This window comes from Cribrihabitans marinus (genome assembly GCF_900109035.1).
Classification (GTDB): Bacteria; Pseudomonadota; Alphaproteobacteria; order Rhodobacterales; family Rhodobacteraceae; genus Cribrihabitans; species Cribrihabitans marinus.
In genome coordinates this window covers 108368-160471 of the sequence record NZ_FNYD01000011.1, presented here as the reverse complement: position 1 = coordinate 160471, position 52104 = coordinate 108368, and the positions used below count along the sequence as shown (strand labels likewise).

At 66.8% G+C, this 52104-nt stretch carries 51 protein-coding genes and 1 tRNA gene (1 of these 52 running past the window's edge); 23 read left to right on the top strand and 29 right to left on the bottom strand.

Features of this window, described 5'->3' with window-relative positions; all coding sequences use genetic code 11:
- Positions 1-275: 275 nt before the first annotated feature.
- Positions 276-362: transfer RNA gene (locus BMX57_RS17455), tRNA-Leu, on the bottom strand.
- A gap of 205 nt (positions 363-567) precedes the next feature.
- Here BMX57_RS17455 and BMX57_RS17450 point away from each other — a divergent pair.
- Positions 568-1551 carry a complex I NDUFA9 subunit family protein gene (locus tag BMX57_RS17450; RefSeq protein WP_092370232.1) on the top strand — a complete coding sequence of 328 codons (984 nt, stop codon included), beginning with the start codon at positions 568-570 and terminating at the stop codon, positions 1549-1551.
- Here the strand turns inward: BMX57_RS17450 and BMX57_RS17445 are convergent, their stop codons facing one another.
- Positions 1552-2355: an undecaprenyl-diphosphate phosphatase gene (locus BMX57_RS17445; RefSeq protein ID WP_092370229.1), complete on the bottom strand. Its 804-nt coding sequence runs from the start codon at positions 2353-2355 to the stop codon at positions 1552-1554.
- A gap of 238 nt (positions 2356-2593) precedes the next feature.
- Here BMX57_RS17445 and BMX57_RS17440 point away from each other — a divergent pair, with 238 nt between their 5' ends.
- Genes BMX57_RS17440 through gltB form a run of 4 tightly spaced genes read left to right on the top strand, consistent with a single transcriptional unit; the run spans position 2594 to position 9470 of the window.
- Positions 2594-4027 carry an NAD(P)-dependent oxidoreductase gene (locus tag BMX57_RS17440; protein ID WP_092370226.1) on the top strand — a complete coding sequence of 478 codons (1434 nt, stop codon included), beginning with the start codon at positions 2594-2596 and terminating at the stop codon, positions 4025-4027.
- 43 nt (positions 4028-4070) lie between these two features.
- On the top strand, positions 4071-4511 hold the full coding sequence (locus BMX57_RS17435) for a GFA family protein (protein ID WP_092370223.1): 441 nt from the start codon (positions 4071-4073) through the stop codon (positions 4509-4511).
- On the top strand, positions 4508-4933 hold the full coding sequence (locus BMX57_RS17430) for a GFA family protein (protein WP_092370220.1): 426 nt from the start codon (positions 4508-4510) through the stop codon (positions 4931-4933). Before BMX57_RS17435 ends, BMX57_RS17430 begins: the two co-directional genes overlap by 4 nt.
- Before the next feature lie 4 nt (positions 4934-4937).
- Positions 4938-9470 carry a glutamate synthase large subunit gene (gene gltB, locus BMX57_RS17425; protein WP_092370217.1) on the top strand — a complete coding sequence of 1511 codons (4533 nt, stop codon included), beginning with the start codon at positions 4938-4940 and terminating at the stop codon, positions 9468-9470.
- Positions 9471-9525: 55 nt separating this feature from the next.
- On the opposite strand, the gene BMX57_RS17420 is transcribed toward gltB, so the two are convergent.
- Together BMX57_RS17420 and BMX57_RS17415 are read right to left on the bottom strand one after the other, a co-directional pair.
- Positions 9526-10899, bottom strand: a complete 1374-nt coding sequence (locus tag BMX57_RS17420) for an aspartate aminotransferase family protein (RefSeq protein WP_092370214.1) — start codon at positions 10897-10899, stop codon at positions 9526-9528.
- A 27-nt stretch (positions 10900-10926) separates the two neighbouring features.
- Positions 10927-11913 (bottom strand): cyclodeaminase, encoded by a 987-nt coding sequence (locus tag BMX57_RS17415; protein ID WP_092370211.1) that lies wholly within the window; start codon positions 11911-11913, stop codon positions 10927-10929.
- Between the two features lie 222 nt (positions 11914-12135).
- Between BMX57_RS17415 and BMX57_RS17410 the strand changes: the two genes are divergently transcribed.
- From BMX57_RS17410 to BMX57_RS17400, 3 genes are read left to right on the top strand one after another with little or no spacing between them, the layout of a single operon-like run.
- On the top strand, positions 12136-13320 hold the full coding sequence (locus BMX57_RS17410; RefSeq protein ID WP_092370208.1) for a M24 family metallopeptidase: 1185 nt from the start codon (positions 12136-12138) through the stop codon (positions 13318-13320).
- 6 nt (positions 13321-13326) lie between these two features.
- Complete coding sequence (argE, locus tag BMX57_RS17405) at positions 13327-14484, top strand: acetylornithine deacetylase (RefSeq protein ID WP_092370205.1); 1158 nt, start codon at positions 13327-13329, stop codon at positions 14482-14484.
- Between the two features lie 3 nt (positions 14485-14487).
- Entirely contained in the window at positions 14488-15153 is a 666-nt protein-coding gene (locus tag BMX57_RS17400) for a GntR family transcriptional regulator (RefSeq protein WP_092370203.1), read from the top strand.
- A 7-nt stretch (positions 15154-15160) separates the two neighbouring features.
- Here BMX57_RS17400 and BMX57_RS17395 read toward each other — a convergent pair whose 3' ends face one another.
- Positions 15161-16501, bottom strand: coding sequence for a FliI/YscN family ATPase (locus tag BMX57_RS17395; protein WP_092370200.1), 1341 nt, complete (start codon positions 16499-16501; stop codon positions 15161-15163).
- A gap of 87 nt (positions 16502-16588) precedes the next feature.
- Here BMX57_RS17395 and BMX57_RS17390 point away from each other — a divergent pair, with 87 nt between their 5' ends.
- From BMX57_RS17390 to BMX57_RS17350, 9 genes are read left to right on the top strand one after another with little or no spacing between them, the layout of a single operon-like run.
- Positions 16589-16972, top strand: a complete 384-nt coding sequence (locus BMX57_RS17390) for a FlgB family protein (protein WP_177175491.1) — start codon at positions 16589-16591, stop codon at positions 16970-16972.
- An 11-nt stretch (positions 16973-16983) separates the two neighbouring features.
- Complete coding sequence (gene flgC, locus BMX57_RS17385; RefSeq protein ID WP_092370194.1) at positions 16984-17376, top strand: flagellar basal body rod protein FlgC; 393 nt, start codon at positions 16984-16986, stop codon at positions 17374-17376.
- Between the two features lie 12 nt (positions 17377-17388).
- Positions 17389-17679, top strand: a complete 291-nt coding sequence (gene fliE / locus BMX57_RS17380; RefSeq protein ID WP_092370191.1) for a flagellar hook-basal body complex protein FliE — start codon at positions 17389-17391, stop codon at positions 17677-17679.
- A gap of 3 nt (positions 17680-17682) precedes the next feature.
- Entirely contained in the window at positions 17683-17955 is a 273-nt protein-coding gene (locus BMX57_RS17375) for a flagellar biosynthetic protein FliQ (RefSeq protein ID WP_092370188.1), read from the top strand.
- Entirely contained in the window at positions 17955-18668 is a 714-nt protein-coding gene (locus BMX57_RS17370; RefSeq protein ID WP_092370185.1) for a flagellar hook-basal body complex protein, read from the top strand. The genes BMX57_RS17375 and BMX57_RS17370 overlap by 1 nt, the downstream gene beginning before the upstream one ends.
- Before the next feature lie 21 nt (positions 18669-18689).
- Positions 18690-19475 (top strand): flagellar basal-body rod protein FlgG, encoded by a 786-nt coding sequence (gene flgG / locus BMX57_RS17365; protein ID WP_092370182.1) that lies wholly within the window; start codon positions 18690-18692, stop codon positions 19473-19475.
- On the top strand, positions 19475-19891 hold the full coding sequence (gene flgA / locus BMX57_RS17360) for a flagellar basal body P-ring formation chaperone FlgA (protein ID WP_092370179.1): 417 nt from the start codon (positions 19475-19477) through the stop codon (positions 19889-19891). The genes flgG and flgA overlap by 1 nt, the downstream gene beginning before the upstream one ends.
- Positions 19891-20628 (top strand): flagellar basal body L-ring protein FlgH, encoded by a 738-nt coding sequence (gene flgH, locus BMX57_RS17355; RefSeq protein WP_092370263.1) that lies wholly within the window; start codon positions 19891-19893, stop codon positions 20626-20628. Before flgA ends, flgH begins: the two co-directional genes overlap by 1 nt.
- A gap of 9 nt (positions 20629-20637) precedes the next feature.
- The gene (locus BMX57_RS17350; protein WP_092370176.1) at positions 20638-21174 is read left to right on the top strand and encodes a flagellar basal body-associated FliL family protein; all 537 of its coding nucleotides are present in this window, start codon (positions 20638-20640) and stop codon (positions 21172-21174) included.
- A 21-nt stretch (positions 21175-21195) separates the two neighbouring features.
- Here the strand turns inward: BMX57_RS17350 and BMX57_RS17345 are convergent, their stop codons facing one another.
- The 10 genes from BMX57_RS17345 to BMX57_RS17300 form a co-directional block, all read right to left on the bottom strand.
- Positions 21196-21624, bottom strand: a complete 429-nt coding sequence (locus BMX57_RS17345) for a hypothetical protein (protein WP_177175490.1) — start codon at positions 21622-21624, stop codon at positions 21196-21198.
- Positions 21621-22712, bottom strand: a complete 1092-nt coding sequence (flhB, locus tag BMX57_RS17340; protein ID WP_092370173.1) for a flagellar type III secretion system protein FlhB — start codon at positions 22710-22712, stop codon at positions 21621-21623. The genes BMX57_RS17345 and flhB overlap by 4 nt, the downstream gene beginning before the upstream one ends.
- The gene (locus BMX57_RS17335) at positions 22709-23482 is read right to left on the bottom strand and encodes a flagellar biosynthetic protein FliR (RefSeq protein WP_092370170.1); all 774 of its coding nucleotides are present in this window, start codon (positions 23480-23482) and stop codon (positions 22709-22711) included. The genes flhB and BMX57_RS17335 overlap by 4 nt, the downstream gene beginning before the upstream one ends.
- Entirely contained in the window at positions 23479-25509 is a 2031-nt protein-coding gene (gene flhA, locus BMX57_RS17330) for a flagellar biosynthesis protein FlhA (RefSeq protein WP_092370260.1), read from the bottom strand. The genes BMX57_RS17335 and flhA overlap by 4 nt, the downstream gene beginning before the upstream one ends.
- A gap of 71 nt (positions 25510-25580) precedes the next feature.
- On the bottom strand, positions 25581-26276 hold the full coding sequence (locus BMX57_RS17325; RefSeq protein ID WP_092370167.1) for a transglycosylase SLT domain-containing protein: 696 nt from the start codon (positions 26274-26276) through the stop codon (positions 25581-25583).
- Positions 26277-26362: 86 nt separating this feature from the next.
- Positions 26363-28522 carry a hypothetical protein gene (locus BMX57_RS17320; RefSeq protein WP_092370164.1) on the bottom strand — a complete coding sequence of 720 codons (2160 nt, stop codon included), beginning with the start codon at positions 28520-28522 and terminating at the stop codon, positions 26363-26365.
- Positions 28522-29391 carry a flagellar motor stator protein MotA gene (motA, locus tag BMX57_RS17315; RefSeq protein WP_092370161.1) on the bottom strand — a complete coding sequence of 290 codons (870 nt, stop codon included), beginning with the start codon at positions 29389-29391 and terminating at the stop codon, positions 28522-28524. The genes BMX57_RS17320 and motA overlap by 1 nt, the downstream gene beginning before the upstream one ends.
- Before the next feature lie 31 nt (positions 29392-29422).
- Complete coding sequence (locus tag BMX57_RS17310; RefSeq protein WP_092370158.1) at positions 29423-30013, bottom strand: MotE family protein; 591 nt, start codon at positions 30011-30013, stop codon at positions 29423-29425.
- Positions 30013-30426, bottom strand: a complete 414-nt coding sequence (locus BMX57_RS17305; protein WP_092370155.1) for a hypothetical protein — start codon at positions 30424-30426, stop codon at positions 30013-30015. The genes BMX57_RS17310 and BMX57_RS17305 overlap by 1 nt, the downstream gene beginning before the upstream one ends.
- Before the next feature lie 9 nt (positions 30427-30435).
- Positions 30436-30924: a flagellar basal body-associated FliL family protein gene (locus BMX57_RS17300; protein ID WP_092370152.1), complete on the bottom strand. Its 489-nt coding sequence runs from the start codon at positions 30922-30924 to the stop codon at positions 30436-30438.
- Positions 30925-31041: 117 nt separating this feature from the next.
- Between BMX57_RS17300 and fliF the strand changes: the two genes are divergently transcribed.
- Genes fliF through fliP form a run of 4 tightly spaced genes read left to right on the top strand, consistent with a single transcriptional unit; the run spans position 31042 to position 34259 of the window.
- Positions 31042-32637, top strand: a complete 1596-nt coding sequence (gene fliF / locus BMX57_RS17295; RefSeq protein ID WP_092370149.1) for a flagellar basal-body MS-ring/collar protein FliF — start codon at positions 31042-31044, stop codon at positions 32635-32637.
- Complete coding sequence (locus tag BMX57_RS17290; protein WP_092370146.1) at positions 32637-33236, top strand: ABC transporter ATP-binding protein; 600 nt, start codon at positions 32637-32639, stop codon at positions 33234-33236. The genes fliF and BMX57_RS17290 overlap by 1 nt, the downstream gene beginning before the upstream one ends.
- The gene (locus tag BMX57_RS17285; protein WP_092370143.1) at positions 33229-33516 is read left to right on the top strand and encodes a FliM/FliN family flagellar motor switch protein; all 288 of its coding nucleotides are present in this window, start codon (positions 33229-33231) and stop codon (positions 33514-33516) included. The genes BMX57_RS17290 and BMX57_RS17285 overlap by 8 nt, the downstream gene beginning before the upstream one ends.
- The gene (fliP, locus tag BMX57_RS17280) at positions 33513-34259 is read left to right on the top strand and encodes a flagellar type III secretion system pore protein FliP (protein ID WP_092370140.1); all 747 of its coding nucleotides are present in this window, start codon (positions 33513-33515) and stop codon (positions 34257-34259) included. The genes BMX57_RS17285 and fliP overlap by 4 nt, the downstream gene beginning before the upstream one ends.
- Before the next feature lie 383 nt (positions 34260-34642).
- On the opposite strand, the gene BMX57_RS17275 is transcribed toward fliP, so the two are convergent.
- The 13 genes from BMX57_RS17275 to ade form a co-directional block, all read right to left on the bottom strand.
- Positions 34643-35743, bottom strand: coding sequence for a flagellar basal body P-ring protein FlgI (locus tag BMX57_RS17275; protein ID WP_092370137.1), 1101 nt, complete (start codon positions 35741-35743; stop codon positions 34643-34645).
- On the bottom strand, positions 35740-36747 hold the full coding sequence (locus tag BMX57_RS17270; protein WP_092370134.1) for a flagellin: 1008 nt from the start codon (positions 36745-36747) through the stop codon (positions 35740-35742). Before BMX57_RS17270 ends, BMX57_RS17275 begins: the two co-directional genes overlap by 4 nt.
- Positions 36744-38198 carry a flagellar hook-associated protein FlgK gene (gene flgK, locus BMX57_RS17265; RefSeq protein ID WP_092370131.1) on the bottom strand — a complete coding sequence of 485 codons (1455 nt, stop codon included), beginning with the start codon at positions 38196-38198 and terminating at the stop codon, positions 36744-36746. Before flgK ends, BMX57_RS17270 begins: the two co-directional genes overlap by 4 nt.
- A 33-nt stretch (positions 38199-38231) precedes the next feature.
- Positions 38232-39533 (bottom strand): flagellar hook protein FlgE, encoded by a 1302-nt coding sequence (locus tag BMX57_RS17260; RefSeq protein ID WP_092370128.1) that lies wholly within the window; start codon positions 39531-39533, stop codon positions 38232-38234.
- A gap of 115 nt (positions 39534-39648) precedes the next feature.
- Positions 39649-40485, bottom strand: coding sequence for an OmpA/MotB family protein (locus BMX57_RS17255; RefSeq protein ID WP_092370256.1), 837 nt, complete (start codon positions 40483-40485; stop codon positions 39649-39651).
- A gap of 92 nt (positions 40486-40577) precedes the next feature.
- Positions 40578-41099 (bottom strand): glutathione peroxidase, encoded by a 522-nt coding sequence (locus tag BMX57_RS17250; RefSeq protein ID WP_092370124.1) that lies wholly within the window; start codon positions 41097-41099, stop codon positions 40578-40580.
- A 66-nt stretch (positions 41100-41165) separates the two neighbouring features.
- The gene (locus BMX57_RS17245) at positions 41166-43169 is read right to left on the bottom strand and encodes a hydantoinase/oxoprolinase family protein (protein ID WP_092370121.1); all 2004 of its coding nucleotides are present in this window, start codon (positions 43167-43169) and stop codon (positions 41166-41168) included.
- Positions 43170-43239: 70 nt separating this feature from the next.
- Positions 43240-44280, bottom strand: coding sequence for a tRNA epoxyqueuosine(34) reductase QueG (gene queG, locus BMX57_RS17240; protein WP_092370118.1), 1041 nt, complete (start codon positions 44278-44280; stop codon positions 43240-43242).
- A gap of 57 nt (positions 44281-44337) precedes the next feature.
- Positions 44338-45003: an FtsZ-binding protein FzlA gene (fzlA, locus tag BMX57_RS17235; protein WP_092370115.1), complete on the bottom strand. Its 666-nt coding sequence runs from the start codon at positions 45001-45003 to the stop codon at positions 44338-44340.
- 57 nt (positions 45004-45060) lie between these two features.
- Positions 45061-45816 carry a monofunctional biosynthetic peptidoglycan transglycosylase gene (gene mtgA / locus BMX57_RS17230; RefSeq protein ID WP_092370113.1) on the bottom strand — a complete coding sequence of 252 codons (756 nt, stop codon included), beginning with the start codon at positions 45814-45816 and terminating at the stop codon, positions 45061-45063.
- Positions 45817-45925: 109 nt separating this feature from the next.
- Positions 45926-46213 carry an HU family DNA-binding protein gene (locus BMX57_RS17225; protein ID WP_092370110.1) on the bottom strand — a complete coding sequence of 96 codons (288 nt, stop codon included), beginning with the start codon at positions 46211-46213 and terminating at the stop codon, positions 45926-45928.
- Positions 46214-46342: 129 nt separating this feature from the next.
- Positions 46343-47806, bottom strand: coding sequence for an AMP nucleosidase (locus tag BMX57_RS17220; RefSeq protein ID WP_092370107.1), 1464 nt, complete (start codon positions 47804-47806; stop codon positions 46343-46345).
- Complete coding sequence (ade, locus tag BMX57_RS17215) at positions 47803-49605, bottom strand: adenine deaminase (protein WP_092370104.1); 1803 nt, start codon at positions 49603-49605, stop codon at positions 47803-47805. The genes BMX57_RS17220 and ade overlap by 4 nt, the downstream gene beginning before the upstream one ends.
- Before the next feature lie 120 nt (positions 49606-49725).
- Between ade and BMX57_RS17210 the strand changes: the two genes are divergently transcribed.
- On the top strand, positions 49726-50145 hold the full coding sequence (locus BMX57_RS17210; RefSeq protein ID WP_092370101.1) for a VOC family protein: 420 nt from the start codon (positions 49726-49728) through the stop codon (positions 50143-50145).
- Positions 50146-50177: 32 nt separating this feature from the next.
- Here the strand turns inward: BMX57_RS17210 and BMX57_RS17205 are convergent, their stop codons facing one another.
- Positions 50178-51119 carry a GlxA family transcriptional regulator gene (locus BMX57_RS17205; protein ID WP_092370098.1) on the bottom strand — a complete coding sequence of 314 codons (942 nt, stop codon included), beginning with the start codon at positions 51117-51119 and terminating at the stop codon, positions 50178-50180.
- A gap of 74 nt (positions 51120-51193) precedes the next feature.
- Here BMX57_RS17205 and BMX57_RS17200 point away from each other — a divergent pair, with 74 nt between their 5' ends.
- Positions 51194-52104, top strand: partial view of an acyl-CoA dehydrogenase family protein gene (locus BMX57_RS17200; RefSeq protein WP_092370095.1) — the 5' portion only. The gene runs 250 nt beyond the window's last position; 911 of the gene's 1161 nt are visible here — the first part of the coding sequence; the start codon lies at positions 51194-51196; its stop codon lies beyond the right edge, outside the window.

Below are 52104 nucleotides of genomic sequence, written 5' to 3'. Positions count from 1 at the left end.
AGAACCTTGATGTCCATCAGATGCTCCTCTCTCCACCTATGCCCGCCACGGTAGCAGCGGGTTGGTGGGAAGGCAGTTCATCCCATTAGCTTAGTCCACCACTCGGTTGCAACCAGTTGCAGAACTGCAAGCGGCCAGTGCGTCGCATGACCAACACCCAATTCCAAACTTCACTTTCGGCCGCGAACACTAAGATTTCTGGGTTTTAGGGTGGGTACGGAGAGCCCATAACCACGTATCTTTATTGAATATTTAAAAAAATGAATTTTTGGATTTGGTGCCCAGGAGAGGACTCGAACCTCCACGTCCATACAGACACTAGCACCTGAAGCTAGCGCGTCTACCAATTCCGCCACCTGGGCAGGTGTCGTGAGGGGCATTTAAGCCCCGGCGCGAAGGGCGTCAACCAAGTATTTGGCCCTGCCGCCAAGTTTTTTCTCCGCCGCGCGGCGGGGCTTTGGACCGTTTGCAGGGCGGGCATACCGGCCCGCGCGGCGTTATTGCGCCTTGTCCGCCGGGCGCATGGGGGCTAGATCGGAAAGCAGCCGAAGCAACAGGAGCCGGACCATGTCCAAACTGGTTACGATCTATGGCGGATCGGGTTTCATCGGGCGTTACGTGACGCGGCGGATGGCGCAGCAGGGCTGGCGTGTCCGGGTCGCGGTGCGGCGGCCGAACCAGGCGATGCATGTCAAACCCTATGGCGTGGTCGGGCAGGTCGAACCGGTGTTCTGCAACATCCGCGACGATGCCTCGGTCGCCCAGGCAATGCGCGGTGCGGATGCCGTGATCAACTGTGTCGGCGTGCTGAACGAGGTCGGCAAGAACGGGTTCGACGCGGTGCAGGCCGAAGGGGCCGAGCGGATCGCGCGACTCTCTGCGGAACACGGCATCGCACGGATCGTGCAGATCTCGGCCATCGGCGCCGATGCCGAGTCCGAGAGCGACTATGCCCGCACCAAGGCGCAGGGCGAGGCCGGCGTGCTGGAACACCGGCCCGACGCGGTGATCCTGCGCCCCTCGGTGGTGTTCGGCGCCGAGGACCAGTTCTTCAACCGGTTCGCGGCGATGACGCGGCTCAGCCCCTTCCTGCCGGTTGTGGGTGCCGACACCCGGTTCCAGCCGGTCTATGTCGACGACGTGGCCCGGGCCGCCGAGCTGGCCGCGCTGGGACAGGCCGAGCCCGGCATCTATGAGCTGGGCGGCCCGGACGTGGCCAGCTTCCGAGCGTTGATGAACCGGATGCTGGGGGTCATTCACCGCCGCCGGATCGTGATCGGCCTGCCGATGTGGGTGGCGCGGATCATGGCGGGCGCCTTCGACGCTCTGAAATTCGTGAGCTTCCAGCTGTTCACCAACCCGGTCCTGACCCGGGACCAGCTGAAGAACCTGGCGCGGGACAACGTGGTCTCCGATGGCGCCAAGGGCTTTGACGATCTGGGGATCGAGCCGGCCGACATGGACTCGATCCTGCCCGACTACCTGTGGAAGTTCCGCCCCTCGGGCCAGTATGACGAGATCAAGGAGTCGGCGCGCAACCTGCGGGCCTGATCAGCCATAGGCGATGGCCAGCAGGACAAGGCCCAGGATCACCCGATAGATCACGTAGGGCGTGAAGCTGACGCTGCGCAGCAGGCGCATCATCAGGCTGAGCGCCAGGAGCGCCGAGCCGAAGGCCAGCGCCGCCGCGATGGCGCCGTCGCGGGCGGCCTGCGCATCGGCGTTCACGGCGACCTCGGCCCCCAGCAGCACGCCTGACGCGATGATCGTGGGAATCGACATCAGCATGGCCAGCCGGGCGCTTTCTTCGCGGCTATAGCCCAGGTTCCGCGCGCCCGAGATTGTGATGCCCGAGCGCGAGGTGCCGGGGATCAGCGACACCGCCTGCCACAGCCCCATCACAAGCGCGTCACGCAGCGTCCAGTCGCTGGCGGTCCTGGTCCGGGCCCCGCGCTGGTCGCACCAGTAGAGGACAAGCCCGAAGATCAGCATCGTCCAGCCGATCACCGCGACCGAACGCAGCGCGTCGCTCAGCCCGGTGAAATGCAGCACGGCGCCCGCGATCACCGTGGGAATGGTCGCCACGATCAGCCCCATCGCCAGCCGCGCGCCCGGCGTGTCCAGCCGCCCGGTCAAGGCGCGGGGCAGCCCGGCGAGGCCCATTCGCACATCCGGCCAGAAATACAGGACCACCGCCCCAAGCGTGCCGACATGCACGGCGACGTCGATGAACTGGCCCTGGTCCTGCATCCCGGTCAGGCCGGGCAACAGGATCAGGTGGCCGGAGGAGGAAACCGGTAGAAACTCGGTGACGCCCTGGATCAGGGCCACGAGGATCAGGTTGAACAGGGTCATATCGGCGGCTGCTCGGCCTTTGGAACGGGGTGTTTTCGGTTGAGTCGTGGTATACGTGGCCTGCCGGAAATGGGAAGGGACGAGTTAAGACCGAAGCGGACCTAAAAATGCCCCTGAACGCGAAATTCCTTTGAATCCGGACCATCGAAACTTGTTAATAGGTAAGTTGTTCTGACTTTTAATCCGGATCAACCTCCGCTAGAGAGGCCGGACCGACAAGTTTCACGGAGACTGACCTGTGGCCAAGCAACCGATGCTGAAATTCGTGCAGATCGAGCGGACCATGCCCGAAAAGCGGGATGCCAGTCTGCGCAAGGAAGATTTTCACGAGATCTATGCCGAATACGCCAAGGCCAAGGCCGAGGAGCAGGCCAGCCGTTGTTCGCAATGCGGCGTGCCCTATTGCCAGACGCATTGCCCGCTGCACAACAACATCCCCGACTGGCTGCGCCTGACCGCGTCCGGCCGGCTGGAGGAGGCGTATGAGCTGAGCCAGGCCACCAATACCTTCCCCGAGATCTGCGGCCGGATCTGCCCGCAGGACCGCCTGTGCGAGGGGAACTGCGTGATCGAGCAATCCGGCCACGGCACCGTCACCATCGGCGCGGTCGAGAAATACATCACCGACACGGCCTGGGAAAACGGCTGGGTCAAGCCGGCCGCGCCGGCGCAGGAGCGCGACGAAAGCGTCGGCATCATCGGCGCCGGGCCGGGCGGGCTGGCGGCGGCGGACATGCTGCGCCGCGCGGGCATCAAGGTCACGGTCTATGACCGCTATGACAGGGCGGGCGGGCTGCTGACCTATGGCATTCCCGGCTTCAAGCTCGAAAAGGACGTGGTCATGCGCCGGGTCGAGCAGCTTGAGCAATCGGGCGTCGAGTTCGTGCAGGATTGCGACGTGGATGCCGACATCTTCGCCGCCATCCACGCCGAGCATGACGCGGTGATCGTCGCCACCGGCGTCTACAAGTCGCGCGACCTGGCCATGCCGGGTGTCGGGCTGGACGGGATCGAACGGGCCATCGACTATCTCACTGCGTCCAACCGCAAGAGCTTCGGCGATGCGGTCGAGGAATTCGACAGCGGCCGCCTGAATGCCGAGGGCAAGCGCGTGGTCGTGATCGGCGGCGGCGACACTGCGATGGATTGCGTCCGCACCGCTATCCGGCAGGGCGCGACCAGCGTGAAATGCCTCTATCGCCGCGACCGCGCCAACATGCCCGGCTCGCAGCGCGAGGTCGCCAATGCCGAGGAGGAAGGCGTCGTCTTCGAATGGCTGAGCGCGCCCAAGGGGTTCACCGGCGAGGACCGGGTCAATGGCGTAATGGTGCACAAGATGCGTCTGGGTCAGCCCGACGCCAGCGGGCGGCAGATGCCCGAGGTCATCGAGGGCGCCGACTATGTCGAAGAGGCCGACCTGGTGATCAAGGCGCTGGGATTCGAACCCGAGGACCTGCCGACGCTGTTCGGCCAGCCCGAGCTGCCGGTGACGCGTTGGGGCACGGTGAAGGCCCAGTTCCAGACCGGCGCCACCGAGATGGACGGTGTCTATGCCATCGGCGACATCGTGCGGGGCGCCAGCCTGGTTGTCTGGGCGATCCGCGACGGGCGCGACTGTGCCCAGGCCATCCTGGAGCGGTTCGACGCGCCGATGGCCGTCGCGGCGGAGTGAACGTGCCGGCGGACGCGACCCGGCCAGCCAAGGGATCAGAGCAATGAGCGAACACAAGGGTCAGTGCATGTGCGGCGCGGTGACGGTCACCGCGACCCCGGTCAACGACAAGCTGGCCGTGTGCCATTGCGCCATGTGCCGCCGCTGGACCGGCGCCGGTCTGCTGGGTCTGATGGTGCAGCCGGGATATGCCGCGCTGGGGCCGGTCAAGACCTTTGCCTCGTCGGACTGGGCCGAGCGGGCATTCTGCGCCGATTGCGGCTCGGCCCTGTGGTATCGGGTGACCGCGCCGGGCAAGCACAGTGGCGAGACGCATATGTCGGCGGGTCTGTTCGAGGACGCCGCCGAGGGGCGGCTGGCCTATGAGGTGTTCATCGACCGCAAGCCGGAAGGTTACGCCTTTGCGGGCGAGACCAAGCAGATGACCGAGGCCGAGATCATGGCGATGTTCGCCGATGCGGGCGGCGCCGAGGAGGCGACATGACCGAGGGCCGGTGCCTGTGCGGCGCGGTCACGGTGCGGGTGACGGGCCTGTCGGACGAGATATCCGCCTGTCACTGCGACATGTGCACAAGGTGGAGCGGCAGCGTGCAGATGGGCATCGACGCGCCGGAAGACGGGGTGAGTGTGACCGGACCGGTCAAGACCTACCAGTCGTCCTGGTTCGCGGAACGGGCCTGGTGCGACAATTGCGGATCGGCCCTGTGGTTTCGCAACACCGACGGGCCGGAAACGGGTTTCTGGGAATTCATGCCCGGCCTGTTCGACGACGCCGCCGGCGCAAGGTTGACCCGGGTGGTCTATGCCGATTGCGCGCCGGACGGATTTGCGCTGGCGGGCGATCACGCGCGCGTCGGCAAGGAAGAATATGAGGCGGTTCATCCGCACGTGGACGAGGAGGTCTGAGCCAATGACCAAGCATGACGCCAACTGGGCCGTTGCCGAGGAAGCCAAGCGCAAGTGGATGGCCGAGAACGGCCTTTATTCCGAGACCGAGGAGCATTCCTCCTGCGGCGTGGGCCTGGTCGTGTCGGTGGACGGCAAGAAAAGCCGCAAGGTGGTCGAGGCCGGGATCGAGGCGCTCAAGGCCGTCTGGCACCGCGGCGCGGTGGATGCCGACGGCAAGACCGGCGACGGCGCCGGCATCCACGTGCAGATCCCGGTGCCGTTCTTCTATGACCAGATCGAGCGCACCGGCCACACGCCGGACAAGGACCGGCTGATCGCCGTGGGCCAGGTGTTCCTGCCGCGCACCGATTTCGGGGCGCAGGAGACCTGCCGGACCATCGTCGAGACCGAAGTTCTGCGCATGGGCTATTACATCTATGGTTGGCGCCACGTGCCGGTGGACGTGACCTGCCTGGGCGAAAAGGCCAACGCGACGCGGCCCGAGATCGAGCAGATCCTGATCTCGAACGCCAAGGGCGTGGACGAAGAGACCTTCGAGCGCGAACTCTACGTGATCCGCCGCCGGGTCGAGAAGGCGGCCGCCGCCGCGGGGATCGCGGGGATGTATATCGCCTCGCTGTCCTGCCGGTCGATCATCTACAAGGGCATGATGCTGGCCGAGCAGGTGGCGGTCTTCTATCCCGACCTGATGGACGAGCGGTTCGAAAGCGCCTTCGCCATCTATCACCAGCGCTATTCCACCAACACCTTCCCGCAATGGTGGCTGGCGCAGCCGTTCCGGATGCTGGCCCATAACGGCGAGATCAACACGCTCAAGGGCAATCTCAACTGGATGAAGAGCCACGAGATCCGCATGGCGTCGAACACGTTCGGCGAGATGGCCGACGACATCAAGCCGATCGTGCCGGGCGGCTCGTCGGATTCCGCGGCGCTGGATTCGGTGTTCGAGGTTCTGGTGCGGGCCGGGCGCAGCGCGCCGATGGCCAAGACCATGCTGGTGCCGGAATCCTGGTCCAAGCAGGCGGTGGAACTGCCGCAGGCCTGGCGTGACATGTATTCCTACTGCAATTCGGTGATGGAGCCCTGGGACGGGCCGGCCGCGCTGGCCATGACCGACGGGCGCTGGGTCTGCGCGGGGCTCGACCGCAACGGGCTCAGGCCGATGCGCTATGTGGTTACCGGTGACGGGCTGGTGATCGCCGGATCCGAGGCCGGCATGGTGCCCATCGACGAGGCCAGCGTGAAGGAGAAGGGCGCGCTCGGCCCCGGCCAGATGCTGGCCGTGGACATGAAGAAGGGCAAGCTCTACCGCGACACGCAGATCAAGAACAAGCTGGCCCGCGCGCTGCCCTTCGGCGACTGGGTGGGCCGGATCAACGACCTGGACGAGACCCTTTCGGGCATCGAGGAAAAGCCGCTCTTTTCCGGCGAGGACCTGCGCAAGCGCCAGATCGCGGCCGGCTACACCATCGAGGAGCTGGAGCAGATCCTGTCGCCGATGGCCGAGGACGGCAAGGAGAGCCTTGCCTCGATGGGCGACGACACGCCCTCGGCGGTGCTGTCCAAGCAATATCGCCCGCTCAGCCACTTCTTCCGGCAGAATTTCAGCCAGGTGACCAACCCGCCGATCGACAGCCTGCGGGAATTCCGGGTGATGAGCCTGAAGACCCGGTTCGGCAACCTCAAGAACGTGCTGGACGAGGACAGCAGCCAGACCGAGATCGTGGTCCTGGAAAGCCCGTTCGTGGGCAACGCCCAGTGGGATACGCTGGTCGAGAACTTCACCGCGCCGATGGCCGAGATCGACTGTTCCTTCGAACCCGGCGAGGGCGCGCTGAGCGCGGCGCTGGAGCGGATCCGCTCCGAGGCCGAGGATGCGGTGCGCTCGGGCGCGGGGCACCTGGTGCTGAGCGACCAGTATTCGGGTCCGGGCAAGGTGGCGATGCCGATGATCCTGGCCACCAGCGCGGTGCATTCGCACCTGACGCGCAAGGGGCTGCGGACCTTCACCTCGCTCAATGTGCGGTCGGCGGAGTGTATCGACCCGCATTACTTCGCCGTGCTGATCGCCTGCGGGGCCACGGTGGTCAACGCTTACCTGGCCGAGGATTCCATCGCCGACCGGATCGGGCGCGGGTTGCTCGAGGGCAGCCTGACCGAGAATATCGCGCGCTACCGCGAGGCCATCGACCAGGGCCTGCTGAAGATCATGGCCAAGATGGGGATCAGCGTGATCTCCTCCTATCGCGGTGGCCTGAACTTCGAGGCGGTCGGCCTGAGCCGCGCGATGGTGGCCGAGTATTTCCCCGGCATGATCAGCCGCATCTCGGGCATCGGCGTGAGCGGCATCCAGAAGAAGGCCGAGGAGATCCACGCCAGGGGCTGGGAAAGCGGCCTCGACGTGCTGCCCATAGGCGGCTTCTACAAGGCGCGCACCTCGGGCGAGACGCACGCCTGGGAAGCGACCGCGATGCACATGATGCAGATGGCCTGCAACAAGGCGTCCTATGAGCTGTGGCGGCAGTATTCGGCCAAGATGCGGGCCAGCCCGCCGATCCATCTGCGCGACCTGATGGACTTCAAGCCGCTGGGCAAGCCGATCCCGCTGGAAGAGGTGGAATCGATCACCGCGATCCGCAAGCGGTTCGTGACGCCGGGCATGTCGCTGGGCGCGCTCAGCCCCGAGGCGCACAAGACGCTGAACGTGGCGATGAACCGCATCGGCGCCAAGTCGGATTCCGGCGAGGGCGGCGAGGATCCGGCGCATTTCGTGCCCGAGCCCAATGGCGACAATCCCAGCGCCAAGATCAAGCAGGTTGCGTCGGGCCGGTTCGGCGTGACGGCGGAATATCTCAACCATTGCGAAGAGCTTGAGATCAAGGTGGCCCAGGGCGCCAAGCCCGGCGAGGGCGGCCAGCTGCCGGGGATGAAGGTCACCGACCTGATCGCTCGGCTGCGCCATTCGACCAAGGGCGTGACGCTGATCTCGCCGCCGCCGCATCACGACATCTACTCGATCGAGGACCTGGCGCAGCTGATCTATGACCTCAAGCAGATCAATCCCCGTGCCAAGGTGACCGTCAAGCTGGTGGCAAGCTCGGGCGTCGGCACCATTGCCGCCGGGGTGGCCAAGGCCAAGGCCGACGTGATCCTGATCTCGGGCCACAATGGCGGCACCGGGGCAAGCCCGGCGACCTCCATCAAATATGCCGGCCTGCCCTGGGAGATGGGGCTGACCGAGGCGCATCAGGTTCTCAGCATGAACAACCTGCGCAGCCGTGTGACCCTGCGCACCGATGGCGGGCTGCGCACCGGGCGCGACATCGTGATGGCGGCGATGATGGGGGCCGAGGAATACGGCATCGGCACCGCCGCGCTGATCGCGATGGGCTGCATCATGGTGCGCCAGTGCCAGTCCAACACCTGCCCGGTCGGCGTCTGCACCCAGGACGAGTCGCTGCGCGCCAAGTTCACCGGCAATGCCGACAAGGTGGTGAACCTCATCACCTTCTACGCCCAGGAAGTGCGCGAGATCCTGGCCGAGCTGGGCGCGCGGTCGCTGGACGAGGTGATCGGGCGGGCGGATCTGCTGGCGCAGGTCAGCCGCGGCTCGGCGCATCTGGACGACCTGGACCTCAACCCGATGCTGATCACCGTCGATGGCTCTGCCGATATCGTCTATGACCGCGAGAAGGAGCGCAACGCGGTGCCCGACACGCTGGATGCCGAGATCGTGCGCGATGCGGCGCGGTTCCTCAGGGACGGCGAGAAGATGCAGCTGTCCTATGCGATCCAGAACACCCACCGCACCGTCGGCACCCGGGTCAGCAGCCATATCGTGCGTAATTTCGGGATGAACAACGCGTTCCAGCCCGACCACCTGCATGTCAAGCTGCAGGGTTCGGCCGGGCAGTCGCTGGGCGCCTTCGCGGCGCCGGGTCTCAAGCTGGAAGTCTCGGGTGACGCCAACGACTACGTGGGCAAGGGCCTGTCGGGGGGCACCATCGTGGTTCGCCCGCCGCTGGTCAGCCCGCTGAGACCCGAGGAGAACACCATCATCGGCAACACGGTGCTCTATGGCGCCACGGCCGGGCATCTCTTTGCCGCCGGCCGCGCGGGCGAGCGTTTCGCGGTGCGCAATTCCGGCGCGCATGTGGTGGTCGAGGGCTGCGGCGCCTGCGGTTGCGAATACATGACCGGCGGCGTGGCGGTGATCCTGGGAACCATAGGGGCGAATTTTGGCGCCGGCATGACCGGGGGCATGGCTTATCTCTATGACCCCGAGGGCAAGGCCCGGACCCTGATGAACATGGAGACGCTGGTGACCTGCCCGGTGACGATGAGCCATTGGGAGGACGAGCTGAAGGGTCTGATCGAGCGCCATGCCGACGAGACGCGCAGCCCAAGGGCCGCCGACATCCTGCAGCACTGGGATCTGGAAAAGGGCAACTTCCTGCAGGTCTGCCCCAAGGAGATGCTGGCGCATCTGCCGGTGCCGCTGAGCGCGGAAAGCGAGGCGGTTCCGGCCGAATAAACCGCCGCGACAGGGAACGCCCCCGCAGGATCGTCCTGCGGGGGATGCGGGTCTGTCAGCCCAGCACGGTTTCCACCGCCCGCCTTGTGGCGGCGACCACGGTATCGGCCTCATCGCGGCTGAGGCAGAAGGGCGGCGCAAAGCCCAGAATGTCGCCCTGCGGCATCGCCCGGGCGATCACCTTGTCCTGTTCCAGCAATTTCGCGGCGACGCTTGGCCCGATCTTGTCGGCTGCGTCGAAGAATGTGCGGCTGTCGCGATCCTTGACGAACTCGACGGCACAGAGCATCCCCTCGCCGCGCACATCGCCCACATTGGGATGGTCGCCCAGCGCCTCGGCCATCGACCGGTTCAGATAGGCGCCGACCTCGCCCGCGTTTGACATCAGGTTCAGATCGTCGATCAGCTGCAGGTTCGCGATGCCCGCCGCCGCGCCGATCGGGTGAGCGGAGTAGGTCCAGCCGTGCCCTATGGGGCCGTTCTCGTCGGTGCCCTGTTCCAGCACCTTCCACATCCTGTCACCGACGATCGACCCCGAAAGCGGCGCATAGGCACTGGTCAGCCCCTTGGCGATGGTGATCAGATCAGGCTCTAACCCGTAGTGATCCGACCCGAACATGCTGCCCAGCCGGCCGAATCCGGTGACCACCTCGTCGGCGATCAGCAGGATGTCGTGCTTGCGCAGAACATCCTGGATCGCGGCCCAGTAGCCTTCGGGCGGTGGCACGATGCCGCCTGTGCCCAGCACCGGCTCGCCGATGAAGGCCGCGATGGTGTCGGCGCCCTCGCGCGCGATCAGCGCCTCAAGCTCGGCCACGCAATGCGCGACGAACTGGTCCTCGCTCTGGTTCGGATCCTCGCGGCGGAAGTAATAGGGCGCCTCGGTATGGATCACCTGCTCGACGGGCAGGTCGAATTTCTTGTGAAACAGCTCCAGCCCGGTCAGCGACCCGGTGATCAGCCCCGAGCCGTGATAGCCGCGCCAGCGGCTGATGATCTTTTTCTTCTCGGGCCGTCCGAGGACGTTGTTGTAATACCAGACCAGCTTGACGTTCGTCTCGTTGGCATCCGACCCGCCAAGCCCGAAATAGACCTTGGACATGCCCGTGGGCGCGCGATCGAGGATCATTTTTGCCAGGGTGATCGACGCCTCGGTGCCGTGACCCACATAGGCGTGGTAATAGGCCAGCTCGCGCGCCTGTTCGGCAATCGCCTCGGCGATCTCCTGCCGCCCGTAGCCCGCATTCACGCAATAGAGCCCGGCAAAGGCGTCCAGCAGGCGGTTGCCGTCGCGATCCTCGATGAACACGCCGCTGGCGGTGCGGATGACCCGGTTGGGTGCTTCGCCGCGGGCGAATTGGCCCAGATGGGTCGAGGGGTGAAAGAACGTGTCGCGGTCCCACTGGTCAAGCTGGTCGTTTCTGAGCATTTCGGTTCCTTTCGGTCGGTGGCGCGGTCAGGCGCGAATGAGGGTGCCGGCCTCGGGGTGGCTGGCAAAGACATGGCTGGCGATGGCGGTGTCCTGCGCACCGGTGCCGGTCAGGTCGCAGATGGTCACGTCGTCCGGCGCGGTTCTGCCGGGCCGGGTGCCGGCGATCACCGCGCCCAACTCGGGCGGCGTGTCGCGATCCCACAACCCGGCCGCCAGCGCCGCCTCGAGCTCTCCATTGGTCTCGCATTGACTGACACGGTCGCAGACATAGGCGTCGGCGGCAATCAGGGCGGCGGGGTCGATCTCGGTCTTGCCGGGCTGATCGGATCCCATCGCGGTGACATGCAGCCCCGGATGCAGCCATTCGGCCCGCAGGACCGGTTCGCGGGCCGGGGTCGTGGTGACGACCAGCTGGCTCTGCGCCACGAGACCGGCGGGGTCCGTCGTCACCTCGGCCTCGACATCCAGCGCCTGGCCCAGCTCGGCGGCGCAGGCGGCGGCCTTGCCCGGATCGCGGCCATGCACCAGCAGCCGCCGGAACGGGCGCACCAGATAAGCCGCCCGCATCTGCAGACGGGCCTGGACGCCGGTGCCGATCACGCCCGCGGTCTCGACCTGCTCCGGCGCCAGATGACGCGCGGCCACGGCCCCGGCGGCGGCGGTGCGCAGGTCGGTCAGATAGCCGTTGTCGAGATACAGCGCCTTGACCAGGCCAGTCGTCGCCGAGAACAGGATCATCAGCCCGTTCAGTGACGGCAGCCCGATTGCGGGGTTGTCGAAGAAACCGGGGCTGACCTTGATCGCGAACCCGTCGAATCCGGGCAGGAAGGCGGTCTTGACGTCGACCTCGCCATTCGCCTCGGGCAGGTCCATCGACAGGATCGGCGGCATCACGACACCGCCCGCGGCCAGCGCGGCAAAGGCGCGTTCGATGACATCGACGACGCCGAGGTCCAGGGCGACGGCGGCCCGCAGGTCGGCCTCGGTCACGATCCGGATGTCATGTGCCATGTGGTGTCCCTTCACGGCCCGGTCGCCCGTGTCGACGGGCCCCCGAGAATGATGTTGTGCACAACATCACCCCGTCACGGCGCCTGTCAACCAGGTCAACGCCGCCCAACCCTGTCGTTTTCTGAACATTTCCGGGCCGCTAACGGATCAGACCGTGGCGGGGATTTCCGTCACAAGCCTGATCTGTATACAAATACCCGACATTATGGCAGGGAGGTGCCGATGCCCCTGGGATTCGCCCCGTTCAGCAAGGCGGAATACGATCGCCGGATTCAACTCGTTCGCAACGAGATGGCCGCGGCGGATCTGGACGTTCTGTTCATCACCAACCCCTCGAACCAGAACTGGCTGACCGGCTATGACGGTTGGTCCTTCTACGTGCACCAGGGCGTGATCCTGCCGTTGGAGGGCGACCCTTACTGGTGGGGCCGGATGCAGGACGCCAACGGCGCGCGCCGCACCGTGTGGATGGAGGAAGACCACATCATCCACTATGCCGACCGCTACATCCAGGCCACCGACTGCCACCCGATGGAGGATCTGGCCTCGCATCTGCGGATCATGGAGTTCGGCCACAAGCGCATCGGCATCGAGATGGAGACCTATTACTACACCGCCCGCGCGCATGAGGTGCTGCTGGACGGTCTGCCCGACGCGCAGCTGGTCGATGTCTCGACCCTGGTGAACTGGAAACGGCTGATCAAGTCGAACGAAGAGCTGGATTTCATGCGCCGCGCCGCGCGGATCTCGGAACTGGTGATCCACCGCGCGATGGAACTGGCCGAGCCGGGGATGCGCAAGCACGACCTGGTGGGCGAGCTGTTCAAGACCGCGGTGCAGGGCGAGGATGACAGCTGGGGCGACTACCCGGCCATCGTTCCGCTGCTGCCCTCGGGCGAGGATGCCTCGGCCCCGCATCTGACCTGGAACGGCGAGGCGCTGAAAAAGGGCGAGGCGACCTTCATCGAGCAATCGGGCTGCTACCGCCGCTATCACGCGCCGCTCTGCCGCACGATTTTCTTCGGCAAGCCGCCCAAGCACCTGCTGGACGCCTCCCTGGCCCTGACCGAGGGGCTGAACGCCGGGATCGACGTGGCGGTGCCGGGCAACCGGGCCTGCGACATCGCGCGGGCGCTGGATACCGAATTGCTGAAGGTGGGGATCGAACGGCCCAACCGCTGCGGCTATGCCGTGGGCGTGTCCTATCCGCCGGACTGGGGCGAACACACGGTCAGCCTGCGCGCCATTGACGAGACGGTGCTTGAGCCGGGCATGACCTTTCACTTCATGCCCGGCCTGTGGATGGACGATTGGGGGATGGAGACCACCGAGACCATCCTGATCCGCGAGGACGGCCCCGCCGAGCCGCTGTGCAATGTCGAGCGCAAGCTGTTTGTGAAGGACTGAACGCGGATGGGCGATCTGGCCACGACCAAGGCGATTCTGGGTGATCTCATCGCCCATCCCACGGTGTCCTCTGACAGCAACCTGGCGATGATCGACGACCTGGCCGGGCGCCTTGAATCGGCCGGTGCGCGGGTCGAGACCTTTCGCGACGCATCCGGGCAGAAGGCCAATCTTCTGGCAACGCTTGGCCCCGAAGGCGATGGCGGCTTCGTGCTGTCGGGTCATTCCGACGTGGTGCCGGTGGCCGACCAGGACTGGACCGGCGATCCCTTCACCATGACCGAACGCGAGGGGCGGCTCTATGGGCGCGGGGCCTGCGACATGAAGGGCTTTATCGCGGCCGCCGTGGCGATGGCCCCGCATTTCGCCGCCCTGGACCTGGCCCGCCCGGTGCATTTTGTCTTCACCTATGACGAGGAGACGGGCTGTTTCGGGGCGCGCGACCTGGCCGGGACGCTGCGCGACAAGGGCCTGAAACCGCGCATGGCGCTGATCGGCGAGCCGACTTCGATGCGGATCATCGAGGGGCACAAGGGCTGTTACGAGTATTCCACCCATTTCACCGGGCTGGAGGGGCACGGCAGCGGACCCGAGCGTGGGGTCAACGCGGTCGAATACGCGGTGCGCTACGTCGCCCGGCTGCTGGAGCTGAAGGTCGATCTGCGCGCCCGGGCGCCGGACCAGAGCCGGTTCGAACCGCCCTGGACGACGATCAACACTGGCGCGCTTGTGGGCGGCGTGGCCCACAACGTGATCCCCGGCAAGGCGCGGGTGGATTGGGAGATGCGGCCGGTGCAGGTGTCGGATGCGGATTTCGTCAAGGACGCGCTGCACCGCCACGTGACCGGCACGCTGCTGCCCGCGATGCGCGCGGTCAGCCCGGACGCGGATATCGTGACCGAGGTCATCGGCGAGGTCGACGGTCTCGAGGTGATGGACCTCAACGCCGCGCGCGACCTGCTGATGGAACTGACCGGAGCCAATGGCGCCGATGTGGTGCCCTTTGGCACCGAAGCCGGGATCTTCCAGGGTCTGGGAATGGATGTGGTGGTCTGCGGGCCGGGCTCGATCGAACAGGCGCACAAGCCCGACGAATACGTCTCGCTGGACCAGCTGGCGCAATGCCTGGACATGCTGCACCGCCTGTCGGCGCGGCTGGTCTGAGCGATGGACGACGCCCATGAGATCAGCGCCCGCGACCGGTTCGAGAGGCTGCACCGTGAGATCCGCACCCGGATCTGCCTGCTGGACTATGCTCCCGGCACCCGCCTGTCCGAGGCCGATCTGGCGGCCGAGTTCGGGGTCAGCCGCACGCCCCTGCGCCGGGTCCTGGCGCGGCTCGAGGGCGAGGGGTTGCTGCACTCGGTGCAGGGTGTCGGCACCTTCGTCACCGATGCCGGCATCGAGGCGCTGGAGCAGACCTATCGCCTGCGCCTGGAACTGGCCGGGCTGGTGGTCCGCCTGGACCCGGTGATGCCCGATGCCGCGACCCTTGCGGGGCTGGAGGCCCTGGCCGGGCCCACCCGCCGCCTGCGCGAGGCGCCGGATCCGCGGGCATTTGCGGCTCTGAACATGGAGTTTTTCCATCTGATGCTGGGCCTGATCGGCAACGAACCGCTGCGCGAGGTCACCGAGCGGATGTATTTCCAGACCACCCGGATCTGGCTGAAATCGGTCTTCGTCTCACGCATCGACCTGCGGCACGAGCTGCAGATCTTCGAGCGCGAGATCGGCGAGACACTGGACGCGCTGCGGCTGGGCGACGTGCAGGCGGCGGCGCTGATCCAGCGCGCGCATCTGTCGATGAGCTTTCAGCGCCTGCGCGACGGCTGACCGGCGATCAGCCGCGGAGGGCCGGACCGGCGGCGCGGCGCAGGATCAGCGACAGCTTGTCGAAACTGTCCGCGATGCCGCCGGTCTCGGGCCTGGCGAAGAAGGCGTCGAGCTCGGGCCAGACCCGCACCGCCTTGTCCAGCGTCGGGTCGGACCCTTCCGAGTAGAGCCCGGCCTTGATCATGACCTCGGAGCGTTCATAGCTGCCAAGCAGGCGGCGGGCCTCGGCGATCATCTCGTTTTCCGCGTCACTGGCCGCGTCGGGCAGGCTGCGCGAGATCGAACGGCTGACATCGATGGCCGGGAACCGCCCGCGTTCGGCGATCTCGCGATCGAGCACTACATGGCCGTCAAGCACACCGCGCAGGATGTCGGCCACCGGCTCGTCCATGTCCGACCCGGCCACCAGCACGCTGAAGACCGCGGTGATGTCGCCCTGCCCCTCGGGGCCCGGCCCCGCACGTTCGCACAGGCCGGTGATCAGCGGCGTCACCGAAGGCGGATAGCCGCGCAGCGCCGGCGCCTCGCCCATTGCGGCGGAAACCTCGCGATGCGCCTCGGCAAAGCGGGTTACGGAATCGGCCAGGAACAGCACGTTCAGACCCTGCTCGCGCAGCATCTCGGCCGCCGAAATGGCTGCCCAGGCGCAGCGGCGGCGCACCAACGCCGACTGGTCCGACGTTGCCGCGACGACCAGGGCGCGGGACATGCCGTCGCGCCCCAGCGCGCGGTCCACGAACTCGTTCACCTCGCGCCCGCGCTCTCCGATCAGGGCCACGACCACCGCGTCGGCCTGCATCTGCCGCGCCAGCGTGGCCAGCAGCGTCGACTTGCCCACGCCCGACCCGGCAAAGAGGCCGATGCGCTGGCCCTGCACCACCGGAAGCACCGTGTTGAGCACGGCCATACCGGTCGGCAGACGCGCGCCCAGCGGCTTGCGCGACACGGCCGGCGGCGGCGCCTGCATCAGGTCGCGCGCCCGCCGGTCGCCCAGTAGCGGCCGGCCGTCCAGCGGCCGCCCGAACGGATCGACCACGCGGCCCAGCCAATGCAATCCGGGCGAGAAATCCGGCATCCGCTCCAGCGAGACGCGATTGCCCAGGGCAACCCCCTCGGGCGCCCGATCGGGCAGCATCCGCAGCGTGTCCCCCGCGACCTGCAGCACCTCGCCATCCAGATCCGGGCCGCAGCCGCGTTGCAGGATCAGGCGGTCGCCGATCCGGGCGCGGGCGGCCAATCCCGAGACGGATATCACCCCGCCTTGCACTGCGGTCACACGCCCGACATGGTGCACGGGGCTGAGCCGGTCGAACTGAGCGGCCAGAAGCTTGGGGTCGGGTGCGAACATGCCGTCCTCTGCGTTTGGTTTCTGAAAACCGTTTCTAAAGGAATCGGGGTTAAGCCTTGATTGAAACCGATCGAGGGAGAAGCCCCGATGTTCCAGGACCTGACCGTCTTCAAGACGGCCCATGCGATGGCGACCCATGCCGGCACCCGCCAGGCGGTGATCGCCCGAAACATGGCCAATGCCGACACGCCCGGCTACCGGGCGCGCGACATCCCGTCCTTTGCCGAGACCCTGGCCCAATCGGGTGGCCAGATGCCGATGCGGACCACCCGCGCGGGCCATGGGAGGGCTGCCCCCGGCGCGCATCCGGCCGAGTTCACCCGCGATGCCCCGGCCGACCCCAATGGCAACAGCGTCTCGGTCGAGGAAGAGGTGCTGATGGCCGTCGAGGTCAAGCGCCAGCACGATCGGGCCATCGCGATCTACAAATCCTCCCTGACCCTGCTGCGCAGCAGCCTGGGCCGCACGTGACGGGGACTGGCATGAGCGAGTTTTCCAAATCCCTCTCGGTCAGCGCCAGCGCGCTGCGCGCCCAGGCCACCCGCCTGCGCCACGTCTCCGAGAATATCTCGAACGCCGACACGCCCGGCTATCGCCGCAAGACCGTGTCCTTCGAGACCGCGCGCGGAGGGTCCGACGCCGCCGGCACCGTGACCGCGGGGCGCGTCCGGCTGGACCGCAGCGCGCTGACGCGGATCTACGACCCCGGTCATCCGATGGCCGACGCATCGGGACATTACGACGGCTCGAATGTCGACCTGATGATCGAGATTGCCGACGCCCGCGAGGCGCAACGCAGCTATGAGGCCAACCTCAAGATGTTCGACCAGGCGCGGCAGATGTCGTCGTCGCTGATGGATCTACTCCGCAAGTAAGGGACCACAGACATGGATATCCGTTCTTTCTCCGCCGCGCAGAACTATGCCTCGGCGCGCCCGGCCACCCAGGCTGACCCGAACACGGCCGGCGCCGTGGACGGTCTGCGCCAGGGGTTCCGCGATTTCGCAGCCACACTGCAACAGGGCGAGGAGACCGCACAGGCGGCGATGATCGGCCAGGCCGACCCGCACGCGCTGGTGCAGGCGTTAGCGCAGTCGGAACTGGCGGTCGAAACCGCCGTGACCGTGCGCAACAAGGTGGTCGAGGCCTACCAGGAAATCCTCCGGATGCCGGTCTGAGCGATGCTGAGCGAGGGCCTGTTCTATGACACGCTGCGGCAGGGGCTGTGGATCGCGGTCGTCACCTCGGTTCCGATCCTGACGGTCGCGCTGGTCGCCGGGCTGGTGGTCGGCCTGTTCCAGGCCCTGACCTCGATCCAGGAGATGACGCTGACCTTCGTGCCGAAACTGGCCGCCATCGTGGCCGTCTTCTGGATCTCGATGGGGTTCATGACCCAGACCCTGGTCGCCTTCTTCACCAACACGATCCTGCCGCTGATCGCCGGAGGCTTTTGATGGAATCCGCAGGTTATGCCACCCTGTCGCGCCAGTCCGGGCTGATGTCCGAACTGCGCGTCGTCGCCAACAACATCGCCAATGCCGCCACCACCGGCTACCGGCAGCAGGGGCTGGTGTTCTCGGAGTTCGTCGTGGACCTGCCACGGCAGTCCTCGCTTTCGATGGCCCGGGCGCAGGTGCGCGACACCGCCTTCATGCAGGGCGTGCTGAGCCAGACCGGTGGGCAGTTCGACTTCGCCATTGAGGGCGACGGGTTCTTCATGGTCGAGACGCCCTCGGGCAACCGCCTGACCCGTGCCGGCAGCTTCAGCCCGGACGCCGCCGGCGATCTGGTCACCGCCCAGGGGCACCGAGTGCTGGATGCCGGCGGTGCGCCGCTTTTCGTCCCGCCCGACGCGCGGAGTTTCGATGTCGGGGCCGATGGCACGATCAGTGCCGATGGCCGCCTGCTGGGCCAGCTGGGCGTCTACAGCCCGGCCGATCCCGGAACGCTGATCCGCGAGGGCGGCGTGCTGTTCCGGGCCGAGGGCGAGGTCGAACCGGCCATCGAGGCGCGGGTGCTTCAGGGCTTTCTCGAAGGTTCGAACGTGAATGCCATCGAACAGATGGCCCGGCTGGTCGAGGTGCAGCGCGCCTATGAGCTGGGCCAGAGCTTTCTGGATGCCGAGGACAAGCGCATCCGCGAGGCCGTCAAGGCGCTGATGCGCTGATCACAGGACAAGGAGACCACCATGCGCGCGCTCAAGATCGCCGCCACCGGCATGACCGCCCAGCAGATGCGGGTCGAGACGATTTCCAACAATCTCGCGAACATGAACACCACCGGCTACAACGCCCGCCGGGCCGAGTTCGCCGATCTGCACTATCAGCAGATGGCGCGGCCGGGCACGGTGAATGCCTCGGACGGGACGGTGCTGCCGACCGGCGTACAGCTGGGCCTGGGCGTGCGGCCCGCCGCGGTCTCGGTGCAGCTGTCGCAAGGCGCGCTGTCGGCGACCGGCGGCGATCTGGACCTGGCCATCGAGGGGCGCGGCTATCTTGAGGTGACGCTGCCCTCGGGGCAGCCGGCCTATACCCGCGACGGCAGCCTGAAGCGGTCGGCCGAGGGTCTGGTCGTCACCTCGGACGGGTTCGCCGTGGCGCCCGAGATCACGATACCCGAGGATGCCCGCTCGATCTCGATCAACGCCGAGGGCGAGGTCTATGCCTATTTCGACGACGCGCCCGGGGGGCAGCTTCTGGGCCAGTTCAGCCTCGTCAGCTTTGCCAATGCCAAGGGCCTGGAGGCGGCGGGATCGAACCTGTTCCGTGAGACCGAGGCCTCGGGTCCGGCCACCATCGGCAACCCGGGCGAGGACGGGCTGGGCACGCTGCGCCAGGGCTACCTGGAGGACAGCACGGTGGACGCGGTGCGCGAGGTGACCGAACTGATCGAGGCGCAGCGCGGCTATGAAATGAACGCCAAGGTGATATCGGCCGTCGACCAGATGATGGGCGCTACCACGCAGGTGCGCTGATGCGTCGGGTCTGCGCGCTTCTCTTATGTTTAGCCGCCTGTCCCGCCTGGGCGGAGATCGTGGTGCCCGCGCGCACCATCCGCGCCCGCGAAATCATTGCCCCCGACGACCTGGTGATGAAATCCGCCGAGGTTCCGGGCGCGCTGACCGATCCGGCGCGGCTCGTCGGGCAGGAGGCGCGCGTGGCGCTCTATGCCGGCCGCCCGATCCGGCCCGGCGATGTCGTTCCGCCCGCCGTGGTGGACCGGAACCAGCCGGTCACGCTGGTCTTCGACCACGGCGCGCTGATCATCTCGACCGAGGGGCGCGCGCTGGGGCGCGGCGCCGTGGGCGAGGTGATCCGGGTGATGAATCTGTCTTCCCGCACGACCGTCAGCGGCCGGGTCCGCTCCGACGGCGCAATCGAGGTGCAATGATGTCCAACAGACCCATCCTGCCCGCCTGTCTTGCCGCGCTTGTGGTCGTCTCCGCCTGCGGCCGGATCGACCATCTTGGCCGGCCGCCCAGCTTTACCCCGATCGAGGAGTCGCCGGAACAGGTGGCGATGCTCTGGCCCGGCCTGCCGCTCACCGTGCAGCCGCAGCGCGGGGTCGACCGCGCCTCGCTGTGGTCCAGCGGCCAACGGTCGTTGCTGGGGGACAAGCGGGCGACGAAGAAGGGCGATATCCTGACCGTGGTTATCGAGATCGACGAGAAGGCCGAGATCTCGAATGATACCGAGCGTTCGCGCGGTGGCTCCGAGAGCCTCCAGTTGCCGCAGCTTTTCGGCCTGCCGCAGCGGCTGGACGAGAAGCTGCCCCCCGGCGCGACGGCCGCGGATGCGGTGTCGATCGATTCCTCCAGCCGGTCGGTCGGCGAAGGTTCGGTCAAGCGCAAGGAAAAGCTGACCCTGCGCGTCGCCGCCACGGTGATCGACGTGCTGCCCAACGGGGTGCTGTCGATCTCGGGCACGCAGGAGCTGCGGGTGAATTTCGAGCTGCGCGAACTTCTGGTCAGCGGCTTCGTGCGGCCCGAGGACATCTCGCGCCAGAACGAGATCACCTATGACAAGATCGCGTCGGCTCGGGTGTCCTATGGCGGGCGCGGACAGATTACCGATGTGCAGCAGCCCCGCTATGGCCAGCAGGTGCTGGACGCGGTTCTGCCATTCTGAGGAGGGTCCATGAAACGCCTGCTTCCGCTCATCTTCCTGGTTCTGGGACTCGCCGCCGGTGTCGGCGGCGGGTTGCTGTTCGACCCAAGCCCTGCCGGAGAAAAGACCAATGCGGCAGAAACCGGGTCGGGCGATGCCGCGTCCAGAGAGGATGCCGTGACCGAAACCGCGGGGTCCGGACAGGATCATGCCGATGACGCGACCGGCGACCCGGACGGGTTCGAATATCTCAAGTTCAACAAGCAGTTCGTCGTGCCCCTATTGAAACGCGGCGAGGTGATCGGGCTCGCCATGGTTGGTCTGAGCCTGGAGGCTGTGCCGGGTCTGGGCGAGCGGTTCCACGAGATCGAACCCAAGCTGCGTGACGGGTTCCTTCAGGTTCTCTTCGATCATGCCAATATGGGCGGGTTTGACGGTGCCTTCACCGAGTCGGGCAAGCTGAACCCGTTGCGCGGTGCGTTGCTGGAAGTGGCGCAAAACGCGCTGGGCGTGGATCGGATCCGCAGCGTGCTGATAGTGGATATCGCGCGGCAGGCCCGAAACTGACCCCGGCCCGCAACCGCTCCATCACGTATCGCCGCGCGCCGCGGTGAGGTTCACACGATCCAGAAGCGCAATCTCGCGGCGGGCCAGTCTCGCGGCATGGGCAGCACGATGTGCGGCGGTGTCCAGATCCGCCACCGCCTGCCTGCGCCCGAAGGCCAGTCGAAGCGCGTCCATCGCGGCAAGCTTCCGGGCCCGTGCCTGGGCCAGATCAGTGTTGAGCGCGCGCCGGGTCCGCGACTCCCACGCTTGCCAGAGCGTGTCGGCGCCGATCCGCAGATACGCATCCTGAGATCCCTGGGTGGCGCGCATTTGGTCGCGTTGCGCATCGAGCCGCGCAAGGCGGGCGAGGATCCGGGCCTCGGCCTCCAGCAAGGGGCGGATCCGCGCATGTTCACGCAGGTAGAGCGCCTCGCTGACCCGGGTCATCTGGTGCATGTGGTCCTGTTTCACCGGTGAATCCTCCCCCTCGCTTTGCGCCGCATGCTGTCGGCGAAGCGGATGGCCGCGGCAACGGCCAGATAGTGCTCCTCGGCGATCTCCTGACCGATCTCGACCGTGGCGTGCAGCGCCCGCGCCGTGGGCGGATCGGAATGCACGGGCACCGCGGCCTCCTGCGCCGCCGAGCGGATCGCGGCCGCCACGGAATCAACGCCCTTGGCCACGCAGACCGGGGCCGCACCGGGCGCGCGCGACCATTTCAGCGCCACGGCAAAGTGGGTCGGGTTCACGATCACAACGTCGGCGGTCGGCACGTCGGCCATCATCTGGTTCTTGGCAATGGCCTGCCCGCGCTGGCGCCGCTCGCCCTTGAGATGCGGATCGCCCTCGGCCTCCTTGGTCTCGTCCATGATCTCCTTGCGCGACATCCTGTTCTTGCGCAGGTGTTCGGCGCGTTGCCAGATGAAGTCCACCAGACCGATGGCCAGGGCCACGCTGAGAACGATCAGCATGAATCGGGTCAGCAGGTCCAGCATCAGCGCGATGCCGGCCGTCGCCTCGACCGCGCTGGCGCTGACGATCGCGGCCAGGTTGGCGCTGAGAAAGGCGCCCAGGCAGATCGAATAGAGGACGAGCTTGGCAAAGCTCTTGGCGAATTCGAAGAGTCCGCCGCGGCCGAACTTGTTCTTGGCATTCGACAGGATCGACAGGCGGGACAGCTTGGGACGGACCTTGGTGCCCGACACGACAAAGGCGTTCTGGGCCAGCACCGACAGGATCACGGCGGCAGCGGGCACGGCGAAGATCGGCAGGACCGACAGCCCGACCGCCCCGAGTATCCCGCCGACCGGTCCGGCGGATCGGCCCGCGAAGACCAGCGCGGCCAACTGGTCCGGCTGGTCGATCAGCACGATCAGCAGATCGCCGAGCCGCTGGATCGCGTCGGCGCCGAGGGCCAGAACCGCGACCAGAAGCCCGCCATAGGCGGCCACCACCGAAAGATCTGCAGACCGCGCGACCTCGCCCTTCTCCCGCGCCTTGAGCAGCTTCTGCGGTGTCGGATCAAAGGACTTGTCGGCTTCGTCATCCTGGCCGCTCATCGTGTGCGTCCCAAGGGGTCGTCCAGGAAGCCGAGCAGTGCATCGGACCAGACCGAAAGGATCAGAGGCGCACCGACGAATAGCAGGAACAGCCCACCGAAGGTGATGACCGGTGCGCCGACGAAGGCCACCATCAGTTGCGGCATGGCCCGGTTGATCGCGCCAAGCGCCAGGTTGTAGACCAGCGAAGCGATGACGAACGGGGCCGCCAGCGCAAAGGCCAGCGCGAACATCCGCGCGACCCGGCCCACACCCCATCGCGACAGGTCCGCCGCACCCGGTAAGGTGCCTGCCGGGAACAATTCGTAGGATCTGATCAGGAACTCCGCGACCCGGACATGCAGCCCGGCCATCACCGCAAGCGCCAGCCCCGCGGTCACTAGGATGTAGCCCATCGCCGGCACCGGTTCGACGGCCGCGCCGCCAAGGATCTGCGACAGCGAGGTCGCCTGGGCGGCGATCGACCCGGCGGTCTGCAGCGCCAGCACGAACAGCCGGAGGCCCAGCCCCAGCGCCAGGCCTACCAGGATCTCGGTGCCGGCCAGCCGCGCATAGGGCAGCAGGCCGGCCACCGGCGCGCCGGGGTCGACTGCCGGCGCGACGATCAGGGTGAACGCGCCGGCCAGCGCCAGCTTGACCCGGGTCGGCACGCTGCGTTCGCCAAAGGCCGGCAGGACCGAGACCATGGCCGAGACCCGCAGGAACACGACGAAAAGGTCACGCAGCGCCTCGCTCAGCGTCGAAATCAGCTCCGGCGGCAGGGCGATCATGCCTCGACCACGCCCACCAGAGACGGCCGCGCCTCCAGCCCGATCTCTTCGAATGAGAGGACCGGGTTTGAGATGCCGCGGGCCTTGAGGATGGTCCTGAGAAACCGACGGCGCGGCGTCGATGTGACAAGCGCCGGGTGGATCCCCTGCTCGGAGACGGCATTCAGCCGTTCGGTCACGCGTTCGGACAACCGGTTGAACAGGTCCGGCGGCAGCGCGATATCGACGGCGCCGGGCGTGGTCTCGATCTGGTAGGTGGCAAAGGTCTCCTCCCATTCCGGCGCCAGCTGCACCAGCGGAATGGTTCCGTCCGCGCGTTTCATCTCGCCGACCAGTTGGAAGCCCAGACGCAGGCGGACATGCTCGCAGATGGCTTCGGGCTGGGTGGCGATCAGGCGGGCCTCGGCGATGGCCTCGAGGATCAGCGGCAAGTTTCTGACCGACACGCGTTCCTCCAGCAGCAGGCGCAGAACCGCGTGCAGCGTGTCGACCGGAACCCGGTCGGGGATCAGCTCGTCGAGCAGCTTGCGGTTGGCCTCGGACCGGGCGGGATCGCTGAGGCGGGTCATCTCGGACAGCAGCCGGCGCAGGGATTTGAGCGTCAGCAGCCGCGCGAAATTCTGCTTGATCACCTCCAGCAGGTGCGTGGCCAGAATCTCGGGCGGGGTCACCAGCGTGGCGCCGGCCAGAGAGGCCTGCGCCTGGTCCTGGGGCGAGATCCAGCGCGCCGGCGCCCCGTAGACGGGCTCGGTCACGTCCGAGCCGTGCGGAAAACCCTCGGGCCGGTTGCCCATCAGGGCCAGCACAAGGTCGGGATGCAGCACGCCGCGCGCCTGTTCCACCCCCTGGACGCGGATCACGTAGGTGCCCGTGGACAGGTCGCCCTGATCGGTCAGGCGGATGTCCGGCAGGATGAGGCCGAAGACCGATGCGACATGCGTGCGCATGTTGGCGATGCGGGCATCCAGCCCGGTGCCCGGGTCCAGGACCATGCCGACGAGATCGGGTGCGAACTCCAGGTGGATGTCATCGAGGTCGAGCACGTCGCCAAGCGCGCGGGACGGTCCCTCGGAACTGCCGGCCACGGCCTCGATCTCTGTCTGCTCGACCTGTTCCTTCGCCCGGGCATGCATGACGCGCGCCGCCACACCCAACACGGTGCCGCCAATGATGAAGGGCAGAAAGGGCAGGCCGGGAACCAGCGCGAACAGGGCCATCAGAACCGCAACCGTGGCCAGCGCCGCCGGGTGCCGACCCAGCTGATCCAGCAGCGCCGTGTCAGTGGCGCCCTGGGTTCCGCCCCGCGCCAGCAAGAGCGCCGAGGCGATCGAGATGATCACTGCCGGGATCTGCGACACCAGGCCATCGCCCACCGTCAGGATCGCATAGGTCTCGAACGCCGCAGCCGCCGGCATCCCGTGCACCACGGCGCCCATGATCACGCCCATGACCAGGTTCAGCAGCGTGATCAGCAACCCGGCGATGGCATCGCCCTTGACGAATTTCGAGGCTCCGTCGAGCGAGCCGAAAAAGGTCGTTTCCTGCTGCTCGCGCTCGCGCCGCTCGCGCGCCTCGGCATGGTCGATCGCACCGGCGGACATGTCGCTGTCGATGGCCAGCTGTTTGCCCGGCATGCCGTCCAGCGCAAAACGGGCCCCGACCTCGGCCATGCGCGCCGCGCCCTTGGTGATGACCATGAAGTTCACGATCAGCAGAACACCGAAAACGACCAGCCCGAGGAACACGCTGCCGCCCATGACGAACTTTGCGAACCCCTGGATCACGTCGCCGGCGGCATCGGTCCCTGTATGGCCCTGGCCGATGATCAGCTTCGTCGAGGATACGTTCAGCGACAGCCGCAGCATCAGCGAGGCCAAGAGGATTGCCGGAAAAGACGAGAAATCCAGCGGGCGTTCGATGAACAGGGTGATCGTGAAAATCAGGATCGCCAGGGCGAAGCTGGCCGCCAGGCCGACATCCAGCACCCAGGCCGGCATCGGCAGGATCATCATCACGATGATGGCCATGAGCGCCAGGGCCAGCAGCACCGTGGGGCTGAACACCGCGCGCGGGTCGATCTTCGCAACTCCCTGCACGGTCAGTTCAACCCGATCAGGGCGATGCCGGACGAACCGACCGGCACCAGAGATCCAAGCCGGGTCTGCCCGGTCGTCAGAGGTGTCGTGCGGACGCGACGCTGGGTGACCGCCGGCGTGTCATCGGTCGTCGAGCGGGCGACTGTCCGGCGCATGTCGTCGAATTTGCGCTCATAGACCGCGGCATGACGCTCGGTGCGGGAATGATAAGCCCCGGCCGCCCGGGTCCAGTCACCGAATTCGGCATGCAACTCCCTGAGAAAGACCGCCGCGTAGTCGGCGTTGCGTTCGGGGTCGAACATCTCTTCTATCGAGCGGAACCCGCTGCCATGCCAGCGATAATTGATCTGGAAACAGCCGATGTCGAAACTGCGCGCACCTGCCTTGAACCGAGCAAAGACAAAGGCCTGAGCGGCCTGCTCGGTCTCGAACCAATGACCCTTGCCCTCCATGTTCACGGTCCAGGGCCACGGCCGGACTTCGCCGCCCGCGCTGCGGCCGGTCTCGACCCGGGTGATGCTGAGCATGACGTCGTCGGGTATGCCGTGGCGTCCGGCGGCGCGAATAGCGGCCCGGTCACAAGCTGCGACCACGCTGTTGGGCCTCGCGACGGCCTGCGGACCCGGGATCAGCCCGGCAAATACCAGTATCAGCGTTGCAAGCTTGGCACATTGGCGGGGCGTGGGCGTCAGGGGCATTCTGCCTCGTCGGTTTCTTGTCGGGTCCCCGGCACGCTAGCGGCCGCGTCTTGAGATTCGGTAACCGCGGATGAACCCGGCGAACGTTACTCGATGACCGAAAGCAATGCGTCGATCCGCTCTCTCGCACCGTTGCTGTCCTCCAGCAGGGCGCGTGCGTCGGACAGGCGCGCGTAGGGTCCAGGCGGCGGGGGACGATCGAGCGCGCGCGCCAACTCGGTGGCCGTGCGATAGGACTCGGGCGCGTTCGGCGGCATCGCCGTCCATCGGTCGTCCTGCCAGGCGGCCTGCGCCGCCAGGTCGACCAGGCCGGCGGCCCGGGCCTGTGCGCCGGCTTCCTCCAGGTTGCCTATCGCCATCAGGGCGCGGGCGCGCAGGGCCGTCGCGGTGTCGTCCGGGTGGTCGAGAAGGTCGAGCAGCGCGCGATTCGGCCGTCCGGACGAAATCGCCGCCTCGGCCCGCAACAGGCGCCGCGTGTCGCTGGCCGTGACTTCGAACGGCGTGTCCAGAATGGCGAAGGCTTCGTCGGCAAATCCGATCTTCAGCAGTCGCGCCCCGATCCGGTCGATCGTTTGGGGATCAAGCGCTCCGGGCCGGGGGGTCAAATCGGCCAGCACGTGGGTCAGAAAGGTGATGTCGTCGGCGGATTCCGCAGTCAGCGTCACCAGGCGGTTGCGCGTGACCCGGACATCCTCGGGGTCCAACCGATCGTCGGCCGCCAACGCTTCGAAGGCCGGATCGAACTCGCCGGACAGCGCGAGCGCAAGCAGATGGGCTTGCCGGAGCTCGGCACCAAGTTCGGTGTGACGCAGCTCCGCGGCGAAGGCAGCGGCCAGCGCCACTGTCTCCGCCGCCAACCCGCTTCGCTCGGTCCAGGCCGTTTCGACCAGGGCAAGAAGCGCGCGGGGCGCCTCCTGCGGGTCCGATTGGGCATCGAGGACGCGGACCAACTTGTCGCGCCTCATATCCGGATTGCCGATCGCGGCGGCAAGTTCGGCTTCGGCCATCGCCACAGGCGGTGGCGAGCCGGGCACCGTGCGCCGCACCGCCCGCAGGACGGTCGATGCCGCCTCGGTCCGCCCGGCCCGCACAAGCGCCTCTGCCAGGCGCGGCCCGATTTCGGGTCGGAGGTGTTTCGGAAGTCGCGCAAAACCGCGCAGAACCGCGTCCTGGTCCAGTTCCGCCGGCGGTGAATCGCCCCCCGCCAGGACCGCCCACATCGCCGCCACGGTCCTGCATGCGGCCTGATCCCTCAGGGACAACCCGGGGGGCTCCGGTCGGCGATCCAGCAAGTGGGCCAGCGACACCAAGGCCTTGTCGCGGTCCCTTGCGTCCGGCAGGAGTTCCAGAACCGTTGCCGCTTCCGCGCCGAAGCCGAAATGCAGGTAGAGCCGGGCCAGCGTCCTGGCCGTCTCGGGATCGGCGCGGTCGAACTCTCGGAAAAGGCGTGCCCGAAGCGGGCCTACCTGTTGCTCGAACGGCGCGTCGCCGCCCCATGTCTCGATTGCCAGGCTGTCCTCGGGAAGGCAGATGTCCGCCGCGCTGCTTCCAGGCCCGCGCAGCGAGGCACCCTGCATGTCACGGTCGATCGCGGTAATCACCGCCAGGTGGTCGCCATCACCGGCCAATTCCGGCCGGGACGAGACCGCCGACCGATCCGGCGGGTTCGGCATGGCATTCAAAAGATCCTGGCGGACGGCGCGGCGGATTTGGCTCAACAGGCGGTCCTGTGCCGAGATGGCCGGCGCGGACCGGCTTGCAATCGGGGACGCCGGGCCGGGCGACCCATCATCGCCCGGGTTCGGTGCGTCGGGATCATGCAGTCCAGCCAGCCCCGCCATGTCGAAACTGAGGGGCAGGCGCAGCGGATCGGGCCGGTCGGGCGGCTCGCCCGGGCGGATGTCGAGGACGAGCAACGATCCGTCCGCCAAGCGGCCGTTTACAACGCAGCGGCAGGCAAGGCGCAGTTCGAGCCGGCCGTCGGATCCGTCGACGCGGATCTCCGTCAGCCTGTTGCGCCCGATCCGGTCGAAGATCCGGTCGAGCCCAAAGGTGACGTCGCCCCCATCCAGCCGCAACCGGGCCAGCCGTCCGGACTGTTCGAGGCTCCAGGTCACGCCATCGGGCAGCGGAATCGTGAGCCGCGTGAAGCTGCCATGTTCACCGGATCGCACGGTTACCGTCTGGGCCGAGAGCGGTGTTGCGACCAGCCACAGGCACAGGAGCAATGCATGGTGCCAGCGCATCAGGCGGCATCCTGCTTGATGGATTTCAGGGCCTCTTCCAGGTCGGTGAAGTCCGGCCGGCAATGCGAGGGGGTGTTCTGGCGTCCAACCTCGATGCAGATCGCGGCGGCATGGTTGTGCAGGTTCGCCACCAGAACCTCGCGGATCAACTGGTAGAAGTGGCTGTCCTCCTCGACGACGGCCTTCACCTTGGCGGCGAACGGTCCGACCAGGCCATAGGCCAGGAAAACACCCAGGAAGGTGCCCACCAGCGCGCCGCCGATGAGCCGGCCCAGAACCTCGGGCGGCTGGTCGATCGACCCCATCGTCTTGATGACGCCCAGCACCGCGGCGACGATTCCCAGCGCTGGAAGGCCGTCGGCCATGGTCTGAAGTGCATGGCTGGAATGCATCGCGTGGTGCAGGTTCGCATCCATCCGCTTTTCCAGCACCTCCTCGACCTGGTGCGGGTCGTCATAGTTCATCGAGGCCGAGCGCAGCGTATCGCAGATCAGCGCGATGGCCTCGCGGTCCTGCTGGATCCTGGGATATTTCGAGAACAACGCCGAGCCGTCGGGATCCTCGATATGCTGCTCGACCTCGACCGGGTTCTGGCGGGCGATCCGGATCAGCGCGAATAGCAGGCACAACAGGTCCTTGTAGTCCTCGGGTTTCCATTTCGGACCCTTGAAGACCTTGCCGATATCCTTGAGCGTGTGCTTCACGCCGCCGATGTCGTTGCCGATCAGGAAGGCGCCGACCGCCGCGCCGCCGATCATCATCAGCTCGAAGGGCAGGGACTTGAGGATGATCGCCATCTTGCCGCCGGCGGCCAGGTAGCCGCCGAAGACCATCGCGAAAATCAGCACGATCCCCACCAGTCCGATCATAGCAACGCTCCTTCTTCGACGTGTTAGGGGTTCAGTTTCTGGGCACCGACGCGTTCCGCCCGGCCAGCACGACGCTGACGGTGTAGGCGGTAGTTGGGCTCAGGCCGGCGAGGATACCGGCCGCGGCCTCCGCGGGCATCCGTGCCAGAAACCCGGCGGCGAATTCGGGGTCCATCTCCTCGAAAAGGGCGGCCGCGTCCTTCGGCTTCATCCGCTGGTACATATCGGTCAGCGCGGTCAGGTCGTCCTCGGCGGCGACTTCGGCCAACGCCAGGGTCTGTCGGAGCGACTCCTCTGCAGCCTCAAGGGCGGTCATCCGTGTGTCGATGGCCCGTTCCGCGACCTCCAGGGCTTTCAGCCGCTCGGCCAGCGCCGCCTCGCGCGATTGAAGCCGGGCTTCGCGGGCTTGCAGGGCCGAAAGCGTGTGCTGCAGATCGGCCTTGGTGGCACCTGCCGGTTCCGTGTCCATTTTGGCGGGCCGGTCGGCGGAACTGCGGGCCAGCGCCGGCGGTGCCTCGAGGGCGACGCGCAGGGCCGCCGAGCCGATCAGAAGCGCCGCGAGCAAGACCAGCGGGCCGCCCCGGCCTTTCTTGCGTCGCGCTCTGGGCGCGCCCCAGGCCATCAGATGCCTCCCGTCCCGGACCGGTCATGGCGCATGAACATGACGCCCGGAGTGACAGCCGGCTTTGGTGTCTCTTGGTCCTGGGCTTTCGTCTCACCTGCATTTGCCTGCTCTGGCTCCGGCTTCGGTGGCGGAACGTCATGCATGGCCGCCATCATCAGTTCCAGGCGTTTCGCGACGGCCTCGGCATTGCGCGTCAGCTCGTCGAGTGCGGCGTTCGAATTGCCCGATGCAGCCTGGGCCGCGGCCAACGTTCTGGACAGCGTATCGACCTGCGACGACAACACGGCAACCGCGCCGCCGACACCTTTTTCCAGGTCGTTGAACCGTTTGAGCCGGCGCGCCAGGACAAAGCAATAGAGCCCCGCCCCCAAGGCGCCGGCGGCGAGTAGGATATCTGCGACCAGTTCCAAGCTCTCCTCCTAGTTCAGCACGAATTCGGCGACGAGCAGATCCCGGACCCGCCCGTCCCCGGCGACGATGGCGATGCGGCGCAGCATCTGGCCGCGCAGCCGGACCAGCGCGAGCGGTTCGGTCAGTTCACCGGGCTCCAGCGCGCGCAGGTAGCCGTTGAGCACATCGAGGATCCGCGGCACGACCTGTTCCACCGCCTCCCGCTGCGCGCTTTCGACCTCAAGCTGCGCATGAAACTTCAGGTGACGCATCGCGCCGCCGGATTGCAGCGTGACCAGGATCGGCGGCAGATCCACATAAGCGATATCGGCCAGCGCCGGCGGCGCGTCCGTCTTCTCGGGCTTTACGCCTTTTTGCGCGCTCAGGGGAATCGCCCCCGAGACCGTGGCGAAATACCCGCCACCGGCCCCGGCCGCGGCGAGCAGAAGGCCCAGAATCAGCCGGGATTTCCCGCTTTTCTTCGGCGTCTCGGCTGTCTCGCCCGTGCTGTCGGTCATCACGTCTCGCTCCGTTTCCGTGGCCAGTTTCATAACCCGCAAGGAACTAACCGATTGTTAAGTCCCATCGCGCAAAACGGAGGGGCCAGACAGAACGTCGGCAGGACGGAGGTAGGTGTGCAGAAGTTGGGAGAGGTCTGGGCAAGCCTGGACAAGAGGCGACAGATCGTGGTCATCGCGGCGGCCCTGGGGGTCGTTCTGAGCATCGGCGTGGTGTCGCGAATGGCCGCCACTCCGACGATGACCTTGCTCTATGCCGGCTTGGAGAGCGGATCCGCCGGCGACGTGGTGCGCGCGTTGGAGCAGCGCGGAACTGTCTATGATGTGCGGGGCGGGTCGATTTACGTGCCGGCGTCCCAACGCGACGAACTGCGCCTAAAGCTGGCCAGCGAGGGGCTGCCGGCCAACGGCGGACGTGGCTACGAGCTGCTCGACTCGCTCAACGGGTTCGGCACCACGTCGCAAATGTTCGATGCCGCCTATTGGCGCGCCAAGGAAGGCGAGTTGGCCAGGACGATCGTGGCCAGCCCGCAGCTGGCCCAGGCGCGCGTGCATATCGCCGCCAGTACGGCAAACCCGTTCCAGCGCGGCGCCGAGCCTTCGGCCTCGGTCTCGGTGACCCCGGCCAGCGGCCGCGTGACGCCGGAGCAGGCCGAGGCCATCCGATATCTCGTGGCGTCCGCCGTTACCGGGTTGCAAGTCGAGCAGGTCGCGATCATCGACGCCAATGGCCGGGTGATCGGCGGGCCGGACGCCAACACCGTCACCGCCCCGGTCGAGGACCGCGCGCAGGGGCTGCGCGAGCGGGTTCTGCGGCTGGTCGAGGCGCGCGTGGGGACCGGCAATGCGGTCGTCGAGGTGAGTCTGGACACGGTGACCGAGACCGAATCGATCCGCGAACGCCGTTTCGATCCCGAAGGGCGGGTCGCGATCAGCACCGATGTCGAGGAACGGTCCGACAGTTCGAAGAACCTGTCGGGAGATGTCACCGTGGCCTCGAACCTGCCGGACGGCGACGCGGCCGGCGACGAATCGAACTCGCAGGCCAGCACATCGCGCGAGCGGGTCAATTACGAGGTGTCCGAAACCGAGCTTGAAATCCTGCGCGTCCCCGGGGCGGTCAAGCGTCTGACCGTGGCGGTCCTGGTGAACGCGGTGCCTGGGGCCGACGACACCGGCGCCGCGACGATGCAGCCCCGCGCCCAGGAAGAGCTCGAGGCCTTGCGCGAACTGGTCGCCTCGGCGGTGGGATTCGACGCGGAGCGCGGCGATGTCATCACGATCAAGTCGATGGAGCTGCCGCAGGCGGAACCGGCCGGAACCGCTGCCGTGCCCGGCCTGATACAGGGGATGGCGCTCGATGTCATGTCGATGGTCCAGCTGGCAACGCTGGCCGTCGTGGCCCTTGTGCTGGGACTGTTCGTCATCCGACCGATCCTGGCCGGCGGCCCGTCGGGTGCGCAGGTGGCACTGCCGGATCTCGCGGCCGATCCGGATGTCCAAGGTCGTGCGGGCCCTGTCCTGACCGGCGAGATCGACGACGCCGGCGACGCGAGGCATCCGGTGCCGGGCGGGCCAGCTGAGGGGTTGCCTGCGCCGGTAGGCCGCGGGGATGACGCTGTCCACCGGTTGCGCCAGATGATTGGCGACCGGCAGGAGGACACCGTCGAGATCCTGCGCAGCTGGCTGGAAGAGAGCGAGGAGAAGGCCTGATGACCATCGCGCATCTACTCGAGGATTTCACCGTGGACCCGATGGCGGCCGGCCGTTTGCAGCTGATCGACGAGGATACGCTGGAAGAACGCAGGTTGGCCGCATTCGAACAGGGTTATGCCGCCGGCTGGGAGGATGCAGTTGCCGCCCAGGCGACAGAAGACGATCGGGTCGTCAGCGGCCTGGCAAAGACCCTCGAGGACCTGTCCTTCACCTATCACGAGGCCCTGGCGCAGATGGCGGTTTCGCTCCGGCCACTGTTTCAGGGCCTGGTCGGGACTGTCTTGCCGGATGCGTTGAACCGGAGCTTTGGCCATCACATCGTCGAGCAACTGAACGACATGGCGAGCGAGGACATCGCGCAGCCTGCTCTTCTGGTCGTGCCCAAGGGCGCCGGCAAGGCGTTGCAGCCGATTCTGGACCGCGACTTCTCCCTGCCCGTCCAACTGATCGAGGAGGCATCCCTGCCGCCGGGGCAGGCCAGCCTGAGGATCGGGCAGGCCGAGCGGGACATCGATTGCAACCGCCTCCTGGCGTCGATTTCCGAGGCCATGGACACCTATATTCACCAAGCCAGCGAGGGCCTTGATCATGGATAAGCCGACCGAACCCGACCAGGACGCGCCCAGCCCCTTCACATCTGTCCCGATCGAGATCGTGGTCTCGGTGGGCCGGGCCCGCCCGCTGATCCGCGATCTTGTCGGGCTTGGAGAGAACGCGGTCCTGACCCTGGACAAGCGGGTCGAGGATCCGGTCGACCTCTACGTCGGCGACAAGCTGGTGGCGCGGGGCCAGCTGGAGGAGCTGGACGGCGATCAGGCCGGCCAGCTGGCCGTGCGGCTGACGGAAATCGCCGATCTGCAGAACGGGTTGGGATGACCCGGGCGTCCCTGCTGGCCGCGGCGGCGCTGGCCGGTCTGCTGCCCGCGCTCTGGCCGGACATGGCGGCGGCCCAGGACATCTCGGTCTCGCTGGGCGAGGGCGGATCGATCACAGCGCGCTCGATCCAGCTCATCCTGCTGATCTCGGTGCTCAGCCTGGCGCCGGGCCTGGCCATCATGATCACTTGTTTCCCCTTCCTGGTCACTGTCCTGGCGATCCTCCGGCAAGGCATCGGGCTGCAACAATCGCCGCCCAACATGTTGATCGTCAGCCTGGCCCTTTTTCTGACCTATTTCGTGATGGAGCCGGTCTTTGCCGAGGCGTGGCAGACCGGGATTCAGCCGATGATGCAGGAGACCCTCGCCGTCGAGCCTGCAATGGAGCGGGCGATCGCGCCGTTCAAGGCGTTCATGGCGGCCCGGGTTGACGGCGAGACGTTCGCGACCATGGCCAACCTGCGGCCGGGGGTTTCGAATCTCGCGCCATCGCCCGAGTCCGGCCTGTCAATCCTGGTGCCGTCCTTCATGCTGTCCGAGATTGCTCGCGCCTTTCAGATCGGGTTCCTGGTTTTCCTGCCGTTCCTGATCATCGACCTGGTGGTCGCTGCGGTGCTGATGTCGATGGGCATGATGATGGTGCCGCCGGCCACGGTTTCGCTGCCGTTCAAGCTGGCGTTCTTCGTGATCGCTGACGGCTGGTCGCTGATCGCGGCGGCGCTGGTGCGCAGCTACGCGCCCTGATCACTTCGCAGCCTGTTCTCTGACCTGCGGCGGGTGTCCATGTGCCCGCAATCCCTGCATCCCGCGCCATGCCCCGACTCGCATGGCTTTCAGCCGAGTGATCGCTCCACCGATTTGCGGTTTCGGTAGTGGGCCGGCCCGGGGCTGGTGTCGTGGCGGTTGGTTCGGCGGGACAGGAACTGGTGGGCGAGACTCTGCGGGAAGGCTGACGCCTGTCCCGCAGGAGACCCTTGGCCTCGGCGCTGGCGAACGAAGGGTCACGCCAAGCAGCAATTAGGCTCTGTATCAGCGAAAGTCCCTTCTCGCCGACCGCTGCGCGGGCCACCCGGCAACTCTCTTTGGTCGGATTGTCCAGCGGACCCACCCGGTTCGCGGCGCTGGCGTCAGCGGACCACGAACTCGGCGTGCAGCGCACCCGCCGCCTTGATCGTCTTGAGGATGTCGATCATGTCCCGCGGCGAGACCCCCAGCGCGTTCAGGCCCGCAACCACATCGGACAGCGAGGCGCTTTCCGGGACTTCCGCCAACTTGATACCCTCATCCTCGTCGATTGCCGCATTGGTTCTCGGCACGACGACGGTTTCCCCTTGGGCAAAGGGATTCGGCTGCACCGCCAAGGGTGCCTCCTCGACCCGAAGCGTCAGGTTCCCCTGCGAGACGGCGACGCGCGAGATCCGGACATCGTCGCCCATCACGATGGTGCCCGAGCGTTGGTCGACGATGACCCGGGCCTTGCGCTCGGGCTCGACCAGGATGTTCTCGATCCGGCCAATGGCATGGGCGGTCGAGGCCGCCCTTGTCCGAGTGATGTCCAGTTCGACGGTTCCGGCATCGCGCATGATCGCCACCTGCCTGTTGAACGCGCGGTTGATCGCGGTCTCGATCCGGCCGGCCGTGGTGAAGTCCGGCTCGCGCAGGGCGAGGCGCAGACGGGTCAGCGACGCGAGGTCGAACTCGATCTCGCGTTCGACGCGCGCGCCGGACGGGATCACACCGGATGTCGGCACGCCGCGAACGACCGAGGCGGCGTCACCCTCGGCTACGGCACCACCGGCCAGGACCGTCCCCTGAGCCACCGCATAGATCTGCCCGTCCGCCGCGTTGAGCGGCGTCATGATCAACGTGCCGCCCAGCAGGCTCTTGGAATCGCCGATCGCCGAGACCGTGACGTCGATCTGGCTGCCCACCCGCGAGAACGGCGGCAGCCCGGCGGTCACGAACACCGCCGCCACGTTCTTGGGGCGGAACTGCTCGCCTGTGACGTTGACGCCGAGGCGCTCGAGAATGTTTGACATGATCTCTTCGGTGAAGGGCGCGTTGCGCAGGCCGTCACCGGTACCGTTCAGCCCCACGACCAGGCCGTAGCCCACCAGATCGTTGCCGCGAACACCGTCGAAATCGACGAGATCCTTCAGCCGGATTGCACCGGCCTGCAGCGCCGCGGGAAGGATCAGAAAGGGGATAAGGAAGCGGAGCACGGTCATCGCAGGAAGTTCACGAGGGACAGGTTCGCGGTGCGAACGGTTGCCGAATAGAGGCTCTCCAGCTGGAACTGCGCGGCTTCCAGCCGGGTGACGACGTCGAACGGGTCGGCGGCCACCAGCTCGTTTCGGGCATAGTCCAGTGACGTTCGGGCCGCCGAGTTCTGTGCCTGTGCGTCCGCGATCCGCGCCTCGTCAAAGCCGATCTCCGCCCGGAGGGCGGTCAGGCCGTCGCGGCCGGCCAGCAGATCGCCGCCGGCGGTGTCGATGAGCTCTGCCTGCTCACCGGAGGTCAGACCCAGGCCGGGATCCGTCGAGAGAGCCAGGAGGGCGGTCGATCGAAGCACGTCCCGAAAGGCAGCGGCATCGGCGCGGATACCGGGCGATACGGTATCCGTCTCGGACAGCCGGGTCGGGGCCAGGTTCCGGTCCGCCCCGCGATAGATCTGTGCTTCGAAACCGGACGGGTCCGAGAACCAGTCCCGCGCCGCCGTCATCATGTCCGCCACGCTCGGCTGGCCGGAAATCGCCGACCGCAGTCCGGTCAGCAGCGTATCGTGATCCGCCAGCGGCGACGTGTCGGTCTCGACACCGGAGAACACCGCCCGCCCGCCCGCCGAAACGTTCAGGGCCGCGACCATGGTTTGCAGATCCTGCGCCGCATTCGATGCGACCTGCGCGCGCTTGCCAGCCTGGCCAAAGGGGTGCAGGGTGATGACATCGTTGCTCAGGCGTTCGGCCCTGTCCTGCACCGTCTCAGCGCCTTGCTGCATGGCGGTTGTCAGCAATGCCGCCTCGGACGTGGCGACCTTGAACGCGTCCAGCCGACGCAGGCCGCGATCCAGCTCGGCCAGGTGCGAGTAATCGCCCTTGAGCCGCCCGGTCACATCCGACGTCCTGCCGGTGGACAGCTCCTTTGTGAGCGTGTCGATCTGAGACTTGATCTGGACGCTGCGGGCGCGCAGCGTCAGTCCGCGCGCCAGATCTCCGATCGATGTTACCGTCATGTTCCCAACCTCATCAATGTGTCCGTCAGTTCCTCGACGACCTGAAGCACACGCGCGTTGGCCGCATAGGCCTGTTCGATCCGCATGAGTGCCTGCAGTTCGGCATCGGTATCGACCCCGGCCTGCGCCTCGAGGCGCTGCATTTCGGTCCGGCTGGCGGCGGCGAAACTGAGCGCCCGGGACGTTTGCCCGGCGGCCTCGGCAGTCCTGGAGAGAAGCGCCGCTCCAACGCCGGCCGAATCCAGCGCGCCGGTTCCGAACCGGGGTGTCGGCTGGGGGCGGCTACGGCCAAGCGCGTCGCCCAAGGCGTTGAGCAGGCTGGCATCGCCGGGTGAGCCGGGGACGGGCGCGCCCAGGCCATCGCGCAGCCGCCAGCTGTCGCCGCCGCGAAGCGGGTCCACGGCCACATGGACCTCAAGCCGATTGGCCAGCCCTGCGGCGTTGGCTGGCGAGAAGGCTGTACCGTTGTCGGTGAACAGGCCGGCATCACCCGGCGTGCGCGTCGGGTCCACGCCGGGATCCTGCATGCGTTCAACCAGGTCGCGGGCCAGCGCGTCCAGATCCTTCTGAGCCTCGACGGTGTGTGTGTCCCGGATCTCGAACTGGGCGGCCAGGGCCCCGCCGCGAATGACCGACTGTGGGCCCAGTGTGCGCACCGGCCGGCCGGCGATCTCGAGCCCGGACAGCAGGCCATTGTCGACGCTCATATGCGGGCGGGTTTCGGCGGCGGGCTCGAAGCCGATCTCGACCGCGCGCCCGTCCAGCAGGATCGCACCGCCTTCGGAATAAAGCGCGATTTCGCCATCTCCGCGTTGGGCGATCCGGATCGGGATCAGCGTGTTGATCCCGTCGACAAGCGCTTGGCGTTGGTCGACAAGCGTCGAGCTGTCGCTGCCCGACAGCTCGACCGCGCGGATCTTGCCGTTGAGCCGCTCGACCTGCTCCAGCGAGGTGTTGAGCTGCGTGACCATCTGGCCGATCCGGCGATCCGCGTCCGAGCGGAGATCACGCAGGCCCTCGGCGGCGCCCGAGATCGAGGCGGCAAGCGCACGGGCATCGTGCACGGCACCGTCCAGCCGGGACTTGGACCCCGGGTTGCTGGCTGCGGCGATCAGGCCGCTTTCGAAATCCGCCAGCCGGTTGACGATCGAGCCGGGATCATCCACCGAGCCGATCAACGACTCCAGCCCGCCGTGAAAGGCGTCCAGCGCCTGGGCGTGGCCATGTTCCGCATCGGTCGCGCGCCGGTTTGCGATCAGGACCGGATCGGCATGACGCGTGATGCCGCTCGCGGTCACGCCGCCGCCCACGACATTTCCGCTCAGCTCCAACGTGCGGCGGGCATAGCCCGGGGTCATCGCGTTGGCGATGTTTCCCGACACCACCCCGGATGCTCGGCCCGCTGCGGTCAGGCCGCTGAGGGCGACGTTGAATGCGGTGGTCAGCGACATGATCTACCCTCCGGCGGTGGCCGATCCCTGGGATCAGCGTTTGATATTCGTGGTTTCCTGCAGCATCTCGTCGACCGTCTGGATCACCTTGGCGCTGGAGGAATAGGCGCGCTGCGTCTGGATCATGGCGGTCAGTTCGGTGGCCACGTCGGTGGTCGATTCCTCGCGGGCGAACCCCACCACCTCGCCGGTCGGGCCGTCACCGGCATTCCACAGGAAGAACGTGCCGCTTTCCCGGGAGGGTGCATAGGTCTGGCTGTCCAGCGAGATCATGCCGTTCGGGTTGGGCAGGTCGGCCAGGGGGATCTGGAACATGCGCCGGCTGATGCCGCTGTCGAACACCGCGAAGACGTTGCCGTTCTCGTCCACGTCGACGCCGGTCATCGCGGCGACGGCCGCGCCGTCCTTGGAGATCGAGACCGGGGCGAATGTGTCGGACAGCTGCGTGATGCCGCTGCTGTCGCCCAGTTGTCCGATATTCACCTCGACCGGCCCGCCGGCGACATTCACCACGAAGCTTCCGGTTGCGGGATCATAGGCCCCGCCGGTCGTGGCCACCACATCCGCCAGCGTGCCCCCTCCGGTACGGCTGTCATCGAAGGTCAGCGTATATTCCCCGACGATCCCGCCGCCCGAAGCCGAGTCGCGCATCACCAGAGTCCACTCGTTCGAGGTGCCGTTGGCCGGAACGGTCGGGATCAGCTCCAGGTCGATCTTCTCCGATTTTCCGAGGTTGTCGTAATACTCGACGGACAGCGGGTGGGTGTCACCGGCCGCACCGGCATCCGTGCCGGTTGCCGGCAGGTTCATGCGCAGCGTCATGCTGGTTGTCGGCGCGCCGGAAAGCTGGTTCACGCTCATCTGGACCGGTTTCAGGCCGTCGGCGGTGTCGCGCGGGAAATTCGGGATCGACCCGTCGGGCAGGGCCGGCCACCCCAGAAGCGCCAGCCCGGATTCCGTCACCAGATAGCCGTCGGCATCCGTGCGGAAGGAACCGGTGGTCGCCAGCAGCATTTCGGGTGCGCCGCCCTCGCCGGCAAGCTGCGAGCTGCGCATTACCGGAAGCATGCCGCGTCCGCGGATCGCAAGATCGGTGGCATTGTTGGTCGAAACCAGCGACCCGCGCTGGTCGACAAGCCGCTGATTCGTTGTGCGGACGCCGCCGGCGGTATAGCTGCCGGCGGATTTCGAGATGACCATTGAATGGAAATCGGTTTCGACCCGCTTGTAGCCGAAGGTCGATGCGTTCGCGATGTTGTCGGAAATCGTTGCCAGGCGGCTGGCATTGGCCGACAGCGCCGCCACACCGGCATTGAGCGAAGAAGAGATGGTCATGGGCTGGCCCTTGTGCTGTGTCGGTGATCAGGTTCCGCTGCAACACCTACCGCGCCGGCGCTTAACAGCGCGCTAACAGATAAAACTCGCCCGAACTTGCCGCGAGGCCGACGCTTCAGTTCCGCAGGAATGTCAGCTCGATCCGGTTGTTCCGGGCGGCCATCGGGTTGGGGGCGACAAGGCTGCGGTCGGCATGGCCGGTCACGCGCTGCATGCGGGCGGGTTCCACACCCAGCGCCTCGAGCTCGGTGCGCACGCGCGTGGCCCGTTCGGTGGACAGGTCCCAGACCGGATTGCGGGCCAGGACCACGGGATGCGCCCGGACATGCCCGCTCAGCGCCAGCCCGTTCGTGACGGTTTGCGCGGCCTGGGCCAGCGCGCCCAGCAGCCCACGCAGCACCGGCGTCGGGGTGCCGTCATGCGGCTCGAACAAGGGCTGGTCCGGCGTGGCGAACAGCTCGACGATCAAACCCTCGTCGGTGACCCGGGTCACGATGTGCCTGCGCAACGCGTCCGAGACCAGGCTTTCACCGCTCCGCCCCAGCAGCGTCTCTTCGAGCTTGCGGAATTCCTCGCCCTCCGGCCGGCGTTGGTCGGACAGGTCGACGCCCAGCGTGCCCCGCGCCTGATGCGATTCGGTCGCGTTGCGCTCGCTGGCGCCGCGGTCGTTTTGCACCATCTCGAATTCGGAGAACAGCGTGTCGCCGCCAAAGGCACCGTCGCCGCCGCCGGACACCGGACTGACCGGAACCGAGGGCGAGAAATAGTCCGCCAAGCCTTTGCGTTGCTTCTCGGTCGTTGCGTTCAACAGCCACATCAGCAGAAAGAAGGCCATCATGGCTGTCACGAAATCCGCATACGCGACCTTCCATGCGCCGCCGTGGTGGCCTTCGCCGCCCACGACCTTCTTTCGCTTGATGATGACCGGCGCCGCATTGCTCTGCGCACCCATTTCCACCACCTTCATATCACCCCCCATCGGGATAACCGGGCAGGCGTTAAGGCGCGGCTAACGTTTAAAATCGTCGCAAAGTCTGAGGCGGCTCAGGGCAGCAGCCCCTCGATCCGGTCGACGATCTTGCGGGAATCCGGGCGCGTCGCTGACCCATATGTCGCGACGACATCGCCATCCGGTCCGATCAGCACCTTGTTGAAGTTCCAGCGCGGCGCGAACCCGGTGGCCGACCTGACCGACTTGTAGAACGGGTGCGCATCCGGCCCGGTAACGGGCGTGATATCGGTCATGGGAAGGTCGAGATCATAGTTCAACTCGCAGAAGGCCTTGACCTCAGCGGCGCTGTCCAACTCCTGGTTGAAATCGTCAGACGGCACGGCCAGAACCACCAGCCCACGGGCCTTGTAGGCATCATAGACCTTTTGCAGAGCCGCATATTGTCCCGTGAAGGCGCATTGCGACGCTGTGTTCACGACCAGCACCGGCCGCCCGCGCCAGGCCTCCAGCGAATGCGTCCCTCCGTCGATCGAGGCGAAAGTACCGCCCACGCCACGAGCGACAGATGGCGCAGCGGCGAGTAGGGCGAGAATGACGACAATAATACGCAGCATGATGGTTCCTCCGATCCTGATACGGCTGCGGTTGCGCAAAGGATCACTCTTGTGACCGCTGCAGCGTCACCCGACCGCCATGCGGGGCCGGCCGCTGCCTTCGACAGTCAAGGTGGCCTCGACAAACACTTCCCGCGCCTCGACCTGCGCGGTGCGGATGTCGCGCGCGACCGAATGGCGGATCTCTTCGGCGCCCGCCGCGCGCAGCTCGGTCGCGACCTGAAGCCTCAGGGAGTCCTCCAGCTGTCGCAACGCGGCTTCCGGGTCGGCGTGATCCTCGGGGCCGTGGTCGAGATGCACACGGTATTTCCCCTCCGCCGGTGTCGTGATCGTGCCGCTGCGCCGCACCGTGACCCGCCCCACCACGGCGCCGATGGCGTTGGCGACGTCTCCATGCTCCGGCAGGATCACCGGGCAATGCAGCCGGTCGCCGACGGCCGGGTAATAGCTGGCCGCCGAGGCGCCCAGCCCGACCACCTCGATGTTCAGGGCGGCGTCCAGCGCCAGCAATCCGCGATGCCGCGACAGACCGGCCCGCAGCAGGACATGCCGCGCCATGTCCTCGGGCGGCAGGTCGAACCGGTCGCGTTCTTCGGAAAATGCAGTCTCTAACAAGGCGATTTCGGTCTGGCAGGTCAATTGATCCACGATCATGCGCGCCAGCGTCTCGGCCCCGTCGGCCAGGCGATTGCCGGATCCCACCCGTTTGCGGGCAACCAGATCCAGGCCCTTGCGCGCGGCCTCGGAATCCCAGTCATCCATCCGGCCCAGGACATTGCTGGCATCGGTCGGAGTGATGCCCGCCACCTGCACCAGCCCGCGACCCGTCAGACGCTCCAGCGCGCCATGATCCATCCGGTTGCGCAGCACTTCGTCGAGTGGCGCCACGCGCATCCCGATCCGCTCGAGCAGCGCACATTCCCGCGCGCCCAGCCCGTCCTTGGGCGCCTGCGACAGCGCGCGGACGAACCGGGCATCGTGGTCTCCGGGGGCCGTGGCGCGCAGCTGGCGGTCAAGCGCCCGGTGCACGACATCCGGGGCCTGTCGCGCCAGCAGCGACAGCGGCAGGACCCGCCGTGGCCCCAGCGTGACACCACCATCGAGGCCCGCGATGCGGGGATGCACCTGGCTGTCGCCGCCAAGCCCGTGGGTGCGCATCGCCACCGCCTCGACCATGGTCCGGAACCCGCCCACAAGCGCGCCTTCGGGGTCGATGGCCGGCCGCCCGTCGCGGATCAGCGCAATGTCCGTGGTGGTGCCGCCGATATCCGAGATCAGCGCGTCGCTGCGCCCGGTCAGCCAACCCGCGCCGACGATCGAGGCGGCCGGCCCGCTGAGGATGGTCTCGATCGGCCGCGCACGCGCCTGATCGGCCGACATCAGCGCCCCGTCTCCGCGCACCACCATCAGCGGCGCGGTGATCCCCAGCCGGGCCAGTTCGGCCTGGGCCTGCGCGATCAGATCGTCGATCATCCCGATCAGCCGGGCATTCAGAACCGCCGTCAACGCCCGCTTGGGGCCATTCAGTCGGGCCGAAAGCTGATGCGAACAGGTGACGGGCCGACCGGTGATCTCGGCGATGATCCGTGCGGCGCGCGACTCGTGCGTCGGGTTGCGCGTCGCGAACTGGCCGGCAACGGCGTAGCCCGAAACCTCGCCGACCGTCTCCAGAAAAGCGCGCAGGGCGGACTCATCCAACGGCGCGGCCTCGGTTCCGGCATGTGTGTGCCCTCCGGACAGGGCCAGAACCGGGTCGCCCTTGAGCGCCTCGGCCAAGCCGTGCCGGTTCAGGTCGGCCGGGCGGAAGCCGATGCCGACAAGGGCGACGCGCCCGCCCTGGCCCTCGACCAGCGCATTGGTGGCAAGCGTCGTCGACAGGGCGGTCAGCGACACCTCACCGGCCTGAACCGCTGCACGATCCAGAACGGCCTGCACCGCCGAGCCGATGCCAAGGGCCAGGTCGGGCCGTGTGGTCAGCGACTTGGCCGAGGCGACCACCTCGGTCTCGTCGCGGATCAGAACCGCGTCGGTATAGGTGCCGCCCGTATCGATCCCAACTGCCAGCGCCATGCCCGTCCCCTCGGAATGCCCTTGACGAGAAGCTGTACCCGCCTGATGCGCGGCGTCCAGCCCGTTTGCGTCATTCAGGCAGTTTCGCCAGCGCCCAGCGCGCCGCGTCGACGACCGTGGGATCCGCGTCGTCGGCGCGGGCCCGGGCCGCCGGGCGAAGCGAGGGATCCCCGGAATTCCCGATCGCATAGAGAACATTGCGCACGAACCGGTCGCGGCCGATCCGCTTGATCGGCGAGCCCGAGAACATTGCCCGGAAACTGGCATCGTCCAGGCCGGCCAGATCGGCCAGATGCGGAGCCTCGAGCGCTTCGCGCGCGGCATAGCGCATGTCGCTCGCCGCAACGGCGAACTTGTTCCAGGGACAGACCGCCAGGCAATCGTCGCAGCCATAGATCCGGTTGCCCATCTTGCCGCGCAACTCTTCGTCCACCGGACCCTTGTGCTCGATGGTCAGATAGGAAATGCAGCGCCGCGCATCCAGGCGGTAGGGGGCCGGAAACGCATCCGTCGGGCAGATGTCCAGACAGGCCCGGCAGGAGCCGCAATGATCGACCTCCGGCGCATCGGCCGGCAGGTCCAGTGTTGAAAAAACAGACCCTAGAAAGGCCCAATTGCCCCAATCCCGGCTCAACAGGTTGGTATGCTTGCCCTGCCAGCCAAGCCCGGCAGCCTGGCCAAGGGCCTTTTCTGGCACCGGCGCGGTATCGACGAAGACCTTGACCTCGCCACCCGCCTCGGCAATCAGCCAGCGCGCCAGGCGTTTCAGCCGTTTCTTGACCAGATCATGATAGTCGCGGTTGCGTGCATAGACCGAGATCGCGCCCCGGTCGGGCCGCTCCAGGATCGCCAGCGGGTCCTGTTCGGGCGCATAGCTCTCGGCCAGCATGATCACCGATTTGGCCTCGGGCCACAGCGCCGCGGGGTTGCCGCGCCAGTGCATGCGCTCGGCCATCCATCCCATCTGCCCGTGATACCCGGCCTCGACAAAACCGGCCAACCGCCCGGGCACTTCGGGCACGTCCCAGGGCCGGCAAAGGCGGGCCGCCACGAAGCCTTCTTCCAGGGCCTGGGCAACAAGTTTCTGCTTGAGCGCTGATCCGTCCTTCATCTGGCTGACAATACCTTCGTGGCAAGAGGGGAAGGCCCGCCTCGCCCATGCAACCTATCAGAAATCCAGGTCGGCGTAATGCGGCGGCGGCCGGAAGCCCGGCACCTGGTCGGCCAGGATCGAGCGGAAGGCCGGGCGCGACTTGACCTTGGCATACCAGTCCTTGACCACGGTCGAGCGGTTCCAGTCCACGTCCGAGATGTAGTCCAGCGAGCTCAGATGCGCGGCGGCGGCGAAATCGGCCAGGCTCATCCGGTCGCCGGCAAGCCAGCGGCGGTGGTCCAGAAGCCAGGCCATGTAGTCCAGGTGATACTTGATGGCCTTGGCGCCGTCCTTGACGTTGCGGCTGTCGGGATAGCCCTGGCCCGTAACCTTCTTGTTGACCCGCTCATAAAGCAACTTGGAGGTCACCTCGCTGTGGAACTTGTCGTCGAACCAGCCGACCAGGCGGCGCACTTCGAACCGGCCCGCGGCATCGGCGGGCATCAGTGGTGGTTCCGGGCGGGTGTCCTCGATGTATTCGCAGATCGCGGCGCTCTCGGCCATCATGCGCCCGTCCAGCTTGATCACCGGGACCTTGCCGGCGGGGTTGCGGCGCAGGAAATCGGGATCGCGCTCCCAGTAGCGTTCCTCGACCAGCTCCACTTCGACGCGCTTCTCGGCCAGCGACAGGCGGACCTTTCGGCAGAACGGAGACAGGGTGACGTGATAAAGGCGCGCCATGGGGTTCCCGAAAACTATTGCACTGAGTTCCAGCAATGCCCCGCAATGGCGGGATTTTCAATCCTCGAAACAGTCGGCGCGCCCGTCTGCGCGGATCGTGGCCGCGCCTGACCGGATCGCGGCCGCCCTTTTGCGCAGCCAGGGCGACGGGTTGGCGGCGGATCGCGACTTGGGCGCGGGCAGGACCGCGGCGATGCGAGCGGCCTGTGTCGGGGTGAGGGCATCCGCCTTCACGCCAAAAGCCGCCTGCGCCGCGGCTTCGACTCCGAACACGCCTTCGCCCATCTCGGCCACGTTCAGATAGACTTCGAGGATCCGGCGCTTGGACCAGATCGCCTCGACCGCCGGCGTGATCGCGGTCTCAAGTGCCTTGCGGATCCAGCTGCGCCCTTGCCAGAGAAACACGTTCTTGACCACCTGCTGCGAGATCGTCGACGCGCCGCGCCCGCGCCCCTCGTCGATTGCGGTGCGGATCGCCTCGACGTCGAACCCCCAGTGCAGGCAGTAGTTGGCGTCCTCGGCGGCGACCACCGACCGGGCCATGACCGGGGCGATACGGTTCATGTCGACCCAGCTGCGCTCGACCGATCCCAGCTGGCGTTTCTCGGCCCAGATCGTGTGGGTCATGGGCGGATCGACCACGGCAAACAGCACCACCAGAGCGAGGACCGCGATGATGAAAACGGTCGTGGCCCGCAACAGCAAGAAGCCCAGCCAAGCCAATGGCCGGAACGGTCGCTTGGCCGCCGGCTTGCGGTCGGCCTTGCCCTTGCCCCTGGTCTTGCCGCCCTTGCGTACTGCCTGTTTTGCCATGCGTGTTCTCTAGGTCATCGGACGGGAGCAGGCAAACCGTGTCTGTGCCCCGGAATGCAAAAGGGCCACCAACCGGCGGCCCTGTGCAGGTTCTGCCTGGGCAGCGACCTCAGCCGTTGACGCTGTCCTTGAGGGCCTTGGCGATGGTCATCTTGACCACCTTGTCCGCCGGCTTGGTAAATGTCTCGCCGGTTGCCGGGTTGCGCACCTGGCGCTCGGGCCGTTCGCGGCAGTAGATCTTGCCGACGCCGGGAAGGGTCACGGCACCGCCGGCCGACACTTCGCGGGTGATGAGGCCGGTCATCGCTTCGAGAGCGGCGCCAGCGGATTTCTTGTCAGTTCCCATTTCCTCAGCCAGTGCGGTGACAAGCTGAGTCTTGGTCATAGGCTTTGCCATTTCTTGGTCTCCTTGCTGAGCCCGATCTCTAGGGCCTCAATGCGTAACTCTAACGGTATCTTGTGGGTTAGCACAACGAATAGTGGCGCGGAAATCCCAAAAATATGGGGTTTTCGGCGTTTTTTTGCGTCAGAGGAAGGCGGTTTCGTCGAAAGACCGCAATTTCCGGCTGTGCAACCGCTCCAGAGGCATCCCGCGCAGCCGTTCCATCGCCCGGATTCCGATGTTCAGATGGCGGCTGACCTGCGTCGTATAGAACTCCGAAGCCATGCCAGGCAGCTTCAATTCGCCATGCAGCGGCTTGTCCGAGACACAGAGCAAAGTGCCATAGGGCACCCGGAACCGGTAGCCGTTGGCGGCGATCGTGGCGCTCTCCATGTCCAGCGCGATGGCGCGCGACTGGCTGAGCCGCTGCACCGGGCCGGAGTGATCGCGCAGTTCCCAGTTCCGGTTGTCCACGCTGGCGACTGTGCCGGTACGCATGATGCGCTTCAGCTCATAGCCCTCCAACTCGGTGATCTCGGCCACCGCCTGTTCCAGCGCGACCTGGATCTCGGCCAGCGGCGGGATCGGCACCCAGGACGGCAGATCGTCGTCCAGCACCTTGTCATCGCGCAGATAGGCATGGGCCAGGACGAAATCGCCCAGCGCCTGCGTGTTGCGCAGCCCCGCGCAATGCCCGACCATCAGCCAGGCATGCGGGCGCAGCACGGCGATATGGTCGGTGGCGGTCTTGGCGTTGGACGGCCCCACCCCGATATTGACCAGCGTGATGCCGTTCCCGTCCTTGCGCTTGAGGTGATAGGTCGGCATCTGCGGCAGCTTGAACGGAACCTCCAGCGCCGCGTTGGGGTCGGTGATCTCGGCATTTCCCGTGGCGACGAAGCTGCAGTAGTCCGAGTCCGGATCGGCCAGCTGTGCGCGGGCATAGGCCTCGAACTCCGACACGTAGAACTGGTAGTTGGTGAACAGCACGTGGTTCTGGAAATGCTCGGGGTCGGTGGCCGTGTAATGCGCCAGCCGGGCCAGCGAATAGTCGATCCGCTGCGCGGTAAACAGCGCCAGTGGTTCGCTGGCGGCCCCGGGCGGCAGCGTGCCGTTGACGATGTCGTCATTGGTGGATTCCAGATCCGGCACGTCGAAGACGTCGCGCAGGGTGAAACTGGCCGCACCCTGCTGCGGCACGGTCAGGGCCGGGTTGTTGGCCACGGCGAAATGCACCGGAATGGGTGTCTGCGACGGGCCGATCGACACCGGTACGCCGTGGTGGCGGATCAGCAGGCCGATCTGCTGGGTCAGGTAGGACCGGAACAGGTCGGGCCGCGTGATCGTCGTGGAATGGGTGCCGGGATGGGAGACATGGCCGAAACTCAGCCGCGTGTCGATGCGGGCATGGCTGTTGGTGGTTATCCGGATCTCGGGATAAAAGGCGCGGATGCGCCCGGCGGACGCGCCCTGCGCCATCGTCTCGGCAAAGCTGTCGCAGAGAAAGCCCGTGGCCTCGGTATATAGCTGTTCCAGCCGGGCGACCGCCGCCTCGGCATCGTCAAAGTCCTGGTGATCCGGTTGATCCGGCGTGTTGATATGAGTCATTCCAGAGGTTCCAATAGCTCGATCTTCTCAAAGCTGCGGACGTCCACCAACCCCAGATCCGAGATCCTCAGTTCGGGGATGACGACCAGTGCCAGCAGCGAGTGTTGCATATAGGCGTTGTTGAGCCTGCAGCCGCAGTCGCGCATCGCGTCGACCAGCGCCTGGGCCTTGCCGGCGACCTCCTGCGCGGGGCGGTCGGACATCAGCCCGGCGATCGGCAGTTCGACCAGTGCCAGTTCCTGCCCGTCGCGCCAGAGGGTGACGCCGCCGCCGACCTCGGCCAGCCGGTTCGCGGCCAGCGCCATCTGCGCGCGATCCGTGCCCACGACGATCATGTGGTGGCTGTCATGGGCCACGGTCGAGGCCATCGCCATCCGGCCCCGGTAGCGGAAGCCCGAGACCAGCGCGTTGGTCACGCCGCCGCTTGCCCGGTGGCGTTCCACCAGCGCGATCTGGCAGATCTCTCCGTCGCTTTCGACCAGCCCGTCGCGCACCGGCATGTCCGCCTTCAGCGCCTTGGTCGGGGCCTGGTTTTCGACCACGCCGATCACGTTGGCGCGCACCGAGTTCGCGCCTTCAGGTGCCTTGATCTCGAAATCCGCCGCGGTCTTGGCGTCGCCCAGGTTCACCGTGTCGCGGGCATGGGCGGGCCAGTGGAAATGCGGGCAATCCACCGTGATAGAGCCGTTTTCCGCAACAACGCGGCCGCGCGCGATGACCATCTCGATGGGCAGTTCGCTCAGGTCCGAGCTGAGGATCACATCCGCGCGCCGCCCCGGCGTGACCGAGCCGATCTCGCGCTCGAGCCCGAAATGAGTGGCGGTGTTGATCGTGGCCATCTGGATCGCCACAAGCGGATCGCAGCCGCAGGCAATGGCGTGGCGCACCACACGGTTCATGTGCCCGTCATTGACCAGCGTGGCCGAGTGGCAATCGTCGGTGCACAGGATGAAGCTACGCGGATCCAGCCCCTTTTCGGTGATGGCGGTGATCTGGGACTCCACATCATACCACGCGCTGCCCAGCCGCATCATCGACCGCATCCCCTGCCGCACGCGGGCAATCGAGTCGGCTTCGCAGGTGCCTTCGTGGTCGTCCGCCGGCCCGCCGGCCACGTAGGCCGCGAAATCCGGGCCCAGATCGGGCGAGGCATAATGTCCGCCCACGGTCTTGCCCGCGCGCTGGGTCGCGGCGATCTCGGCCAGCATCTTGGGATCGGCCGCCGATACACCGGGAAAGTTCATCATCTCGCCCAGGCCAACGATCCCCGGCCAGGTCATCGCCTCGGCCACATCTTCGGGCGTGATCTCGTACCCGGTCGTCTCCAGCCCCGGCGCCGAGGGCGCGCAGGAGGGCATCTGGGTAAAGATGTTGACCGGCTGCATCAGCGCCTCGTCATGCATCATGCGCACGCCGTCGAGGCCCAGAACGTTGGCGATCTCGTGCGGGTCGGTGAACATGGACGTGGTGCCGTGCGGGATCACCGCGCGGGCGAACTCGGCCGGGGTCAGCATGCCGGATTCGATATGCATATGCGCGTCGCACAACCCGGGCAGAATGTAGCGGCCAGCCGCCTCGATCACCCGTGTGTCGGGTCCGGTGCAATGGCTGGCGTCGGGGCCGACAAAGGCGATGCGCCCTTCGGTGATGGCAACGCTGTGGCCCGGCAGCGCCTCGCGGCTGTGAACGTTGATCCAGACCCCATCGCGGATCACCAAGTCGGCCGCTTCGCGACCCGCGGCGACGGCAATCAGGCGCGGGGCGACATCGGGCCAGCTGGGAAAGGGTGCGTGTTCCATGGCGCAATCTTCCTCAATGGCGCGGCGGGCGCAAGGCCCCGCGGCCCGCTGCGCGGAAAACCTCGGCTCGAAGCCGTCAATTCCCTTGCCCGCCGCGCCGCCGCGCGCAAATGTGGACGGATGGATTACGAGACGGTCAGCGCCGACGACTTCGGCCGGTCCCTGCGGGGGATCGGGCTGAACCTGCTGGTGCGCGACGTGCCCGAGCAATGCGCCTTTCTAGAGACTGTTTTCGGCATGATTGCGCATCGGGTCTCGGCCGATTTCGCCATCCTGACCTATGGCGACCAGGTGTTCCAGCTGCATTCCGACGGCACCTATGCGGCAAACCCCCTGCTGGGCCTCTTGCCGGAAACACCGCCACGCGGCGCGGGCATCGAGATCCGGCTTTACGACACCGACCCGGATGCCGCCGCGCGTCGGGCCGAGGATCGCGATGCGCATGTGCTGCAACCGCCGACCGACAAGCCGCACGGCCTGCGCGAGGCGTATATCCTGTGCGAGAACGGCTATGCCTGGGTGCCCAGCCGGCCGAAATGATGCCTCATGGCCCGGACCGAATGTGCCGCGGGTCATGACGCCCGCAGCGCGCGCGGGCTACAGCCGAATTCCAGCCGGAAGGCCCGGGTCATTGCGCTGGCATCCGCATAGCCCGACCGCAGGGCGATCTCGGCCACCGCCATGTCGGTCTCAGTGACCAGCTTGCGCGCCAGGTTCAGCCTGAGCCGCCGGTAGACCTGCGCCGGGGTGGCGCCCAGTTCTGCACGCATCCGCGTCTCGAGCGCCTTTTGCGTGCGGCCAGCCTGCCGGGCAACCTCGGCGACGGGCAGCGGCTCTTCCAGGTTGTCCTGCATCACCGCCAGTGCCCGGTTGACCCCGATGCTGCCGGGCCCGGCCCCGCCGGCATGTGAACGTGCCGATCCGCGGGCCATGAACAGCTGGGACACTTCCACGGCGAGCGCCTGCCCGTGATCGCGGCCGATCAGGTGCAGCACAAGGTCGAAGGCCGCCATCGCACCGGAACAGGTGATGCGGCGTCGGTCGATCACGAACCGTTCGCGCCGCGCCAGCACGTCGGGAAAGCGCTCGGAGAAGCCGGTCAACTCCTCCCAGTGGATCGTGGCCCGATACCCGTCCAGCAGGCCGGCCTCGGCCAGCAGCCAACTGCCGGTGTCCATCCCCGCCAGAACACCGAACCGCCGCGCCGCCGCACGCAGCGCCGTCTGGACCGGCCAGGTGCCCAGCTGTCGGAAGCCGTAGGAGGGCATGACCATCAGCATGTCGCCCGCCGCCTCGGCCAGGGTGCCGTGCGGATGGACCTGGAGGCCGCTGGACGACGAAACCGGATCGGCCGCGCAGGTCAGGAACCGCCACTCATAGAGCGAGTGCCGCGCCAGCGTGTTGGCCGCGCGCAGCGGCTCGACCGTGTTGGCAAGGCAATGGTTGGAGAAGCCGTCAAAGAGCAGGATCCCGATCTGCTGCGCCGCGGCGCGAGGTTTTGTCCATCTCTGCATGAAAACGGTCTATCCCTGCACGATCTCAACGACAAGGCGCGGGACACTGTGCCGGGGCCTTGGGGAGCGGTGACATGCAATTCGGTCTGTCGGACGAACAGGAGATGATCGCCGCCACGGTGCGGAGCTTCGTCGAGAACGAGATCTACCCGCACGAGGAACTGGTCGAACGCACCGGGGACGTGCCTCGCGAAATCGCAGAGGACATCCGGCGCAAGACGCTCGGGCTGGGATTCTATGCCTGCAACTTTCCCGAAAGCATCGGCTGCGCCGGGCTGAACCATCTGGAATTCGCGCTGGTCGAGCGCGAGCTGGGGCGCGGATCGATGGCGCTTACGCATTTCTTCGGCCGGCCGCAGAACATCCTGATGGCCTGCGAGGGCGAACAGGTCGACCGCTATCTGATGCCGGCGGTCCGGGGCGAGCGCATGGACGCGCTGGCGATGACCGAGCCCGGCGCGGGATCGGATGTGCGCAGCATGACATGCGCCGCACGGCGCGAGGGGGGCGACTGGATCGTCAATGGCACCAAGCATTTCATCTCGGGCGCCGACCACGCGGATTTCGTGATCGTGTTCGTGGCCACCGGCGAGGACATCACGCCGAAAGGCCGCAAGAAGCGCATCACCGCCTTCCTCGTGGATCGCGACACGCCCGGATTCGCCATCCGCGACGGCTATCGCTCGGTCAGCCACCGGGGATACCGGAACATGATCCTCGATTTCGACGATTGCCGCCTGCCGGATGCCCAGGTCCTGGGCGCGGTGGATGGCGGGTTCGAGGTGATGAACACCTGGCTCTATGCGACCCGCATCACCGTGGCTGCGATGTCGGTGGGTCGGGCGCGGCGGGTATTCGACCTCGCGCTCGACTTCGCCGCCACGCGCGAGCAGTTCGGCCAGAAGATCGGCAAGTTCCAGGGCGTGTCATTCCAGATCGCCGACATGATCACCGAGATCGATGCCGCAGATCTGCTCACGTTGGC

Bases quoted from the DNA above. Each gene is read 5' to 3' on its own strand.
- BMX57_RS17220 (WP_092370107.1), bottom strand. From the start codon at position 47,806: ATGACTCATATCAACACGCCGGATCAACCGGATCACCAGGACTTTGAC.
- argE (WP_092370205.1), top strand. From the start codon at position 13,327: ATGGGCGATCTGGCCACGACCAAGGCGATTCTGGGTGATCTCATCGCC.
- mtgA (WP_092370113.1), bottom strand. From the start codon at position 45,816: ATGGCAAAACAGGCAGTACGCAAGGGCGGCAAGACCAGGGGCAAGGGC.
- BMX57_RS17445 (WP_092370229.1), bottom strand. From the start codon at position 2,355: ATGACCCTGTTCAACCTGATCCTCGTGGCCCTGATCCAGGGCGTCACC.
- BMX57_RS17255 (WP_092370256.1), bottom strand. From the start codon at position 40,485: ATGGGTGCGCAGAGCAATGCGGCGCCGGTCATCATCAAGCGAAAGAAG.
- fliE (WP_092370191.1), top strand. From the start codon at position 17,389: ATGGATATCCGTTCTTTCTCCGCCGCGCAGAACTATGCCTCGGCGCGC.
- BMX57_RS17410 (WP_092370208.1), top strand. From the start codon at position 12,136: ATGCCCCTGGGATTCGCCCCGTTCAGCAAGGCGGAATACGATCGCCGG.
- flgG (WP_092370182.1), top strand. From the start codon at position 18,690: ATGCGCGCGCTCAAGATCGCCGCCACCGGCATGACCGCCCAGCAGATG.
- flgK (WP_092370131.1), bottom strand. From the start codon at position 38,198: ATGTCGCTGACCACCGCATTCAACGTCGCCCTCAGCGGCCTGACCGCA.
- BMX57_RS17250 (WP_092370124.1), bottom strand. From the start codon at position 41,099: ATGCTGCGTATTATTGTCGTCATTCTCGCCCTACTCGCCGCTGCGCCA.
- BMX57_RS17375 (WP_092370188.1), top strand. From the start codon at position 17,683: ATGCTGAGCGAGGGCCTGTTCTATGACACGCTGCGGCAGGGGCTGTGG.
- BMX57_RS17285 (WP_092370143.1), top strand. From the start codon at position 33,229: ATGGATAAGCCGACCGAACCCGACCAGGACGCGCCCAGCCCCTTCACA.
- BMX57_RS17210 (WP_092370101.1), top strand. From the start codon at position 49,726: ATGGATTACGAGACGGTCAGCGCCGACGACTTCGGCCGGTCCCTGCGG.
- BMX57_RS17395 (WP_092370200.1), bottom strand. From the start codon at position 16,501: ATGTTCGCACCCGACCCCAAGCTTCTGGCCGCTCAGTTCGACCGGCTC.
- motA (WP_092370161.1), bottom strand. From the start codon at position 29,391: ATGATCGGACTGGTGGGGATCGTGCTGATTTTCGCGATGGTCTTCGGC.
- flgC (WP_092370194.1), top strand. From the start codon at position 16,984: ATGAGCGAGTTTTCCAAATCCCTCTCGGTCAGCGCCAGCGCGCTGCGC.
- gltB (WP_092370217.1), top strand. From the start codon at position 4,938: ATGACCAAGCATGACGCCAACTGGGCCGTTGCCGAGGAAGCCAAGCGC.
- flgA (WP_092370179.1), top strand. From the start codon at position 19,475: ATGCGTCGGGTCTGCGCGCTTCTCTTATGTTTAGCCGCCTGTCCCGCC.
- BMX57_RS17420 (WP_092370214.1), bottom strand. From the start codon at position 10,899: ATGCTCAGAAACGACCAGCTTGACCAGTGGGACCGCGACACGTTCTTT.
- BMX57_RS17205 (WP_092370098.1), bottom strand. From the start codon at position 51,119: ATGCAGAGATGGACAAAACCTCGCGCCGCGGCGCAGCAGATCGGGATC.
- BMX57_RS17390 (WP_177175491.1), top strand. From the start codon at position 16,589: ATGTTCCAGGACCTGACCGTCTTCAAGACGGCCCATGCGATGGCGACC.
- BMX57_RS17335 (WP_092370170.1), bottom strand. From the start codon at position 23,482: ATGATCGCCCTGCCGCCGGAGCTGATTTCGACGCTGAGCGAGGCGCTG.
- fliP (WP_092370140.1), top strand. From the start codon at position 33,513: ATGACCCGGGCGTCCCTGCTGGCCGCGGCGGCGCTGGCCGGTCTGCTG.
- queG (WP_092370118.1), bottom strand. From the start codon at position 44,280: ATGAAGGACGGATCAGCGCTCAAGCAGAAACTTGTTGCCCAGGCCCTG.
- fzlA (WP_092370115.1), bottom strand. From the start codon at position 45,003: ATGGCGCGCCTTTATCACGTCACCCTGTCTCCGTTCTGCCGAAAGGTC.
- BMX57_RS17450 (WP_092370232.1), top strand. From the start codon at position 568: ATGTCCAAACTGGTTACGATCTATGGCGGATCGGGTTTCATCGGGCGT.
- BMX57_RS17225 (WP_092370110.1), bottom strand. From the start codon at position 46,213: ATGGCAAAGCCTATGACCAAGACTCAGCTTGTCACCGCACTGGCTGAG.
- BMX57_RS17435 (WP_092370223.1), top strand. From the start codon at position 4,071: ATGAGCGAACACAAGGGTCAGTGCATGTGCGGCGCGGTGACGGTCACC.
- BMX57_RS17400 (WP_092370203.1), top strand. From the start codon at position 14,488: ATGGACGACGCCCATGAGATCAGCGCCCGCGACCGGTTCGAGAGGCTG.
- BMX57_RS17325 (WP_092370167.1), bottom strand. From the start codon at position 26,276: ATGCCCCTGACGCCCACGCCCCGCCAATGTGCCAAGCTTGCAACGCTG.
- BMX57_RS17415 (WP_092370211.1), bottom strand. From the start codon at position 11,913: ATGGCACATGACATCCGGATCGTGACCGAGGCCGACCTGCGGGCCGCC.
- flgH (WP_092370263.1), top strand. From the start codon at position 19,891: ATGTCCAACAGACCCATCCTGCCCGCCTGTCTTGCCGCGCTTGTGGTC.
- BMX57_RS17350 (WP_092370176.1), top strand. From the start codon at position 20,638: ATGAAACGCCTGCTTCCGCTCATCTTCCTGGTTCTGGGACTCGCCGCC.
- ade (WP_092370104.1), bottom strand. From the start codon at position 49,605: ATGGAACACGCACCCTTTCCCAGCTGGCCCGATGTCGCCCCGCGCCTG.
- BMX57_RS17260 (WP_092370128.1), bottom strand. From the start codon at position 39,533: ATGACCATCTCTTCTTCGCTCAATGCCGGTGTGGCGGCGCTGTCGGCC.
- BMX57_RS17310 (WP_092370158.1), bottom strand. From the start codon at position 30,013: ATGGCCTGGGGCGCGCCCAGAGCGCGACGCAAGAAAGGCCGGGGCGGC.
- BMX57_RS17430 (WP_092370220.1), top strand. From the start codon at position 4,508: ATGACCGAGGGCCGGTGCCTGTGCGGCGCGGTCACGGTGCGGGTGACG.
- BMX57_RS17290 (WP_092370146.1), top strand. From the start codon at position 32,637: ATGACCATCGCGCATCTACTCGAGGATTTCACCGTGGACCCGATGGCG.
- BMX57_RS17300 (WP_092370152.1), bottom strand. From the start codon at position 30,924: ATGACCGACAGCACGGGCGAGACAGCCGAGACGCCGAAGAAAAGCGGG.
- flhA (WP_092370260.1), bottom strand. From the start codon at position 25,509: ATGGCCATCATCGTGATGATGATCCTGCCGATGCCGGCCTGGGTGCTG.
- flhB (WP_092370173.1), bottom strand. From the start codon at position 22,712: ATGAGCGGCCAGGATGACGAAGCCGACAAGTCCTTTGATCCGACACCG.
- BMX57_RS17320 (WP_092370164.1), bottom strand. From the start codon at position 28,522: ATGCGCTGGCACCATGCATTGCTCCTGTGCCTGTGGCTGGTCGCAACA.
- BMX57_RS17270 (WP_092370134.1), bottom strand. From the start codon at position 36,747: ATGACGGTAACATCGATCGGAGATCTGGCGCGCGGACTGACGCTGCGC.
- BMX57_RS17275 (WP_092370137.1), bottom strand. From the start codon at position 35,743: ATGACCGTGCTCCGCTTCCTTATCCCCTTTCTGATCCTTCCCGCGGCG.
- BMX57_RS17245 (WP_092370121.1), bottom strand. From the start codon at position 43,169: ATGGCGCTGGCAGTTGGGATCGATACGGGCGGCACCTATACCGACGCG.
- BMX57_RS17370 (WP_092370185.1), top strand. From the start codon at position 17,955: ATGGAATCCGCAGGTTATGCCACCCTGTCGCGCCAGTCCGGGCTGATG.